Consider the following 56,666-nt stretch of genomic DNA (forward strand, 5'->3'; position numbering starts at 1 on the left):
CCCCCGCGCCCGGCTTCGCCGGGAGCTGGGGCCGGGCTGCGCCCGGCGGTCGGAACGGCCGCCTGCGGCGGACCTCGATTGACTCTAGTTATGTTGTACTGCAACAGCCCCCGCGCCCGGCTTCGCCGGGAGCTGGGGCCGGGCTGCGCCCGGCGGTCGGAACGGCCGCCTGCGGCGGACCTCGATTGACTCTAGTTATGTTGTACTGCAACAGTTTTCGAGTGGTCAATACGGGTATTGGGCTCCGCCCAATGTGCCATACCTGAATTATATTGAACTGTACCGGTTTTCGATACTTGCGACCGCTCACGGCTCCGCCGTGCGCTCACAGTCAAACCTATTGTATTGCAATGTGTTACGAGAACAGCACCGTGCGCCGGCTGCGCCGCGCCCATACCCTCACTCATGACTACATCCTATCAGTGTTTGCTGGAAGCATCACCGATCCACACTCACCAAACCGGACGCCGGCTCACGCCGGCCCCTCCCCCCAACCACCATGACACACACCCCACCAACCAACCCACCGCCACCCACGGGCTACGCCCTAAAACCATCAACAACACAACGCAGCATTTACACCACCGGTCCACCCTCGATTACCCGGTAACTGACCGAGCGCTCATCGACATACTGAAAGAGGATGCGGTCAGAATTGTCCTCCTGACACCAAAGTTCTTCTCCCCGGTTGCCGTAGTCCGTCACCTCTTGCTCATCCTCGGAAAAACCGAACTCCCAGTCATCGGGCACTTCAAACTCTGCCGTGTAGTTCACAGTTTCAGATACTTCGAGCCAGATCTTCATATCGAGCTCCCCTCTCCAATTACGGGGTACACCAGCCGTGGCCGTCGGTACCCCCGGTCTGACACACCGGGGGTACCGACAACCCACACCAGAGGGTCACGCCCCCGGGCAGCACGCGTCACAGCACCAACTCGCCCCAGCGCTCACACCGCATCGCCTCACGGTTCCAACACTGGCAGTCACGAATGTGCTCATAACAATCACTGCACGAACGGCACTGAACGCAGTAACCCTGTTCATCGACCTCACCCCACCAACACAGACCACAATGACCACCCGCCACACCGCCGCTACCCAACGTCGACCCGACTGGAATCGCACCCCTAAGGAAGTCCTCGTTGCTGTGCCAGATCCCGGTACCGGCATCCCACCGGCCCGAACCCTCATTGATCAGATAAGAGTTGCGCTGATAGCGCGGGTCGACGGTCAGGATCACCAGCTTGTTGCCGGTCCCGCACCAGCGGGACAGGGCATCGTGGGCGCGGCGGCGATCAAGGCGGCGGAAGCGCGTCGGCAGAATTTCGTCGGCGAACTTGCGCGTGTCCGACCTGTCATCTCCCGCCGCCGGGTGCGCCTCTGCGGGCAGGATGCCGTTGTGCGCCACGACGGTCATCTCCGAGCCGCCCACGGCGAAGGGGTGCACGTTTTGGAGGTTGACGCTGCCGTGGGTGGCCCACCGACTGTGAAACAGCGCTGGGCCTGCCCGGTACCGTTCGCGGGCCGCTACGAACGAGTCCAGCGCTTCTGCCAGGTCCAACGACTTGCCGGTGACGATCTTCCCGCGTTCTACGATGGCCCACCCGTGACCGTCGGGGTTGCTAATTCCCCCGTTCCATAGGCTGTCTGCGTCGACAGCAACCCCCGGAGGTAAAAGACTTAGAATGCACATTTTTGATGTTCCTTTTTGTCCCGAAAGACTCGACGTAAGAGTGAATTTACGAAATTCGCGCTAGCGCATGAATTCAGAATGTGAATTCGATTTCCGCCGATAGGTTCGGATAATTCCGCGTTTCAACCCACTGAGCGAAATGGCTCCATGTCAGGGCATTGCTGGCCAGAACGTCATTGATGCGCAGGGCTTGCGTGTATTGCACGCTCGCGTCGGCGAATTCCAGCGCAGCAAGGAATTCTCGTGCGTTCAGAGTCGCTGCGAAGAACCGCAATTCGAATGTCTTCTCATTCCGGCAATTGACGGCCACGTATCGGTCTCCGTCGTCCACGCTGGTTGCCTTGCGCGCCAACTCGCCCGGAACTGGCGCGGCGAATGACGCCCACTGGTCGGACTCGCGTCGAGCCAGGGCAGTCAGTTCGGTTACGTTGCGATACATGAATAGCAGCCACAGCATTTGGTGGGCACACGACTGCCTGCCATTCCGCCGAAATGCGTTGCGGGACACGTGAATGTGTAGTCCGTATTCGTCTCCGACGTCGCATCCTTGTGCTCTAAGACCGGCCAGCAGGTTCTCAAACGGGTACTGACGCGCCCACGCCAGCGTCATAGGATGCGTCACGATCTCGACACCCTCGATTGACCCGTCGTGCTTCATGTACAGGTGGTCCTCGCACGCATCGTAGGTCTGGACCACGTCGACGATTCGCGACTCTCGGCCACCTACTTCGAGTTCGACGCCGAACAGCACTTCACCGGGATAATTACCCTTGGGCCTAAACGACGACGGCCGATAGTCGTAAGGGCGGACGTCGTCAGATCCTTCAGAGCACCCGCACGATGAACAGTCGTCGCAGAACACAGCCGAGCAGTCGTCGCACGACCAGCCGTACTGCTCGTAATCGAATTCGTCACCGCAGGATTCGCAGTACCGTAAATCGGTCTCAGTGAGCGTTGATGGCATAAGAAATGCACCCCTCTCAATGGGTGGTCGGGGTCTGCCGGGAATGGTTGACCCTCGCTATTAATTCTATCAACTACCAACGACAAGTGAATGCCGAAAACAGCTGTCTCCTGGGGCTTTTCACCGCAAATAGCCTGCACCCCACCCTGCACCGAGCAGGGTGGGGTGGCGTTCTTGTGCTGGCGCGTGGTGTGCTCGATTCACTCCCTCGCACGACGGGGTTGCGAGGACCGCCGGCCGGCGCCGGCCCCGTCTCCTACCCAAGTGAGCAGACGATTGAGGGGACCGACGCCGACCCGGCGGTGGTCGCGGCTAGGCGGCCGCGGCGCCGCCCGTGTCGGTGCGCACGGTCTCGGCGATCGCGGCGTCGACTTCTGCGAGCTCGGCTCGCGCTGCCAGCAGGTCGGCGGGTTCGGATAGGTCGACGTCCTCGGCGGTGGTCCGCGCGTCCTGGGCGCGCTGTTGCCATTGCGCCATGCTGGCCTCGGTGTCGGCGCGCTCGGCGTCTAGGCCGCCGGTCCATGCAGCCACCCACCCCGAGACCCACCCGGCGACCGCCGCTGCTCCCCGGCGTCGCACCTTGCCCGGCAGCGCTTCGCTCCACAGGGTGCGGTAGTCGAACAGCAGTTCAAGGCGTTGGCCGGGATCGGTGTCGACGATGCGCACTGACACCCGATCGTGTCGCCACTCCCCCCGCGCGGCCGACCAGCCGAGCGACGCGCGTTCTGAGCACGCCTCTTCGGCGATCTGCGCCGCGTCGACCTCCCCGAGACTGGGGAGGTACTTGGCGAAGTCGTCGAGGGCCGCTAGGCGCCGCTCAGCGGCCGTTGCGGACGCCTCCGCACTGGCTGCCTGGGTGAGCAAGGTCCGGACATTCTGCGTGACCGTGACGTGGCCCAGTCGCAGGGTCCGCACACGGCGCGCCAATTTGTGCTGGCGGCGCAGCAGATCATTGCCGGCGGCGGCGGCTTTCAGCTCGGCGAACGTCAGCGTTCCGTCCCCACCGACGTCCTCGATCTCCCGGGCTTGCCCATCGACGCGATACAGCTGCTCGAACCCACGCGACTTCCGTTCGACGGTGCCGAACATATAGGCGTCAAAGGTCCCCCGCGACACGAAACTAAAGATGTCGACGACATCGTTCTGATTGCCGTTGCGGATGGCCCTGCCGTTGCGTTGCTCCCACGCCGCGGCGGTCCACGTCGGGTCGACGTGGAACAACGCCGCCAGTCGCGATTGAATGTTGGTGCCGATGCCGACTTTCGACGTCGAACCGATCAGCACCGCGACTCGCCCGTCACGGCATGCGGCGAACAGCCCTTCACGCGCCTTGGGGGTGGTGGCCTCGTGCACGAAACGGATTTTGTCTGCCGGCACCCCCGCAACGATCATGGCCGCCCGCAGCCGGCCGTAGCTGCTCGAATCGCCCGGCTTGGGGGTTCCGAGGTCGCAGAGCACCAACTGAAAGGACCCTGGCGTCTCCGAACCCGTATACAGACGGTCGACATTCTGGTGGTAAACCTCGGCCACCCTCTCGGCCACTTGGGCCAACTTCGGCGCGGCCTCGTTGATACCGACCAGGTTGGGGTCCAGCGCCACCTTACGGCCGTCCCCGCACACCACCAGCATGTTGTCCCCGCCCGGCTGCGTACGGCCCGTACGCAGCGCGTCAGCGCGGCGAACCAGCTCCGCCATGAACACGCGCTGTCCGGCTGTCGGCTCGCTGACTTCGGTGTGACGGATAGCCTCGGGACGGCTCAGCCCGACACTCTCAGCGCGCACCATCGACATGAACTCCGAGAGCATCGTTCGCATCTCGGGTACGTTCTGGATCACAGACGGGCGCCGCTTCGACCGGAATCCCGAACCGTCGGGGCTGGTTTCAATCAGCACTTCGTATCGCACGAATTGCGCTGCCCAGGCGTCGAAGTGAGCTAATCCGGTGTCCGACAGTCGATCTGGCGTTAGCATGCTTTGCCAGACGAAGCCCTCGGCCAACGTGTTGGTGAACGGAGTTCCGGTCATCAGGCAGGCATGAGGTCGCTGCGGATTGGCGCGCCGGAGCAGCGAAATCTTCAGGAACAGATCAAGCGCTCGCTTCGAGGAACCTAAGCTGAACCCATCGGCTCGAGTTGCCACGGGCAGTCGACGGAATTTGTCCGCTTCATCGACGATGACGTAATCCAAGCCCAGGTGCGCGAAGTTGATGGCGTTGGCGTCGTTGAACGACTCGCGCAGCCGATCGATACGGCCCTTCAAAGAGCGCACCGCCGCGGCGATCCGCTTACCACTGCCGTAACCGACACTACGGGTGTAGCTTTCGAGCTCGCCCAATTGATCCTCCAAACAGGCCAGCTCCACCGTAGCCGGTACCGGAATCGACGAGAATGTCTCATGGGTCATGATGACCAGATCCCAATCCCCAGTTGCGCATCGGGCAACGAAACGGCGCCGCGCATCGCCGTGCAAGTCAGCCCGAGTGACGATCAGAAACCGCCCCGAGGGCCAGGCCTGGTAGCACTGCCGTGTCGCTTGCTCTATGAGGTGCTGCGGGACGATGTACCCGACCCGGTTTGCCAACCCGAATTGCCGCAGCGTCATCGCCAAACCTATTGCAGTCAAGGTCTTTCCAAGCCCGACCTCGTGTGCGCAGAACGCGGCGGGCGTACTGACTGCCCGGTCGACGAAATCGGCCTGCCACGGCCATAGGTCGAGACCGTCGGCCAGCCCAGGGAACGTCAGGTGGCTCCCGTCGTGCTGGCGCAACACCCGCGCGTTCATGGTGTGGTTGTAGCGTTCCACGATTCGACGTTCGCGGGCTTGGTCCTCCCACACCCAGAGGGAGAATCGCTCGCCAATGGCGGCGAGTTTCTGTTCGGCGGCCTCGGTGGCATCGGCATTCCGTACCTTGCGGTAAGAGCGGGATTCCGGGTCGTAAACGTCATCCCACACGACTGGCGCCGCGCCGTTGAGTCCGATCTGCAGCAACTCAAAGGCATCGAATCGGCTTGTGCAGTAGGCGATCTGCGCGTCGGCGGAGATGCTTCGCCGCGCACCGCCGGCAACCTCCCACGCCGCCAGCGGAGCGATGTGTTCGACGCGCGCCCGCGCGCCGAACACCTCCGCACAGAAGTTGCTGACATCCGAGGCACTCACCCACGGTGATCCGAGTTCGATCCGAATCTCCTCGCGCCCCAGCCATGGCGGTAGCACCGCCTGCAGCGCCGCGACATTGCGTTCATATGTCGCATCGATCGCCGCACCGGCCAGAGCCTCCCGCAGCTTGTCACGGACGTTGCCGCTGAGATAGTCACGGGCGTTGACGGCCCGCCCATCGGCGGCGGGATCGCGGTACACGAGATCCCCCAGAGCCTCGAATGCGGCCTGCGCGTCGCCTAAGCCGCACAACTGCGCTACCCGTTCGAGGTCCAACCCGCGGCCTTCGCCGAGGCAGATCGCCAACGCCTCACCCGCAGAGCCCGCACACTCGGCCGGGCGGGGACGCTTGTTGACTCGGCGAGACAGGATGGGCGCCGCTGCGGCCTCTCCGGTGTCTTGGTCGAAAGTTTCCAGCGCCAGCACCAAAGGGGCGTCCGGATCGGACCGAAAGCCGCCAAGCGGAGCCACCCGCCACCCGAGCCGGGGCAACCCCGTCTCGGGGTCCGGCTTCCCTTCCGTGCTCGCCCCGCGGTTGAGCACACCCCAGCGCGCCGTGTAGGCGTCGTAGAGCTCCCGGCACTGCACCCGCAGTGGTTCGATTTCAGCGTCGGGCCGGTCCCAATCTGACTCCGCCTCCACCAGCGCCACCGCAGCGTCGCGTAGCCCGATCAACGCCCGCAACTCCGCACTCGGACGCGCGATCTCCGACAACTCGCCATCGATGACGCGCACCACGCGCCCGTCCACGATGTGCAGCGATCCCTCTTTGCGCCCACAATCGTCGATCAATCGGACGTCGGCCCACTCCTCCGGGAGCGTCCCGGCGTCCGCGTAGGGGACCAGCAGCGGCGTCACGCTCGCGAACGCAGCCGCTACGGCTGTGTCCTGATCCTCCGCGTCAACCGCCAGTGGCAGGCGGTCGAAACCCGTCAGCCGCATTACCCCTGCTACGAGCTCCGGATGCTCTGACCAGAATCCGCTTACCCGTTCCTGGCAGTGCCGGCCTTTAACGGTCGCAGACATCACGGTCGACTCCCCACCCCGAACCGGCAGCCACCCCGCGGGAGTCGCGTCATCCTCGCGGACACGCAACACCAGTACGTCGGCAACTACGGCGGTACCCGAGGCTGCGAAGTAGCCGGAAGGCAACCGCACCGCGGCGATCAGGTCTGCCCGCTCGCGGACTGATGCCGCTAAGCCCTCGCCGGCGTCGAGGGTGTGACGCGAGGTCACCAACACGGCGTAGCCGCCGGGGCGAACCGCCGCCAGCGCACGCAGCACGAAGTACTCATGCAATGGCCCCCAGAAGTCAAAAGCGCCATCATGGACGCGGGCCGCCGAAAACGGCACGTTGCCGACTGCCGCGTCATACCGCCCGGACTGCAGCGTGACCTCCCGCAGATCACCGGCGATGATGTTCGCCTGCGGCGCTAACGCCGCCGCAATCCGCGCTGATATCGGGTCGACCTCGACACCGGTCATCGACGACACCAGATCGGGCGGGGCTTGATGCAGGAACGCACCTGCCCCGCAACCGAGGTCCAGGACTGACCCGCCCGTAAATCCTGCAGCCCGCAGCAGTTCGTAGACGTGTCCAACCAACGCTGGAGGGGTGAAGAATGACGTGTCCACGACGCGCGCCGCCTGCCCCATCAGGTCGCCGATCAGGTCCTCTAGTTCGTCAGCGAGATCCGCCCACACTCCGTCAGGGCGAGGATCGAACACCTTGGCCAGGGGTCCCCAACCGGGGAAGCCGGCCAACGCTTGGCGCTGTCGCTCGTCGGCGGGTGTAGACCCGAGAGCCATGACGGTACGTACCGCGTCGATGGCACGTTGGGCAGGCGGTACTGAACGCTGCTCAGTTGAAGCCGACTCGGCAGCAGAATTGATCGTCAACACGAATGGATCCCCTTTCACTGGGATACCGGGGCCTGCCGGGAGTGGTTGGCCCTACTCGAATGATTCTACCCGAGACGCCCGACAGATCAGGGGATCCGGGCATACCAATACCGCTGCGGCGCAATCCCTCTCCCACTCTCTCCTGTCTGTCTGACTCTGGCTTTTTGGCATCAGTAGCCTGCACCCCACCCTGCACCGAGCAGGGTGGGGACGCCGCACACCACCCTGGGGGAGGCGGCGTCCCCTTTCACGCCGATACCGAGGCGGCCACCGCCGACTCGGTAAAGGCGTCCACCTTCGACGGATCGGAGCGGAACTTGGCTCCATCCGGAAATACGGCCACCGCCGTACGGTGCACGTTGCGCAGCAACGTCAACGCCGCCTCATACCCCGCCCAATCCACCACCCGCCACTGCACCGGCCCCATGTGCACGTCCACCCAGTGCACCGTGCAGCGACGCCGCTGGTCATATCTGGACTGATTCACCACCGACCACTCGGGCGGCCTGGTCCACGTCACCGACACCACCGACACACCCGGCCACTCATCGGCGCCGACGGCCTTCAACGTCGCACTTCCTGCCGCCCCCCGCAATGCCTCCCGGACCGCCCCGAACGCCGCCAACACCGCCGACACCTGCGCGGCCGAAGTGAACCGCATGAAGATGTCCCCCCATTGAAGCGCCACCACTGCTAGATCCGTTCGGGCATCCTGCACCGATACGTGCCCCTCCACCGGACGTACCAACACCATCGTGCGAGTCACCAAACCCGCGGGAATGGACATGCGCTCCACCACCCGCGAACACCGCTCCGCGGACGTCGCGTCCGATTGCTTAACCTTGGCCTGTGACATAGAGAAAGCACCCCTTTCAATGGGTGTTCGGAGTCTGCCGGTACGGTTGACTCTCGATCTCAATTCTACTTGGCGACACCGACATACATGCTCGCGCTCGTCGTCGCTTCTGCGTCTGTCGAGGCGCCCAAACCTGCACCGGCGCCGCCGTCATTCCACCACCACCACGACATCAACAGTTGTGGTGCGCGGCCGCTGCCGCGACCAAACAGATGATGATGATGATGATGAGGAGCCGGCGGCCTCCTTTCCATCCCCCTAAAGCCTTCACCCCACCCTGCACCGAGCAGGGTGGGGTGAAGGCAGGCTTCGGACTAGGCGACAACGCGGACGTCGTATCCGGCGTCTCGCAGTCCTTGCGCGGCCCGGCCGACCGCGGCGTAGTGGACGCCGAGCGGGTAGGGCCGCTGATCGCGCAGGGTGACCGCGGTCTCGACGTGTCGAACTTCCACGCCGGCCATCAGCACCGCCTTGATGTTCCCGACGTCGAGGACGCGGATGTTCGCGGCCTCGACGTCGATGAAGTCCTCAACGGCATGTAGCTCTGCGAGCACGCGGCTGAGGGGCTTCTTTCCTTGCTCGCCTTCGAGGTAGGTCTTCTCGTTGAGGCCGAACAGGGCCGCCGCTTCCTTCCTGGCCAACCCCACCGCACGTCGAAGAACCAGCAGATCGGCGCGTCGTTCACCTCGGCGAACCTCGACATTGCGGCCCTGCCGCTGCAGCTCGCCGCATACCCTGCCAATGGCGTTGTGTTGCAGGGCCATTGGATAACTGACCCCATCACGGCGCGTCTTGGCCCTGGGAAAGGCTGTCTCGAAAGCGGCTTGGTCGATGACCGCATCGAGGACCACGTCTCCGTCATCAGGTACCACGGCGGCCAGCCGGCCAGCTAGATCTGCGACGAAGGCGCTCATCGCGATGAGTTCTCCGACTAGGTGCTGTTGCACATCCTTAGTACCGGTCTCGCGTGCCGTGTAGTTGGCGAGATCGACACGCAGGACCGAAGTCAGCTCATGGATGGACAGCCCTACTGCGGCGCGTGCAGCCACTAGGTCCGCACCGCTGTACCACTTGTTGACGAGCTGTTCCACAACGGAGTCGCCCAGCTCTGCCGCGAGGGCTGCCGTCACGATGGCATCGTCGTTGTTCACAGCTTCACCGTACTGAGGGCGCCTGGGGGATGACCGGTGCGGGCACTGCATCACCCTCGGGTGGTTGGCACCGCTGTCTCGTCGTAGAAGTCCGACGCTCATGGCAGGCATCTCCCTTTCGTGGAGTTTCGGGCCCGCCGGGTGTGGTGGGCCCGCACTGCTTGGTTTGCTCGAAGCTAGCGGCTCCGAGCATTTCCGCGCGTGCGTTCCAGTCTATCAGCGCCCCGCCCTCATCACGTGTATTCCCGAAGCCGGGGTAGCGCCGTAGCAAGTCGACCGAAGAGGTCTGGCCACCCTTTCTGCAGCCATGCGACGTGGCCGTTGGACAGTTTTGATGCGTCAATGATGGAGTCGACCCGGATCTGTGCGTCAGGCATCCCGAGGCTGGCGAATTTGCGGTAGAGCGGGTTGGGTTCGACGCCACGGGCGGCGAGGTACCCGAACACCTGGGAGCGCTGCCAGTCCCAGATCGGCCCATAGGTCACGGTGCCATCGGCGCGTTCGACGACCCCGCCCAACGACCTGCGGGCCGCCTCGCGCCCGAGGTCAGGATGGCGGGCGCTGCGGGCCGCCAACTGCTGCCGATACAGGGCGCGCCGCCCCGAGGATTCCTCGGCGCGCACACCCCAGAGTGCGCCGGGCCCGTGCAGCCGATGAGCCTGCGCCGCAGGCTCTTTGATCATCAAGTCGGCGAGCTCAACACCGCCGAGGCGACGGTCCGGGGCGTCATGGTCAAACCCGCCGAGGGCGATCAGGACGGTCAGAAGATCTGGTTCTGCAGCGATCACGTGGTAGTTCAGGCGCCACTGCCGGGCCCGGTCTTCGAGGTACTGATAGGTCTCGGGAAACTGCAAGCCGCTGTCGAAGAACACCACCGGCACGTGCGGGTCGACCCGGCGCGCCAACTCGACGACGACAGTGGAGTCCTTGCCTCCGCTCCATGAGACGTAGCCGTCGTGACTGTCGAGGTGTTCGGCGACGCGGTCCAGCAGGCGCGGAACCACCGTGGCCGCGCGGCGCCGGCCGGCGATCGCCCTCAACTGCTGGAGATCCAGCCCCGGCTGGGACGCCGTCACCGGCGATCGACCAATGTGATCGAGCGGCGAGGGAAGAGCCGCTTCAGATACGCCTCGACGTAGCCAACAGCTTCTGGTCCTTCAAGGATCGATACCTCGGTGGTGGTGTCATCCCACCACCACCACCGACCACGGTCCTTGAAGCCGAAAGGCGGCGGGACCTCAATGTTGGTGTAGGCGCGGGCGAATGCCCGGGCGGATCCGACGACGAACCACCAGTCCTGCCCACCGAAGGTCAGGGAACCATCCGGGTCGGCAAGTGGACGGAGTCGACGCGGCAACACCACTCGGGCAGTGCACGTCGACTCGGTCACCGGCCGCCGGCGGCGTGGCGCGGGGCGGTAGTGGCCATTGCGGCCGGGTTCGTCGACACCCATCTGTGAACGGTTTGGGTGCACTACCCACTTTTTCGCCGCCATCACCGCTCCCTCAGTTGCACGACGAGGCGCTCACCGTATCCCCGCGGCCGAGTCTGGTACGTCACGAACTCCGCCGACACCACCTCATACGATGTGCCCCGAGGCAGCACGTGCGTGGTGTCCATGCCACTCTCGGACTGGCCGAGATACATTCCCCTGCTGGTCACGAGCTCGAACATCACGTACCGATAGCTGTCGTGGCCCGGGGCCTCACTCAGATCGTGTCGAGCCAGGGTGAACTGATCGAACTCAAGCACCGCTCCCGGCCGCAGATTGGGAGGCATGTCCTCGACTCTGATCACGTTGGGCTGGTTGTCGGGCAACTTCACGGCAACGTACACCTTGTGCATCCGGTCATTACGGCGCTCATAGGACTGAATGAGACGGTCGAGACGCTGCACCGTCGCCCGGTCACCGTCGTCGAGGGTCTGCACGTCGCCGGCACCGCGATGCAACGCGACATTCACCCGGTTCCACTTGCCGGCGTCCTCATCGATGAGCAGCTCGCGCCCCGCGACCCGCTGTGACTCGGGGGCGGCGGCCAGGACCTGATTCTTTACCGCGGATCGAACTTTGCGCTGCCGACCGCTGACGGATCGCCGAAACTCGACCGGAGGAGGGAGGGCTTTGCGTAGCCGGTCGGAGTCGACGTGGCTGGCGTCTCGAGGCGAGGCGCGATCGCGATCACGCCGCGGCCGGGTGAGCGACCTATCGGAATCACGCGCCTCGTCGATGATCCGATTGGCCAACCGCCGGAAGTCGCGGTCGCTCATCGCCGATTCGGCGACCTCACGAGCGGCCTTGATGTCACGTGCGGTGATGGCTCCGCCCTCGATGTCGAGGACCACCCGTTCCCGGTTGGGTCGCGCCGATCTAGCCCCCACCCCCGGAGTGTATGAGCCGGCACGTTATAGCCAGTGCATTGACAGCTGTGATGGGGTGGAAAACGCAGGAGGGGCGACCCCGAACTGATCAACCACGCCCGACGCCGCCCCTGGGTAAGCCTTCACCCAACCCTTGCACGCGTTTCGTGCTCCCAAGTCTATGACACTCCTACGGCTGCGTCGGTCGTAGTCTTGCAGCCACGATGCTCACCGATCCTGCAGCCACGGCCTGGCGAGCTGCCGGCAGCCCTGGGATCCAGGTCGCCGCCTCCGGCAGATGTGGCCGCTGCGGCGCCGACGGCCCGACGACCGCGAGTTCGCGCATCATCTCCAACCGATTCACCGATTTCGACGCCTGGCCCTATGGGTCACGTCGACTGTGCGCGGTGTGCGCGTGGGCCTACAGCCGCCGGCCCACTGCCCAACCCGCCATGGTCATCACCGCCACCGGTGTCACCGAGTACTCCACGCTGGCCCCCATCGCCGAGCTCCTCGCCGCCGGCGCACTGATCGACACCGCGTCCGCGGTCGTGCCCATCACTCGACGCCGACATATCCTGCCCACGGCCCAGTGGGCACACCTGGCGACCGACGGACTCGTCGTGCGCTGGGATGACGCGGCAGCGAAACGCCTGCAGTCAATACGGACACTGCGTCTCGACTTCGACGTCACCTGGAGCGAACTGAGCAACCCCGCTCCGCCGGCTAAGGCCCTCCAGGGCCACCCACCAGACACATGGTCAACCCTCCTTGCCGCATGGAGCGAACTTCAACCTTGGCGGCGAATTCCCCCACTGTGGGCCTGCGCGCGCCTGCTCACGGCTCCGCCACCCGACATCCGCACCGCGGCGGCTCCTCGGGCCGACGACGACCAGCCGTTACAGTGACGCTCATGACGGCGCCGACACCCACCCAGGTGTGGCGAGCCGCCGTTCCTGAACTTCCCTCGCTGCTTGACGAGGCTGGCGACGCCGGCTCTACCGCCCGCGCGGCCGACACCGCTGAGCGGCTGTTGCTGCTGCTGCACTACAGCATCGACTGGGAAACCAGCTGGGTTGCCGACCCCAAGCACCGCAAAACCTACTGGGACGAACTGCTCCCCGGCCGCGTCCGCCGCGCGGCCTACCGCGCCGACACGCTGGATCGCTGGTGGTCGGAAGTTTCTCGACAACTCGGCGCTCCTGCGCCGCGGCGCCGTGACCGCCGCCTCGAGCTCGCCACCCTGCTTCGCGAACCACCCGTACCAGTCATCACCGTGTTACGCGACAGCCTGCCCGCACTACTCCTGCGAGTCCGCATCATCGCCGAAGCCGTTGCCGCACAGCGCAAAAATGACTCCGAAGTCGCAGTCGACGCCGACCCCGACGAACTGACATGACACTATCGACCATCCGCTGGGACGTTGACATCGTGGCCCAGTCATCAATCGTGCACCGCGAAAACTACACGGCAGAGGACAGTGACACCTTCACGCTCTTTCGCCGCGAAAAGATCATCAGCCCTGACGGCCAAATCCTGCAGGTTCCTCTCATCTCCGGAAGCAGCTTCCGAGGAGTCCTGCGACGCATCGGAGAAGCCCTGACCGCCGGCGTCCTCGGCTACGAGGACATCGCCCTCCCTGTCCCCGCCGCCCATCTACTCACCAACGGCGGTCGACTCGCGAAATCGGCGCACCCCCTCAACGACGAAGAGGAGCGCCACCTCAAAACCCTGCTTCCCCAAATCGCGGTCTTCGGCGGGGCAGCATCCAACCGCATCATGTCCGGGCTACTCACCGTGAGCAAGGTGCTACCCGAAGTCGCCGAACTAGCCCACCTGCTGCCCAGGCCGCCGCACTCGACGCCTCTGCGGCCAGCAGTATTCAGCGTCGCCGACGAGTCCTTCACCCATCTGCCAGATCACCGACCCACCGCGGCCCACCCGCCACGCATGGACAGTGCTGACACCAGTCCCCTTGGCAGGTTCGCCGTCGAGACGTTGCCCGCTGGGACTCGCCTACAGGCCTGGGCGCGGCTGGACAACGCCACTGAGTATCAAGCGGCGTTCTTTGACAACGTCCTGACAAGCTTTGCTGCACATGGCCACCTCGGCGGCCGCAGCGCCGCGGGCCACGGTCAGGTCACCGCCACCGTCACTGCCACCGCACTGCGCGGCAACCTCCCCGGCGGCACCGTGGACTGGGCCAGCCAGCTTGCTAACGACCGTGACGCCGCCATCGCCGCGTTGACCCGCCTCAGCTGACGTGCACGAACCCCTCCTGATCACGGCGACCACGCCACACGGGATCGTGCTGTCCCGACCGCACGGCATCGCCCTGGACGGCCTGCTGGCATCGGTCCTATGGCATCGGCACAAATGGGCCGCCCGCTCCGAAGGCGAGCATGTCACCTACACCCCCGCTGATGACCCCGACGTCATCGCCTTACCGCTCGCCACCTGCGGCGACCCCATCACCGACACCGATTGGCACTGGATGGCCACGTTCTCAGACATTCACCCGCGCCGCGACGACGTCACCGAACCGGACATCCGCTGGCGGTTCTCCCGCACCGACCGAGCTCGCCTGCAACACCTCAGCCCGGCCATCGGCCGCGGAATAGTTCACGACAGCATCGGCCGCTATCAACGCCGGGTCGTACCCGTCATGGCCACCCCCACCACCTCCCTGACCTGGCGGGCCGTCGGGGAAGCCGACCAGATCCGCGACCTACTCGCCGACCTGACAGCAATCGGAAAACACCGCGGAGTGGGAGAAGGCGTCGTGACGCACTGGGAAGTCACCTCAACCCCCGACGTCACCGGCTGGTCGGCAGGCCACGAACACGAACCCGGCGTCCTCGGTCGACCGGCCCCACAGCGCTGCCTCACCGACCACCACACCCGCACCGGCCCTGCTGGCTCACACGCCATTCGGCCGCCCTACCTGCATCCCAGCACCCGCGTCTCACCGGCATACCAACCTCATCGCTAGCTCCGCGTGCCGGCGACCAATCACCACGCAGTCGGCCGTGACGGACCCCGCCCCGCAGTAGGGCCCAATTCCCGCAATCGTTCTCACTCACGTCCGTCGTTAGAAAGTCCCCTCCCGATCGTGTCGATACACAGGGGGGTTGCGCTGCCGGACATACTCGGTCGCCAAGTGAAGGCCGTCCCCCGCCGTGCGGCCATCTCCTCGCCCACCGAAGGAGCGGCTACACCCTTATGGCTGACGATGATCGCCATCGAATCGACAGAATCGCCGAAAAGAACGGTTGGACAGTCACTCCCGGCTCAGAGTTCCACGGTGGACAACGACCAGACGGCAACGAGGTAGTCGCCTACGAACGCTTCTCGACTCAGATCCTCGCCGAATGGACACCACAGGGCGGCGTTGCATCAGTCGTGAAGAACCCTCACAACCGCGACGAAGTACGCATTCAGGGGGCGCCGGGGCTACTTGACGTCCAGACATGGCTGCAGGAGCTGCTGTAGAGCAGCGGGCCGCACGCGAAAACTCCAGCCCGCGATCCCGTATGAGCAACCGGACCACACTTCACCCCGCCGTGAAAGAGACAGCCATGCCGAATTACCCACGCAACGACCACTACGACATCGACCTCGCGTCCTCTGGGAACGGTTGGCTGGGCACCTTCGCCATCACGGTCAGCACCACAGCAATAGACATTCTCAGCGACGGTAGCGAATGGGGCCCTGTGTCGATCACGACGAACGAGCCCGCCACGTCTATCGTCGGCACCCTGACCGCCGCAGACGGCGAGATCCTGACCGTACTGGTCGACGGCGAGGACGATCCGCTCCGCATCCCCATCGACACCGTCCTGCGATTCCGCGCCTAAGCTGTGCTGCCTCAGATCGGGCTCGACGCAACTACTTCCGCTATCGCTCTATAGCGTCGAGCCGGCGGCGGAACTCACGTCGGCGGCAATGGCGGATTCGGCCAACGTGCGCAGCACCGTCGCGATGCCCTGTATTTCGGTGCGGATCTTGTCGCGCGCCTGCTGGTCGCGGCAAGCCTCGCAGAGGCGAGTGGAAACGGCTTCAAGTTCGTCGGCTAGTCGCCGATAGGCGTCCGCACCAGCGGCCACGGTGAGGTCCAGGGGAGGCAGCAGGGCCGCGACGACTTCAAGCCCCGGTATTTCTAGCGTCTCCAGCGTGTTTGTGCCTCCGCGGTCGCCAGTCCCCTCCGCGTGACCGCCCAGCTTGGCGAGGGCGCCGGTTGACGTGTTCCTCCTGGATGGCGAGGGTTCGGCCAGGGCGGCGACGAGGCGAGCGCGCCAGGCCCCGCCAACGGTGAGCGACCGTGCCCAGCGGTCACATTTGGTCGCCAGCGTGTGTAGCCGGTTCTCGGCGTCGAAGCGGTCGGTTCGCCTCGACTCTCCTGGCAGGTGGTGCCACCCGTATGCGTACGCGCTCACCTCCTCGGCAATACGCCGCAAGCTCGTTGCACCATGGGCAAATTCATAAGGTTCGCCGTCAGGGGCCTGGTGGGCGAGTGGCGGCAAAAGGCTGTCGATGGTCGATGCCTTCCACCCCTGGTAGCGCGAACCGATCATGGCGTCTGGAGCGGGGAAGGTGCCGGCTCGGATGCGTCCGTTGATCGTGTTGACCGACACCTGCAGCAGGTCGGCAATATCGGTCACTGACAGGAAGCGTTCCACACCAACCAGTGTGACACATTCGAGTGTAAATTCGAATGTGACTCTGGTGTGGCGGTCTGGGCGGTGGTCAGTGCTAGCGCACGTGTCGCGAATACATGGCCAAGATTTCCGGGTATGGCTCGATGAGTTCGGGGTCGGCGAGCGCTACGAGGGTGTCGACTCCGTGATAGTGGTCGTCGTCGGTTCCCAGCTGCCCGAGCACAGCCTTGCCATTGTGGATGCTTCGGATCCGGAACAGACTGGGGTTGCCGCCGACCTCGTACTCGTGCTTCAGCTGGACGAGATCTCCGCGGACGAACTTGGCGGCCATCGCTACAGCACCCCCGGAACATCAGCTTCAGGCCACCTGGTTCGAATACTCTGCTTGGCCGCGTCGTTGAGGTAGGCGCACCATTCCTCGGTCAGCGGGTTATAGAAGGGCCAGTCGGAGCGGGTGTGCGCCACGATGGCCCAGCCGCGGCCGATGTTGTCCGAATCGGTTGACACCACACGAAATCCCATGCGGCCCAGTTCATGGGCAAGACGCTCCTCTGTAACTTCACTCGCAGGGATGGTGGTGGGGGCGACGATGTGGCGGTTGGGGTCGTTGTCGTCCCAGTGGACGATGATCTGCCGATCGGCCCTATCGTGGGCGATCGTGCAGCGGTAGAGCGACATGTCGTGTTTCACACCTTTCGAGTTATGAAGTCTCGGCTACTCACGGAAGCAAACCGGCTGTGCGCCTGCGCTTCTCAGATCGCTTTGCTTTGGGTGTACGGGTGGGTGATGTCAGGTGCGCGGGTAGATCGCGGTGTACCAGTTGGTGCAAGCTTCCATCCACAATCCGTTGGCTTCGAGGGTTTTCACAAGTTCGTTGTGGAGGGCGTACTGCTCGTAGTCGAGATTGAATGCGCCGGCGTGATTGCCGCCGTCGTGGGTGACCAGTAGCAGGGAGGACCGGCCGTACAGCTCTCCCCTGGCCAGCCACTCCGCGGGCGTGTAGAAGCGGCCCCCGCCGCCGTGATCTTGGATGCCTCTGTCCTGCAGGAAGGTGCGGATGACCTCGGCTGCTTTCACACCAAGGGGCGACAGCCCCTCGGGAATCGGCCAGGTCGCGTCGACGGATTGCATGCGGCCAATGGTCGCCGCGATCCCCTTGTCTGCCGTCGACCGACACGTTCGGGCGCTCTCTTTCTGCCGAGTGTGGCCGGGAGACACGCGCACCCAAAATCCGACGGTCAGCGACGCATCCGACCAATGACTTCATGCAGCGACAGGAGTTCATTGTCGGGGGCCCAGTAGGGGCCGCGGTCCCACGTTCGCTTGCGGTACACCCAGCTTCCATTGGGCCTTTTGAGGAAGTAACCGAGGTTGGCTGCACCGTCGATATCGAACGGACCGCGCCGCTTCATCGCTGCGCGGAAGGATGTGCGGTACCAGCGGCTGCAGTACTCCTCCAGTCGGTCCGCGATCACACGGATCTCGGCGTCCGTGGGAACGATGCCGTTGTCGGGAAAGTCACCGGTGCCGACGACGACACCGGTGATGTAGCTCCAGTGGGGCTGTGAGGTGGCGAGCAGCGGAATGCGCAGAGCCGTCGCGAGGGCGGTCTGCTCGGCACTGATGTCGTTGCAGGGCTCCCAGTCACGTTCCTGCGGATAAGCGTCCATTGCGATCACCCGCCCTTCGGTGTCGCGTCCGAATTCGTCTGCTCGACAAGGTATTTGTCGAGATCGGCCAGGTGCACCCGGCGAGTGCGGGGTGCCTCCGCCCGGATCAGCTCTGGGGGTAGCCACCGCAGCGCATAGTCAAGCCCTCGATCGTCCACGCTGATCGCGTGGGTGGGCGGGTCGTTGTCCGGGTCGACGTCCACCACCCCGTTGAGGCGATGGAAGAGTATGCACCATCGAACGGTAAGGACTGCCTGTCGATGGATGGCGCGGTTGAGTTGTGGCAGGTCTATCAAGGAACTCATTTCGCGCTGCTGCACCAGCTCTTCGAGTGTTTGATCGTCCGACATCGTTGCGCTCCCCTTTTCTCGACGTCGGGCCAGATGCTACGAAGCGGCTTCGGTCATGGGAGCTTCCGACACGTTGGCGGCCAACGTTTTTGAGTAGCACACTGCTGTAGCCGCGGATGTGTCCGAAATGCGCGCGCCCGGACCGCCCGGGTCGCGGCCGACGAGTTCCGCTGGAGGGTGACCTAGGTTCCTTCGCGGGGACGAATCTGGCCGCCACGACGGCCAGTTCCGACCGGACGGGCACAGATGGTGCCATTATGCCGGTGTTCGCACCTTGCCAAGGTCTGAGTGATGGGGTTTGACCGATGCAACGATGGGATTCCTTGCGTGGTCCGCTGCAGTATCAACGGCGGGACCCGAAGCAGCAAGCCAACGACGCGCGGCGGGCATACGCGGCCCTCGAACAGAGCAGGCCGTCCAACCTCGGTGAGGCTTCCTATCGGCTTTACCTGGACGTTTTGCGCGCCCGCATGTTGGACACGTCGGCGTCCCTGGCCGAGTTGTCCGCCGCAATGTCACCACCCATGACGAAGGAAGCGTTTGCCGCGCAACTTCGTCGCGCGCATGCCGCCGCGGGCGTGCCGTTCACACTGATCCCGCGCTGAGCGCAACAATCACGACGCACTCATCGCTCGGGACAGCCCCTCGCGGGTGCAAGCTGTCAGCCCCACCGCTTGGCTCCTTCTTCGCGATCGGCGCAGTTCCCGCAGAATCCGTCGAAACCTTCACCGTCGTCGGCGTCTTCGGTGCACCCTTCGGTTCGGCACTGCGACCATTCGTGGTCCTCGCAACGGCCGAAGTAGTCCTCATCCCCGAGTGCAGTGCATCCGTTCCATCCGCATATCGCCACGTTGCTCCCCGATCGCTGTCGTCCCCTCGGCTGCGCGCAGGCTCACCCACCCACCGGACGGCCGGCCGAACGCGTCTCGTGAGGAGTGCCGATGCTATTGGCGCCGGCAGCTCAATAGCGGGGACCGACACGTCCAGCCGGGCTCAAATTCAGACGATCCGATTATCAGTGCAAGGTGATGTCGGTGATCTCGGTGACGGCGAACTCGCGATCGGCCTCGCCGGCCCAGTCCACTTGTTCAGCGATTTCGGGGCCGAGCAGCTCGGCGATGTAGTCGAGGTCGCCCAGGGCGTAGGCGATTCGGACGTCGTCGGCCGCCGGCGGGTAGATGTCGATCGACACAGACATGGTCCGCGGATACTCCTCCCCGTTGACGACCAGCACTCCTTCGACATCGGCTACGACAGTCAAGGCGCCGGGAACGAGTGGTCGACCAAGATCTCGCCATCGCCTCACCGCGTACTGGCTCACTCCGAGCAGCTGGGCGAGCGCCTTGACTCCGCCGGCCGCGTCGATCCTGGTCTGTCGATTGCTGACGCTGGTGTCCAAACCGCGGGGCGTTCGGTTGGTGCGTGCGCTGCGTCGGATGGTGGAGTCGGCGGGGCGCCGACCTGTTTGCCGTTCGATGCGGTTGGCCATCTCGGTGGTGGCTCGGCGCGCCGCTTCGGCTTGCCGTTCCCGTTGAGGCCGCTGCAGCCACCTGCCTCCCAGTTCACGCAACTTGCGGCCGGTGAGCGCTTGGAACGCCGCACTGAAACCTGGGGAGGGCAGGGCCGCCGTGAAGTTGGTGGGCCGCGGCGAGCTCGACGCGGCCCTGCGTGGTGGTTGGGCCGACCTATCTGGAACACCCCAGCGTTCCATCAGCCCTGACCCGAGTTGATGACCTTGACGCGGTATTTGCCGTTGTCGGTGGACTTCTCCTCCAGGACCTCGTACGGGTCGACCTCGGAGGGCAGCCGATATACGAAGGTATCGATGTCGCGCGCAGCGATGGGGTAAATGCCTTGCTCAGTGGCGATCGATGTGGCGTAGCGCAGCGCCCGCCGCCGCGTGTCGGCGTGGATGGCGGCCGCCCAAGCGGGTTGCTGATAGTGCCGCTGACCAGCGGGATGTTGACTGCCCGCCATGCGCCCGATGAACGATTTGTAGATGTTCTTGATCAGGTCTTCTTGGTCCTTGTGTCCCTCGGCGATGGCCTCCATCAGCCTGCTGCGCAGGATGTCGGCCCAGCCGCGCAGCAACCGTGATTTCTGAGGCCACACCCACGCCCGGCTGAACTGCAGTTCGGAGAGTCCTAGACCGGCACCCCCCTCGGAGACGGGTTCCATCAGATGATTCACTGCGAGCGTCGTGGCCCAGAACGTGCTCGATTCCGTCCAGTGCATGTGCTCATGTGGCAGCGGCAGCTTCTGTGTCAGCCCGTCGAGCATTCCCGCCGGCGGGGTGGTGATGCGCCACAGCCCAAACGGGTTCCGTTCAGTGAACACTTCGGGATCTACCTTGCTCATTTCGACGGGGACACCGTATCCGAGGTCGACTTGGCCGGCGCTGGCCAGATAGGCGGCTCGTTGGTCAACTTCGACGTCGACCGCATCGCCTTTGGCGTTGTGCGGCATGTTCTTCCAGGCTTCGAGGTTGGGATCGAGCCTCGGGGTCTCGGCGTGCAACGTGTCTGGCAGGGGGCATGCTTCGATGCGCTTTTGAGTGCGGGCACGTGCACGCACCGAGTCCAACAGGGCGGCCCCGATCGAGGCCGGCCGCGCCGCTGGTAGGACACCCTCGGAAATGCTGGTGAGCCACGCGATGCGGCGCCCGAGTGTTTCGACGGCCTGATCTTCATCGTCGGGCAATTCGGTCTCGGTGTCCCGTGTTCCGGCCAGGCCCTCGTCCTTGGGGCGTTGCGGGGAGGGGTCGAGCCACAAGAAGGGCAGTAGGACGAGATGGACCCGGCGGCTCTCGCCGTCACCCTTGGGCGACCGGAACGCGGCGGTGAACCATCCGGCTCTCGCGCTGGTGATTTCGCAGTCGAACAGTGCTGCGATGGTGGCCGACAGGTCCTCGGACCGTTCGATGGCCTTCTTCGGTGGTGTCATTCCCGCCGCCTGCAACGCGGGCGCGGTGATCCAGATCTGCGGGTGCGCCGCGGCGCCGCGCGCTCCGCGCGCATCGGGCTTGCTCGGCCAACGGTGCCAGACGAACCGGGCGAGGTCCGCGGCGGTGGGCAGGGGTCCGCGGGTGAGAGGCAGGCCCGACGGCGAGATAGCGCCGCGGCTACTCAGGATGGCCACCATGCGGTCACCACTGGCGGGTGTGTCAGACCATTGCCGCTGTCCAGGCACCCATTCCCCGGCATCCTCGTTCTGCCCGCCGGCGTCGGCTTCATCCGTCGCCTCAGAGGCCGAGGATTCCGATGACGCTTCACTTGCTGGTCTCTCCGATTGCGAAGCTGCCGCCGCTAGCCGTGCACTTGCACCGTCCTCCCACTGCTGAACGGCTTGCGGCAACCACCCGCGGGTTCTGCCTCCGCTTTGCCGGCCTTCGTCGCCGATGACGACGCCCGGTTCGGGGAAGTCACTGGGAATAGAACTCCGGCCGATCCGGCTGAGCACCTGCGGGCGGGACAGTGCATTGAGCGTCGTCGGTTCGCCGTGGAATTGGCATAGCCACTCGATGATGCCGTCGATATCGGCCCCGTCGTGGCCGTCTGCGGACACCCGGTACGTCTTTCCTCCGGAGGTGATCAGATGCTCGGCCACGACACCGTCCCTTCTGTATCCACGGCCATACTGCCGTACAGATCATCACACGTGCGCCCGTATATACAGGCATCAACACGCCTACATACTCACATACCCGTATGACGGCTCTTTGTGGTTACACTCAGCCCCAAGCGCGGCGCCAAACCTTTTGACTTGCATAACGTTAGCGCCGCGGCTCCTCGAAGAACGTCGCTGACAGGAAAGGCTCGTTCGATGGCAGACAGTCGTACCGGAAAGAGCAAAACCGCGCGGGCCCGTGGCGCCGACCAGGCTGCTCCTGCTCAACCGTCCGCTCCGCGGGGGAAGAGTCGGCTTACCCTCGATGTTCCTGAGAGCTTGCACTTCGCCATGCGTATGCAGGCCACCGCGACCAAGACTCCCATGGTCGACGAGGTGACCCCGCTCCTGCTTGAGCACTATGCCGACGCGATGCGTCGCTTCCCGCTTCCTCCTACCACCTGAGAACCTCTCCAGACCTCACTGGCAACGGTCAGGTGGGTTTACGTGATTGCACCGCTCACCGAGCGGCGGCCGCGGCTGCGAGTTCGTCGTACGCGGCCAATGCCTCAGCGAGACCAGGGAACTGCTTTTCCAGGCGGTCGACGGTCAAGGCGTAACCACTCTCGGCTCCACGGCTCCACGTCGACAACGTGGCCGTGCGCCCATCACCGATCGGCCGGGTCCAATAGCAACCGACTGACCGCATCTCCCATCCCTCGAACGGGTCTATCTCAGTCAACGCCGCACCCCATCCCCCACAGCGCCGAGTTCACCCGAACTCCACGGTGCGCCCGACGAGGGCCTCATTCGCCGCGGCCAGAATCGTGACTTCGTGAAACCCGTCCACCCGATGGGTGTCGCCGTGACCGTCACCGGTGAACTCGAAGAGGTGGTCACGCAGGGCGTCCTCGTCGGTGGGATCGCCGGCGAACTCTTCAACATCGGTGACCGTCTGCTGGGACTCATGCCCGTCGGAGTATGCGTTGTCGACCCGAATCGTCATCGCCATGGCCATCCCCCTCACTGTTCCAATGTCGGACCAGGCCGGCCACTCTGTTGTTGCGAGCGGTGCCGTAGTCGCGTGTGCGATGCCACCACACCTCAATTACCGTGCCGGCCCGCTCAACGACACGAATCAGGAGGGACTTTCCTAGCCCCAGCCGCAACACTCGGGACCGACTACATGAAGAAACCCGGGGTGGTCGTTTACCAGGGCAGCACGCCGGTAGCGCGTCACCGGGTCAACGCGCGTTGACCGCTTCCCAGAACTCCATTGCGGCCGGATCCTGATCGAAGACGCTGGGCACCAAACCCTCCAAGTCCTTCATCACCGGCCGTATGGCCTCGGCGACGCTATCGAGCGTGTCGTAGTTCCATCGACTCTGTGACCCCAGGGCAGCCATGATTTTGGCCACCGCGTGTTGGGCGGCGCTCGACGGGATCTGCGTTGCGATGGTCGCGACGTCAGCGGACATGATCTTCCCCCTTTGCATTAGCCGCTCGCGGTGTGGGAGGCGGTTCGCGGGTCATGCTCACGCGTCGTGAGCCGCCGACGGAGGACCGACACTTTTACCGACCGGATTTCTTCTGCGCGTCCATGATCGGATCCGCCAGGCCTGACTGGGGCGCCGCGATCACGGGCCCGTCACTGCTCGGTGATTACGTCATACGTATCGAGGCGGGCCGAGTCTTGGGTCTTGTCGATGGTCAGGCCGGTGTCGGTGGTGAACGTCAGCCAGGCTGCACTCAGCCCGTGGATGGTGATCGCTGTGACTTCGTGCCGGTTGCCGTCGGGGTCAACGATGACGTCGCCGGCGCTGAGCTGGATTGCCTGTCGGGGAACGGTTTTCACGGGTCTCTCCTGATTGATCGAGGTAATGTCTGGGCCGTCGACCCGCGAATGTGCAATCCACCGTCGCTGCGTTGACGTGTTTTCGCGCAGGCATGCTGCGGGCCCGGCGACGGGCGCTGTCTATCCACAATCCCAATTCGAGCGGCCGGTGTAGCGGACGAGCACGCATCCAAGACCTGGCATCCCGTAGTCCCGCAACGGTGCGTACACGAACTCCTCCTCGGGTTCGCTCTCTCCGTCCCAGAACAGGGTCCCGGTGACGTAGAGGATGGCGTCGTCGTCGTACATACGGAACTGGTGGCGGTGGGCGTAGCCCGTCGGATTGCCCTGATCATCTAGGCGGGCGTCACGTGGGCCCACAACGCCGACGGTGTTCGGCGGCGCCGATTCCAGGTGGTCTTCGTCAATTCGCCACGCGTAGGCACTGGTCACGATCACTCCCAGGGTGTCATCACCGCCCGTCGATGCCCGGGCTGGTGCGTCATCGTCGCGATTCTCACCGCCCCTGGCCGTCTCGGCCGGGACGTGTTGCGGTGTCGCGCATGTTTCTGGCAGGCCGCGGGTTCAAGCTCGCACACGACCTGCGATGTTGTGCCCCCTCGGGTCGAATCCCAAGCACCGTGGGGTCTCGGCGCACACCCTGGCCAGCATCTCGAAGCGACGGTCCGCGTCGCTCACACCAGGGTGGCGGCGTACTCGTAGCATTCCTCGCATGGTGGGCGGTAAATACAAGGCACAGCAGGTCACCGACATTCTTCGGCAGCGTATCGCTCTGGGCCAGTACGCAGTTGGCGACCGGCTGCCCAGCATCGAGCAGCTCAACGACGAGTTCTTCAGCGTCGACGCCGGGCCGAAACCGGCCCGGGACGCCTATGCCCCGTTGATCCAGGAGGGGATGGTCACCGCTCGCGTCGGCCGAGCCGGCGGACACTTCCTGGTTTCGGCCGAGCCGTTGCCTACACTTCAGTTCCTACAGGAGGTGGCTACGTCACTGACCGACATCGTCGGTGTCGCCATGCAGCTGGCCAACCGCGCGGTCTATGTCGTGGAGTTCCGCAAAGCGCGGTCACGACATGGCTTCGGAGAATGCTTCCTTCCGTCCCGACTGGCCGCAGAATCGTTCGCGGTAGCAGTGCTGCAGGCCTTGGGTGAGCCGCGCCTGAAAGCCGAACGCGCCGCGGCCGCGGCGTCAGAGAGCCCAGCATTGACCCAGCGCGGGGGCTATCACGTCCGCATCTACGGACGTCGCCTGGGCCAACTACGCGATGACACCCCCGGTTCGACGTCCGCAACGCAGATCAACTGAATAATGTCACGCAGTCGCGTCGAAAACGACCGCTGCCCGCCGCGGGGATCACAATCACATCGTGACCGACATTCGGAACGACTCGTCAACCGGTGACCGCACCAAATTGGTTGATGGGCAATGGTATTCCCTACTGCTGCGACACCCACGGACACACAGGTTCGCCCGCTGGGACGGCACCCACGGGCACTTCGTGTGGATTGGAAGCTCTGAGGACCATCTGGTTGGTCTCGACGAGGTCGCCGAGGTGCTCGAGCGTGTCGACGAACCGCCAGCCGACTCGCCCTGGTCTTGATCTGCGCGACGTGCGCCAGCCAGCTGTTCCGTCACCATCGCCTTAACCTCGGTTGCGCGCCGAATCACACGCGCACGCCTCACCGCTGGCGGTGACCTCAGAGGCCGAGTGGCGACCCCAGCTGTCTCCGGTCGGGTGGTCATGATAGGCGATCAGCGGATCGCCTTGGCTGTTGTCGCTGAGGTAGTGACCCGTGATGAACTTGCCGGGCGAGAGTTGGACCAGAACCCGTTCCATTGGCTTCATGCCCGCTCCTCCTTGCCGTTTTCTCTCCCCTGTGCGCGGTGACGCGATCGGCCGTAGCTCAGATGAATCCCGTTCTGTAAGAGCACCTCCGGCGAATCGCGCTACGAGGACCATCTGGCTTGCATCACCGTGCGCCCCTCACATGAGGCCAGGCCCGCAGGTCGAGTTGACCACGAAGCCCGGACAGATCGGCTACTGGCCGGCTCCATTGAACACTGCGTGCGCGTGAGCGTGCAGGAGGTCCACGAAGTGCAACAGGTCTTCTGGTGTTCCGTCGATGATCAGTCCGTCGCCGCCGTCGTTGAACAGGCCAAGCGCGTGGCTTCCGGCGATCTCAGTCGTTCCCCACTCGGCGCGTGCGTCAACTGCTGACAGACCTTGATAGAGCGCACTCTTAGCATCGGTGTGCACGTAGTTATACCGATTTGACACTGACTCCCCCTACCTTGCAAGCAGTCTCGGCACGCGCATTGTGGCGATGCACAACACCGAGCGGCCTGAAACGACGACTTTAGGCAGCCGCCGGCCTTAACGAGGTGACCGACGCCATTGGACAGCCTCTATTTCTGATCCACGGCTCTACGTTGCGGCGGCGGAGAGGGCACGCAGCAACTGGGCTTGCTCGCACCAGCGTCGGCTGTCAAGGTCGAGCGCCGCCTGGCCGAGGTCGGTACGCAGACTCTCGACAGCATCCATGCGTGTGGGGGCAGGCCCGGCGAGGAAGTTGACGGACACCCGCGCGAGATCCTGGTGAATGCTCATGCGCGCAAGCGCGACTGCTCGGGAGCGATCTCCATTGTCGTACGCCAGCGACTGAGCCAGGGTCATGGCGAGCTCCACAGTGGCGCAATCGCCGTGGAAACCGATACCGATGACGTAGCGTTGCTCGACCACCGCCGCCGCGTCCCCGCCGCCGCACGTGGGTGTGCGCTCCCACCCCTGGCGATCTGATTCGGCACCCGTGTCAACCACCCGCTCGCCCCTTTCCAATCGCCGGTAGTTCCGGCCGAACAGCGACGCCACACCCAGGCGCCTTGGAAGTCAAGGGTGACGGTCATGCCCTCAGACGGGTGCTTTGCGATGCGTGTCGCACCGCTTTCTTACCGCTCGGCCTTGGGGGAAGGGGTGCCGATGCCCCGCATTCAGTGGTTAGACGGCGGCGGCTGCGAGATCGCCGGCGAGCCTCTTGAGGATGAAGGCCTGCAGCTTGCCGGCACCCTCGAGTCCTGCGTCGGCGGCCGCGCGTTCCAGCGCCGCACGCTCAGCCGGCAACAGATTGAGCTTGACCTGCTCGGTGCGCTGCCGCTTGGCGGAACCGCTGCGCCCCTTCCGCCTGGGAGCGCCGGCGACGGGCTGATCGATCATCGTCTCCATCAGGGCGGTCATGGCGGTCCTCCGGACTATGATTTGTAGGCGTCTACGTGCGGTGATGCTGCGTTTTGCTGCGTTTTCACCATCATACTGGCGAGTGTGGCACAACGTGCGCCTTGAGGGCGGGCGTGTCGCGCGTACGCGCGTGTTACATTTTGCATCATCAACGCAGTTCACAGTGTATTGCAGTACGAGGATTCGCTAGGGTGGTGCACTCGGGGTCAGTCAAGCGGCAAGGGGCGGAGGTTGGAGCGTTGACAAGCATCCAACGACCACCGAAACCTGGCCGCCCCACCGCATCCCTGCGTCAGGCGGCGCGCCTTCTGCGCCGGGACCCACGCACCGTTCAACGGATGGTCCGTGACGGTGAACTCGAAGGCGGCTATGAATCCACCGCTCATCAGCGGGCCCGCTGGTATGTCTACTCCGATCAGCTCTCCGCGCCGATTCGCCGACCCGCAGATGCAACACCGTCGGACAGCAGCACTGCGTCGCAGGAAATCATGGAGTTACGGGAAGAGGTCGCGGCCGCCAAGGCGCAGGCCGCCCAGGCAATCGAATCCAACCGACTGATCCTGGCAAGCCAGGCGATGCTGCTGACCGCGCTCAGCCAGTATCGCAACGCCAGCAACGAAATCAATGCCATCTCCGAGGACTACCGGGCCATCATCGAGGACTATCGCGGCCTCATCGAGCGCCATGCCGGCGCCGCACAGCGCTACCGCGATTCCGCGGACAGCTTTGCTGACATCCTGGAGAACTACCGCGATATCGTCAGCCAATTCTTCACCCCAAACGATGCGAGCGCTCTGACCGAGCATTAATCAGTGTCAACGCCCGGCGACACGCGCTGCACCGGCGGACACGGTCCCAGAAACGTCGATACTAAAAGGTTGCCGACACGAGGTGCGCCTACCACGGACCCACCCGCCGCGGCCTAGCCTCTTGGCCAGATCGAGCACCCGTACGTCAGCGGGGCCCACCGCACTCCGTGGGGCTCGCACAACCACGGTTCTCACCGGGAGGAATGTCTCACATGCGCGCACCAGAACATGAGCCAGTGCAGATCGCCGAAGGTGTCTGGGTCACCCTCAGCCCCTTGGACATTCCCGATGACTTCCCCAACCCCGAGCCGCATCGCTACCTCTGGGAGTTCACCGGGACTCCCGAACACGACGGTCACAGGACGACGTACTTCCCAACGCCGCACCATGCTTCGGCGATCCGGCGTGCCGCAGGAGGAGTTCAGTTTCATCACGCCAGCTCCGTCGAATCCGCCGTCGAGGCGGCTCGCGAACTCTACGCGCGCGCTCTCAACGAGCACGCGTAATCTCCGCCCCTCCACCAACGGACATGCGGCGCTATACACGCTTGCCGCGCAAGCGGTGCTTTGCGGTATGGGCAGACGTGAAGAAAGCGGCACGCATCGTGAGAACATGAAAATCGGCCGTGACAGTGCATTGTAGGGTCTCGAAGTTGGCGCCATCGCCTGTGCGCACTGCCCTGGGCGTTGCGCAGCGTCTCATGACGTCTGCACCGCGATGTGGCTCACGGACCGCTGCATTTCCTACAACGGTCTGACTGTCTACCTGTGGCCGTTGTGGCAACGGACAGCAGACCGTCGCGATTGTTCTCGGTACAACCGCCAACGAATGGTGCACGCAGAGTTAGGCACTTGTCTTCGGCGCGTGGAAAGCCGACTGACCTTGTCGGCCTCGCCGGATCGACACGGGTGGCAATGAAATGCAGGTAGTCGACTACGTAGGTGCGTCGCCAGTCGCCATGCCACGCTCGAATCCGAAGTGGCCACAACCAACATCGATAACTACCAACGGAGCCCGACGATGCCCATCACGTTTGCCGAACAGCAGGTCCATAACCTCGCGCAGGTAGGAGTTGATTTTAGCGTGGAACGCTCCGACATCGTCGACTGGCTGGGCAACCCCGACTTTACCCCCTACCCCGCAGTCGCACATGGACTGCTAAACCTATTGTCGGCCAACGGTCTACGCCGCCCCGTCTTCATCGATGTTGTCGTCGGCCACTACGAGTCCCTCTCTGCAGGGTCACCCCGTCGCGCTGAGGAGATCAGCGCCGACATTCTTAGCCAGGCCATCATCCAAGCCTCCAATGAACGGTATGGAACCGAGGACACAGACCTCGCCTCGCTGCTGAAGTAGCCAGTGAGTGACACCCGATCCGGCCAGCCCACATGCGACAGGCAGGGACTCGGCGGGACATCCGTTCAGAAGTGTCATGAACCCACTAACACGCCGGCAAGCGTCGTCTTTTGTGCCAGTCACCAGACACCACCCCGCGTCGCGATAGAGAGGTTGATGAATGCCCACACTTGACAGACCCGAGCGGCCCGATTCGTCGCCGAACGGAGGCTTCTTCATTCAGAGCACAGCCGGCCGTGCCGGAAACTACGAAGTAGTCATACCTTGGCCGGACGGGGGGCTCGCACATTTCGCTCGCGACAACGACGCTCACGATCTGCCATGGCACGGCCCCACCATTTTCGGCACGACATCGGCACGCTACGCCGGAGTCTCGCTCATCGAGTCGGATTTCAAAGCCTTCGGCCAACCCAGCTTGAAGAACTTTGAAGTCATTGCCGTCAACGACGACAATGACATCGAGCACTGGTGGCGAGAGAATGGCGGCGAGTTCAGCTGGCATCAAGCCCCCACGCTTCCGATACTGCCAGCGAAGGGCGTTCCCGCCCTCGCATCCACAGGTGCGGTCTTCCTCGAGGACGACTTTGGCTTGGGGATCACGCCCGACCGAGATGCTCACGCACCGAGCAGATTCTACGTGGCCGCGATATTTCCCGAGAAAGGCCTAGGAATCGTCAAACGTGAGAACGCAGCTGGTGGTCCTGGACCATGGGAGTCAATAGAAGACCTCCTCAGCACGACACGGCCGCATCCCAGGGTCGCCGACAACTTCGGTGATGCCGACCCGGCCGACTCCACGCCGTTCACCGGGGGTATCGGCCTGGCGCTCACCACCATGAACGCTGCCGGTGGAGATGGCAATTCGAGCCTATACGCGGGCTGGCGGGCGATGCGAGAAAACGGCGATATGTCGGGCGACATCCTCGCAGCAGCAGTATCGAATGAAGGCGCCCTCAACATCTATTTCTTGAGCGTTGATACCGGCCATATTTGGGATGGCACCTCCCTCAAACTGCCGAATGATCCGAAGCCGTGCCGAGGCCGAGCGGCGATCCTGCAGAGTAACTACGGCGTCGACGAAGCAGGCGGCTTCTTCATCGGCATGCTGCTCGACCGAAAAGAGTACGGGAACTTCGAAGTGATCGCACCTGCGAAAGACGGTGGACTCCTTTACTTCTGGAGAATGAATGACCACAGGGAGCATCGCCCGCTTCGCGAAGGCTGGACCTTCCAGGACCGCTTCGGAGATGCGCTGTACGACGAGGTTTCTCTCATTCAGAGCAGTTATGGATCCGACGACCACTGCACCCTGGAATTGGTCGCAAGAAGGCATGATCAGCGCGGATTCGACTTCTTCTGGCGGGAGCCCGACCGTGTTTGGCGTGGCCCATTTGTTGTTGCCGGTGAGCCAACAGGCGTTGTCCAGCAACCGTTGTCCGCCAGCGACATTCTCACGGATCTTCGCAATATCGGGATCAGCTATACCGTCAGCGAAGTAGCGATCCGAAGTTGGCTCGACAATCCCACCTTCACTCCCTATCCCAGTATTGCGGCGGCGCTGCTACAGCTATTGCGCGGCAGGCGCCTTCGCCGCGAAATTCCCATCGATGAGCTTCGACAGATCTACGAGGAGGGACGCAGGATGCCATCGCCTCGCAAACCGGAGGACGTGAATCTCTCGGTGTTGACCGAGGCGATAGTCGACAACTTCAACAGTCGATACGGAGAGACGGCGGCCAGCCTTGCCGACATTACGACCGCCTGAGATGCAGTCGACCGTGAGAAAATGAAATCGGTTGTGAGACACAACAATTTATGAATAGCCGCGCGCAAGGTCGCGGAACGAGGACATGTGAAGAGTAGACGCAACGGTGCACGTCTTGATCGGACCGTTGCGGTGCTTGGCCAGGATCAGGTCAGCCTCGCCGGCGCGCGGACTGTCGCGGTCATACCCGTCGGGCCGGTTGATGAGAATCACCAAATCCGCATCTTGTTCCAGCTGACCGGTCTCACGCAGGTCAGAGAGTTGCGGAACCTTATCGACGCGCTGTTCCGGGCCCCGGTTGAGCTGACAGACCGCGACCACCGGGACGTCAAGTTCCTTGGCCATCAGCTTCAGACTGCGAGAGAACTCCGCTACCTCCGTTTGCCGGGACTCCACCTTCTTGCCCGAGGTCATCAGCTGTAGGTAGTCGACGACGATCAGCTGCACATCCGACTTCTGTTTGAGACGCCGCGCCTTGGCGCGGATCTCCATCATGGTCAGGTTCGGCGAGTCGTCGATGTAGAGCGGGGCGTCGCCGATCTCACCCATCCTCCGGGCCATCTGGGTCCAATCGTCATCACTCATCCGACCGGCACGCATGTCGGACAGCTTGATGCGCGCCTCAGCTGACAACAGCCGCATCACGATCTCCGACTTGCTCATCTCCAGGCTGAAAATCACGCTGCCCCGGCGGTGTTTGATCGAGCACGACCGCATGAAATCCAATGCCAGAGTGGATTTCCCCTGACCCGGCCTGCCAGCAACAATGACCATCTGGCCCCCGTGCAAACCAGTGGTCACCTCGTCGAGCTCGGCGAACCCAGTCGGGATACCTTGGCCTCGGCCACCGCCTGCCTGGATGGCGTCGATCTCGTCCATGGTGGGCTGCAGGAGGTCCTCCAGCGCCACCATGTCCTCGCTGCCGCGGTCCTCGGTGACGTCGTAGATCTCAGCCTGGGCGCGGTCGACGACCTCGGCTACGTCGGCTCCCTCGGCGCCGGCGTAGCCGTACTGCACCACACGGGTGCCGGCCTCCACCAAACGCCGCAGCACGGCCTTCTCGGCGACGATCCCGGCGTAGTAGCCCGCGTTGGCGGCTGTGGGCACCGTGGCGATCAGGGTGTGCAGGTACGGCGCCCCACCGACGCGCCGCAGCACCCCGCGCCGGTCAAGTTCGGCGGCGACGGTCACCGCGTCTGCCGGCTCACCCTGCCCGAACAGACCCAGGATCGCGTCGTAGATCTGTTGGTGGTTGGGCCGGTAGAAGTCCTTGGGCCGCAACCTTTCGAGCACATCGGCGATAGCGTCCTTGCTGAGCATCATTCCGCCCAACACGGACTGCTCGGCGGCCAAGTCCTGCGGCGGCTGCCGGCCGTTATCGAGGTCGCTATCGGGCTCCACCTGTCGGCGGCGACGTGTGTGCGTCGGTGCGTCGTGAAGATCGGTCATGCCGAGATCGCCTCCTCGAATTCGTCCTCGTCGCCACCGGTAGCGAGGTCGGCCGCGATGTCGGGCCAGCACTGGTCACACACCGTTGCCATGGCTTTCAATGGCAGCTCTGGGCGGTAGACGCCGTGAACGGATCCGCACACCACGCAGTTGCAGCCACCACTGATCGCCAGATCCATCAGGAGTTCCTCGCTCAACGACGGCACCGCAGAAACGGGCGTGACGGCAACGGGTTCCGGTTCGTAGTCGGCGAGGATGTCGCTGGCCCAGCGCTCCAACGCCTCCGCCAACGGCAGCTCGGGGAACATGTGGGTCGCCCTGCGGGCAGCCACCCCCAACGCAGCCATCGGATCCTGTGACCGCCGCCCGAACGTCACCTCGTCGGCAAGAAGAACCTGCGCGCGCAGCTCTGGGCTGGTCATCGCCGCCAGATCAACGAACCGCCGGTCTTTGGCGCTCTCGGCCTCGGCACGCGCTGTCGCCGCCGCCCGCGCGTCCCACGCGGCCTGCAGCGGGCGCAGGCGTGGACCCGCACCCACGACGTTTTGCTGCAGACGCCACACCGCGAGCTTGTACGGGCGCTGCACGTCAGCGGGCATTTCAGCGTTGAGGACCTCGAGGATCTGGTCAGCGCGCCAACCCCGCTTGAGCCGCTGCAGGATTTCACTTCCGAGCTTCCACCGCAGGTGCTTCGGCAGCTGGGCCATCGCCTCGGGCAGCCCGTCCATGACGGTCTTCAGTTCGCCTCGGGGAACCTTCACCACAGTCGGTCGAGAAGTCTCACGCTGCGGGTCGTTGCGGAGGGTAGGGAGGTAACTCCGTTGGTCTATATAAGGAAGCGGCTCGGAAAAGGTGACGGATTTGGACTTGGAATGGCCGCTGTAGTCGACGATCACGCGCCCGAAGGCGTCCCGCTGAAGGACCTCTATGCCCTCGGTGAACCGGGAATGGATGGCGACCACGGCGTGCCTCCCGCGGCCCTGTGCGGGCCGGTAGACGATCAACTCGTCGGCCGCCAAGGAAGCCAGCGCGCGCCCGACGGTCTTGGGGTCGTAACGACGCCACCCGGCTGCTGCGATCAAATCGACGATCTGCGACAGCCCGACACGGTCATCGGTCAGCCTGCTGTAGCCGCACAGCAGCTTGAGCACCGCTGCCAGGGCATGCCGGCGTGCGCCACGCAGACGAAGTTCAGCTGCGCAGGATTCGACGCGTTCCCGCACGGCCGCAGCGTCAGAGAATTCCACGCGCGGACGTGGCCCGACGGCGGCCACGCGGCGTCGACGCGACGACGGCACCGTAGTCGTGAGGTGGCTCATCGCACCGCACCCGGCCTCGGCGCGGTCCACAGTGGAGCTCCGGTCGCCCATAACGCCGAGGCCACCGAAGTCAGTGCGCGGGCGGCAAAGTGGACGCCATAGCGGCCGAGGTAACGGTCCGCCGGACGGTCCGCTGCGGCGCCCTGGCCCCGCCCACAAGGTGTATGCGCGACTCGCTGCGAGGTCAGTGCCCCTACCGGCGTCCGATGCAGGCGGGGGCGTCCGAGCTCGATCAGCGCGACGTTTTGCGACGACATCAACCTCGAACCGGCGCCAAGGGCGCGGTTCTGGCTAATGCATCGAAGGAATGTGCTTGTAGTGCTTGCACTGCTATCAGGGCGTGTTCTACCCTGGAACTCACCTGGCACGGTGAAAGTCCCTTCGCTTCGCGAGGGGCACGAGATCGAAGTTGACGCTTCGCTCTCAAACGGCCCGGAGTTACCGCTCCGGTGGCATGCTTCAAGCGTCCAACTCCCCCGAAGGGGGGACTGCCGTATGTGTCCCTACTGATTTAGTTGTGAGGTCGACTCAGCAGCGCCCCGCTGTCAGGGCGCGCAGTGTCGCGCGATGTACTAGCTGCACCTCCTCATTGCCGCCGCGGATGACACTCCCGTGGATGCGCGCGTACGCGCGCCACCGGTTCATCGCAACATGTCACCGCGGGAAACTCGTGGAACGACACGATCGAGCGAGCCAACGGGCTGCTCAGAACCGTGCTGGGTCTCGGCGAGGTATTCCACTGCCCACCGACACAACCGCTGCCAGTCGACCTCGATATAGCGCGCCAGCGCCGGATCTGAGCGCTTAGCCTCTCCTGCGACCACCGAGGCCACCCAGCGCAACGCTGCAGTCCCCCGTAGCCCCGTGGCCATTCGCGCCGCGTCCAAAATCGTTGGCGGCTCCCCATCGTCTCGGCCGTGCGCCCGATCGGTATATGTGGTGATCCAACAGGCGACCAGCAGCTTCGCCTCGCCGACCAATTCGTGATCGCGCAACGCGGCCATTACTGCCTGCCGGTCAGCGGACACATCGTGGCTCGGCTCGCGCCGCCGCTGCCGACGCCGATGCTGGGCGATGTCGGTCACCGACGGCCGCTCAGAGGACGACACCAAACCATCGAGAGTCACGAGACCACCCCCATCACCAAACGGTCAAACCGGGCGTCATGGTCGTATGAGGCACTCAGCGCGCAGCTCAAACAGCTCAGCGTCGGTGCCCGGCTCGCATCGTCCACGTCCAGCGGCCGACCGTCCGTTGTCCAACCCAACACCGCCAACGAGCCGGAGTGACGGGCCAACTCCTCATGTAGAAGCCCGGCCGCAGCTGCGGCACGATCGACATCAATTGCGTTCCCCCACGCCAGAACCACCAGATCGCGATCGTGAGCCAGTGAACGCAGCGCGGTCAGTTCCGGCAGGTCGGGACCAGCGCTTGGCCCACCGCCAGCAGGTTCCGCCGACGGGCCGATGAAACCGACGTCGACGCCGCCGTAGCCCAGGTCTCGAGCGATCAGTGCGCATCGACGATGAACCGCGGCGGTGCGGTGGTGGGGGCGGTGCTGCGCCGACAGCACCCAGCCAAGCAGTGGTTGCCGAGAGTCCCAGCAGTGCATCAGCCGCCGTTGAGGACCGCTCCTGTCCCGGGCTGGCGCCCCACGCATGGGCCAGACCTGCCGTTGGGACCGCTGCAGGATCACAGCTTGCGCTCGTCCGTTCTGGTCGGTGGGTGTGGTGAGAGCGCGCCGACCAAGCGCTCCACCTCGCGATGCCGGCGTGCCTATGACGTCAGGCGCCGGCTTGCGCCTGCTCAACCAGGCAATGTCGGTCCTCACGGACGCCTCCGTGAGGAGGCGTGCGCGTTACTGGGTCCATCGTTCGGCATCAATCCCGGCGCGGCCGCGAGGACGCCCGGCACTGGGATCGTCGCGGTGTGAGCGTGATGATGCAGCTGAGTGTGCTCGGTCAGCTCAACACTGGCCATCGCCGAGAAAAGCCGACGCGCCTGGCCGGCAACGTCACCACCGACGAAGTCCCAATCGAGGGTGCTCAGGCGCTCGGCAAGGTCGTGAAGGGCCTCCGCCCGTCCCGCCGCAATCATCGTCCCGGTGCGACGGTGCACTAGGGCCAATCCGTCGACTAGGCGCAGCGAACCCAATTCAGACGTGTCGATGCGGGGGGTGATGACCAAACCGGGGCAGGTCGTGCGTTGTGCCGTGAGGTCAACGCACTGCTCACCGACACGCACGGTTTGACTGACGAAAGGGGTCACCGAGGGCGCACGTTCCAGCATTGAGGTCATGGCCGCCCCTTCGAGATCGTCTCCTCGGCAACCTCGTCCGCATCTAGCGTCAACGTAAGCTGCTCCGCGACAACCGAATCCGTGTTCTTACGGCGGATGAGGGCTATCGATATGTCCCCGCCGTAGTCGATGGGGACCGCGCCGAGGGCGATCGCCTGCCGCCGTTTGGAGTCGGTCACGTCGTAGTGCGAAAGGGCCGTCCCAGGATGCTGCGCCCAGGCCCTCTTGAGGCCGAGCTTGGCGGCGAAGGCATTGAGTTCATCGTCGGAGTCGGCCATCAGGTGTGACCACCTGCCCGCGATGGTGCCCACCTGTGCCGGTAGCCGCATGTTGTCGACGTAGACGGTCATGCGCTACGCCACCCCAGGTAGAGGTAAGCCGTAGTCGGCTAGGCATGTCGTGCACGTGTCGACGCCAGCGGGGGCCGCGTGGCGACAGATAGAGCATCGGGCAGGCGGTCGCGGCACGAAGGTCGCCATGGCGAACTTTCCGCCACCGACCGCATCGGAGATCTCAGGAGATGCCATCAGCTGCCCCTTCGCGGCGGGTGGTGGCTCGTACCGGCATGTCACGGCCGGCGGGAACCCGTGGTGATCGCGATGTAGTCATCGGTGGCCTCCAACTGGCGAGGCCGCGGCGCCTGACGCACCAACTGACGCGGCGGCTTCGAGCGAATCGTGAGCGGATGATTGGTCAGCGACCTGCGCCGTCAACGAGCTCCCGTTCGGAGCCCGATTCGCCGCTGCGGCAAGCTCTTCGGCGAACAGACATGCCCGGTCGAGCTGGCAACTAAATGCACTCTTCGTCATCGGAGGAGACATCCTGGCCGCCAGGTCGGCTAAGGAGGCCTGGTCATCAGAGGCGCGCCGCTGCAGCACCTCCAACCAGCGCCGTCGCCAGACCGGTGACGTGGAGAGATTGACCGACGTGAGGACTTCCAGGGCGGCCCGGGCGCGCGCCGACTGTCGCGCCGCAGCGTCTCGCCGCCGGTGTTCGTTGGCGGCACCGAGGGACTCGGCGTTACGCCACGTCCGCCCCGATCCGGGATAGCTGTGACGAGACATCAGAACCGCCTCCCCCACGTCACCGTCCCCCGGAGCAGTGACGTGACGGCCTGATGCTCGCCGCGATGGTGTTCACGCGCGGCGCGGCGCGTCTCCGCGCCAATCACCTGCCCGCATCGCCACCGGGGCCTTTCGCCCACCGAACCCCTCACCCGGTGCGCGAAAGCGTGAGTCTTCGTCACGTAACTGCCGGCCACCGACACGGCATGGGACTGGCGGACAGCCGACGATGTGGATGCCACCGGACTGGCCGAGGGTCGCCCCGCCGCGGTCATCCGGCTTTCCTGATGTCGTCGAAGTCATCCAGGGAGTCGAGGTCGAAGTCCAGGCCCAGGGCGTCCTCATCGACGTCGTCGAGATCATCGTTCTCGTCGTCGATGGCGAGCCCGTCTTCGTCGAACTCATCGAGGTCCTCGATGTCGTCGACGTTCGCAGAAGCAGGGTCGGCGACGCCGCTAGCGGCCTCGAGCCTGCGCTTGAGGCGCCGACGCTCGCGCTCGCTGAGGCCGCCCCAGATCCCGAAGCGTTCGTCACGGGCGAGCGCTTCGTTGAGGCAATCCCCGATGACGGGGCACCGCTGGCAGATCCGTTTGGCGTCGCGGGTGGACCCTCCCTTTTCGGGGAAGAACGCCTCGGGATCGGTTTGGGCGCACAAGCTCTTGCGCTCCCACTGATCGTCGGAGAGATCCAAGCCCAGGAGATGAGCCAGGGAGATGTTGGTGACTGCGGTGGTGGCGGGCCCGTCCTCGTTGTCGCCGATGATGAGTGGCGGTTCGTCGCGAGCGGAGTCTTCGAGGCGAGGGGCCTGCACGTCACCGGTCTCACGCGCGAGCGCGGTATTGCCGGCGAGTAGCGCTTCACGTGCTTCGGTGAATTTAGCCGCGATGTCGGCGCGGGTGCGGCCTTCCTGATCCTGGTAGCTGAGCAGCTTTCCGTCCGGGACGACGCGACGCAATTGGGCCGTGACGGCTGCCAACGGCACGACCATTGCTTGTGCGCGCCAAGCACGTTCGGCGACGTGGTATAGGTCGCAGCGGTCTTTGTCCCATTTGCGCAGCGCGATGGTGCGTGCACCTTCGAGGACGTTGGCTACACCCATCACCAGTTCGTGCGGCGGCGGTGTCGTGACTGTGATGGTGGTTGGTGATGCGGTAATCTCTTGGACGTCGTTCATAGCGATCTCCCCCTTCGGGTGGATGCCGATCCAGTTCGTGGCTCGATCGGCGATAGCAAGGACTAGCCCTCGGTGGCGACCCCCCGGTCACCGAGGGCTGTCGCATTTCTGGGCTGCGCGCCGGACCTTCCCTTCACCACTCGCGGGTGCGTGTCTGTGGAGATTCGCCGGCTCGCGTGAGGTTCGCGTGTGGGGCCGCCTCCTTGAGTTCTTTTGATCAGTGACTCCGAATGGAACCTGTTGGCGTCTCCGTATGGGACTGACTGTAAACCCCGAATAGAGACGCCGTCAACCGCTGAACGGAGACATTTGTCAGATTCAAACGCTCAAACGGTCTCGAACCGATACGCCCGTCGAGGATGTAGCGGACAAAACCGGCACTCATGGTCGGAGTTATGTCCTCTTGCGGCGCTAGGTCCGGCGCTGACCAGGACGTATGATGTTGGCCATGACCGCACCGCCCGGCGGAAATGTCCGGCTCCGCGCCGCCCGCCGTGAACGGGGCCTCATCTCACAAGCGGACTTCGTCGGCGCGTTGACCGCGAAGGCCACCGAACTCGGCCTCGGCCCGCTCTCTGTCACTACGCGCACCGTCCGGCGGTGGGAATCCGACAACCCGGGGTGGCCTCACCGGCCACACGTCGAAGCGCTTGAGGCGCTGTTCGGACTGCCGATCACAGATCTGGGCTTCACCCCCCGCTCTGAGCGGATATCGCCCTCCGCCGTAGAACGCGGCGGTAGACCACCGGGCCCGATCCTTCCGTCAACCCCCGAAGGCCCCACTCCCCCGCCGCACTTCCATGAGATGGCCTCCGCTCAGGCCACCGCCAAGTACACGCAGATGACGACCCTCTACAGCGACATGTACTGGCACGTCCCAGCAAAGATGCTGCAGCAGTCCATATTTCGACACGCAGAACTCGGAACGTCGCTACTGGCAGCCACCGGCACCGAGACCACTGAGCTGGCAACCCCCGTTGCCCTGGCCTGGATGCTCGCCGGCCGAGTGCTGCTCTTCGACCTGCATCGACCCAGCGACTCTCGGGCTTGCTTCACCGAAGCCCTCGAGTGCGCGCGCCTGACTGAAGACGAGTCGCTGGGGGCAGCTGCCCTCGGTCACCTGGCGCTAGCGGTGATGCGTGAGGACGCTGGCGACCTGCCCCACGCACGAGAACTCATCAGGTCCGCCCGCTCCCTCTCACGTCGCGGAGGCAATCCCGCGCGACTGCAAGCATGGCTGGACACCATCGAGGCCGACATTGCCTCACGCGCCGGCGACCACGGGAACGCCGCGACACTCATCGCACACGCCGAGCAGTCCTTTCGTGGGACCGATGGCCGGCCCCCCTGGCTGGACTGGTTCACCACACATCGGATGGCGATAGCCAAAGCCAACACGCTGTTGTCGGCCGGCCGCCTCACCGACGCCCGGATGGCATTGGATCGTGCACTCAACGAGCTGCCCACCGAGGACGTGAAGACGCGAGCATTGACGTTGTGTGACCTGGCTGCCGTCCACGCCGTCGGGCGAGAACCCGAACAAGCCGCCGCACTGCTCACTGCCGCACTTGACGAGATGGGACCCGTACCCTCGGCCGCTTTGAGTCGCCGCATCCACACAGTGCGCACGATGCTCGACGAATGGACTGACAGCACCGCGGTGCACAAACTCGATGACCGCCTCTCTGCGTGGGACACGACCATCACAGCGGCAACGGCATGAGCGCCAACACAACTCCACCCACCTGGGCGGCAGTCATTCAAGCCCGCCGCGACCAGCTGGGCATCTCACAGGCTCAACTCGCGCGCCTGGCCGGCGTTCCTAAGGGCACCTTCCAGCGCTACGAGACCGGCGACAGAGAGCCGCCACTGTCCGTCGCGCGCGCTATCGCCGAAGCCCTGGACGTCTCGCTGGCCGAGCTAGCTGGTCAGGTACCAGCCAGCGAGGACCTGGTGGAGACGCCTGGGTTGTCTGTCGTCGGTGAAGTGATGCAGGCGCGTCGTCGCGAACTCGGGCTGACTCAGACCCGTGTTGCGAACACCGCCGGGCTGGCCCTAGAGGCCTACCAACGGTACGAATCTGGCGATCAAGAGCCGTCGCTAGCTGCCGCGGCGGCTATCTGCGCCGCTCTCGACATCGGTCTGCCCACCCTCGCCGGCGTTGACCCGCGCCCTATAGAACTCAACGGGAAATGGTGGGCGACCTGGCAAGGCGGTTTTGGCCACCACGACCAGGCCGACCTGCACACCGTCGACGCGCTCCGTGCCGGTGACACCCTGTTGCTCGACAACGCATGGAGAGGCGAGCTCCGGATCTTCTCCAACGAGGTCCTCATCGGGTGGTACCGGCCGCCAGGAAGGAGCACGCGCAGCCGTCAGGCCGTTTTCCTCTGGTTACCTGCCAGCGAGGAGTATCTCTACGGCCGGTGGACGGGAGTCGCGGCGAACAACTCGGTGGTATCCGGCTGGTGCGTGCTAGCGCGCGACGAATCAACCTCCCGGGAAGTGTTCGAGAAACTGGCCCGCGACAACGTGCAGCCACGGCCGGCACTGAAGCTGCCGGAACTGGGATCGTGGGGTTCCGGGTAGTTCACGCGCCACCCCTCCCCTCCCCCACCACGCCCTGCGCCCCGATTAGGAAGCGAACGCCGCCCACGCGGTCGGCTGAAAGCTTGTATAGCACCGCTAGTAGTGCTGTTCTGGCACGCGCGCGCGTTACACGCAACCACGTATAGCAGCGCTAGGTCGTAAAGCGGTGCACCGCTCTCGGCGCTGACCTGCCGAAAGCTGCCCAATGCTCAGCAGTAAACCGCCTAGCAAACGTGTGTCTTGCACTGTATGGACTGCCTTGCGGAGCGATGCTGTGCAGATACTCCCCCAGCTTGGAAAGGATCGCCCCGCGATGGCCCGCAGTGCAACACTGTCTAGTGCATACGGGCGCGGTGCTGCGCAGTACGTAGCGGTCTCACGCACCGCACCACATAGCGCCGCACGGCGGTGCTATGCCCTACGTAGCAGCCCTCTGCGGTGCATACCTACGAAAGGACTGCTGCCGGATGTACTGCAGCGGCCTGCGTCGATGTGCACCACAGCGCAGCGCTGCTATATGGACTGCGGTGCGCTCCAGCGCACACTAATGCGCCACACAGCGGTACGGAGTGTTGCAGTCACTTGTAATGCTGCGCGACGTACCACACAGAGCAGCGATGTACCAATTTACGGTGCGACACGCCGTACCGTACTGCGAATGCGTGCTACATGGTGCGACACTAGGTACCGCGATGCACCGCTAGGGATGCTATACACCGCATGTATAGCATCGCTAGGGGCGCAATCACGTAAATCGGTGGAAGACCTGATAGCGGCGAAAGCGCCGCGACCACTGCTAGACGCTCGACACGGAGGAGTAACCAATGAAGAAAACAGCCATCGCCAACCAGAAGGGCGGCGTCGGCAAAACCGCCACCGTCCTGGGCCTATGCAGCGCGGCGACCGCCCTCGGGCACAGGATCCTCGCCGTTGACCTCGACCCGCAGGGCAACCTAACTCGCGGACTGGGCGTGGACGCCAGCCAGCTCGGCGACGACACCGCCACAGCCAACGAACTGCTCCTCGAACTCCAGGAGGGGACCGCCCTGGATGCCGTTGTGGCCTCGCCCTGGCCGGGCATCGACGTCATCCCGGCCACGTTGGACCTCGCCAACCGGGACCTCGACGGCGCCAACGACGTCATCTTCCGCCTCCGAGCCGCTTTCGAAGGCTGTGATCTGAGCGCCTACGACGCGGTCCTCTTCGACTGCCCGCCCAGCGTGGGCCGCCTCCTCGTCGGCGCGCTGGTTGCCGCCGATCAAGTCATCTACGTCACCGAAGCCAGCATCGACAGCCTCGGCGGCATCAAGAACGTGCAGGACACCACTTCTTTCGTCAAGAAACGCGTCAACCCTGCCATCGAGATCGCTGGCATCGTGATCACCAAGCGGGAGAACAACGGCGAAGAGGAGTTCCGCGAGGCCGAGATCCGCGACGTGTATGGCGATTTGGTGGCGAAGACCGTTATTCCGAAACGGGCGGCATGGAAAGACGCCAACGGCCTCGCCACCCCGATCCATTCCATGCGGGGGAGCGCCGGCGCCCGTGCGCTGAGTACAGCCTTCACCGATTTGTTCCTCGAACTCCCCATCACCGAGCCCGTCACCGCAGGAAGGTAGACCACCGCCATGAGCACCACAAAGATCACACGCCAACGCGTTCTGCGCGCCGCCGGCGAGCAGCACCCCGTCGTCGGACTCATCGACCAGGCCGACGGCACCGCCACGCCGCCCTCCGAACACGAGGCCGCCCCGGCGCCGCCGCAGCCCCCAGTAACCTCCGCGCCGGCACCCACGCCGCCACGGGCCCCGAGCGCGCCCATCGCTGCCGAGACACCGGAAGAGCAAGCCTCCAAGAAGCAGGTCAACTACCGTCTCGCCCCCGCCCTGATCGGCGAACTGAAAAAGGCGAGCCTGGTACACAGCTACCGCCAAGGCCGGCAGATCAGCCAGAACCAGATCGTGGAGACAGCACTGCGCGAGTGGCTGGATGCCAACGGTCCGTTCGACCTCTGACCACCTGAACCTAGAAGAGCACAACCGGCGCAAGACCAAGCGCAACGAGCTCCAGGCCGGGCCTCGTCCGCGCGCCGCTTTGCCTCGGCGCCAAACTCTCGCCACCCCCGCGAAATGGACAATCCGTGATCACGATCGACGACCGACGATCGGGTGCCGGCACTAACGTGCCGTACCCGCCCATGCCCTCCCGCGACACCCGCAGGGCCAAGCGGCTCTTCTGGACTGTGCTGTCCGTGGCGACTCTCGCTTCGGTCAGTGGCAACGTCGCCCACGCCCTCCTGAACGCTGCGCCCGGCGCCGCTACCGTCTCCGCGGCCGCAGCTGCCGTACCTCCGGTCATCCTGTTGGCCGCGATCCATGGCCTTGGCACTCTCGCTCGAGCACGACAGGGCTCCGGTGCCGCCTATTGGGCGGCCATGGTCATGACCGTCTTGCTCGCCTGCGGCGCGTTCGCGCTGTCTTTCGATGCGCTGCGCGCCCTGGCCGTGACAGCGGGTATCCGCAGCGGCCTCGCCTGGATCTGGCCACTCATCATCGATCTGTCCATCGCTCAATCCACGTTGGCGATTCTGGCGCTGACCCGGCTCAAGCCAGGCGCATCGGGCCACGTCGCAGGCGACGGTCAACCGCATGTCTCTGTCGATCTGCCTTCGGCGATGGCGCCCGCTGAGCACGGAGGCGTCGCCGACAGCAACACGCCAAGCGAGGCCGAACCTCAGAGGCCCGACAGCAACGACGCGGCAGCGGGGGAGGGGATCCCAGCTGTGGAAGCGGTTGATGACGACGCCGTGACGATTATCGAATGCGATCGATGCGCCACTGCTGAGGTCGCCGACGAGGCTCACCCTCGCCGCAACGCCGAGGCGAGATGGCGACGAGGGTGGCGCTCGGATGGCCACGGCGCGCGGCGGCGTGACTTCTGCCCGTCGTGCCCGCAGGTACAGCCAGGCGAGGCCACGGTGTCACGTGACGAAACACGCTTGGTCGCCCTGGAGCCGGTCGCCAGCCCCGCGTAGCGGTGATGGCAAGCGACGCCAAGCAATGCGCATACCTGCAGGAGTCCCGCCGCACGCAACAGGACCGTGAACACTGACGAAAAACAATGAGGCCGGAGAGTCCACGGGTCGTGGACTCTCCGGCCTCATTGATCGCTACCGTGCCCGCACCGAAGCTGTCGAGTGCGGGGGAGAGCCAGGCTAGGCCTGGGCGTCGGCGGTGGGAAGGTTGTCGGGATCGAGTACCTCGGCCGAGGCGTGGTTGAACTTCGTCGTGGTGAACTGGCCGGCCAATTCCTTGGCTTGCTCGACCGTGACGCCCTTGAATCCCAGGACCACGGTCGCTGCGACATAGGGGACGTTCTCGGTTCCGGTTCCGTGCACGGTGTCGGTTCCCGTCAGGTTGGACATGTCATGCGGAACGTCAAGCAATTCCGCCTTATCGGCGAAGTACTCACGTAGCTCGTCGTTGAAGTCGCGCACGGACTCCTCGAACACGTTGCCCTTCAGGTCGTTCCACGGGAACAATTCGACGGTGAATAGTACGGGGATCGCCATGACCGTTTCCTCCAGCAAAGTTCGTATTCTTAAACTTGAGTTGCAACGTTATCAGCGGGCGCGCGGCGCGCGGTGCGTGACACTTTTCGCGGTGGGGAAACTTCTGCCGCTGACAATGTCGGTCGTGAGCCACGGCGCACCCTAAGACGCGAATCAGCCCCCGGCGCGTCTGGCCGGGGGCTGATTACCGAATCCCGAACGGGGTCAACGGCACCGCGGGTTAGGTGCCCATCATGCCCATGAACGTGCTGTCGACGTGCTGCAGGTCGTCCGAGGCCTGCGAGGCGCCCTGGTGCAGCGCCTGAATGACCTCGGCCTCCTGGGCGCGGGCGTGGCTCGCCATGTTGGAGAACTCCATCCCGGCATCGGTGGCCCGGCCCGACGCGACCGAATCGAGATGGGTGTACTGCTGGACCATCTGATTGCCGATGTCCTGCTTCTGCGCATGGATACCCATGACGGTCGCCAGGCCACCCTGGATGCCGACCAGGTCGTAATTGATTTCGCCGCTCATCGTGTGTGCTCCCTTGAGGTCGTAGAAATGAGGTCGTGTGCTGGTGGTCAGGCCGAAGCGATCGCCATGATCCGCGACTGGGCTTCCTGGGTGGAGTTCAGCCCGGCCTGCGCGAACTGGCCGACGCCCTGGTACTTCTCGCTGGACGTCTGCGTCATGCGGTCCACGGTCTGCTGCAGCTCGGTGGTCTTATTCAGCACCGCGAGGCCAGCAGCGCCGCGCATGTGCATGGAGGCGAACTCGTTGGCCACGTTCACCAGCGCCCGGGTCTGGGCGGAGTAGCTGTCGCAGTGCGACTGCCCCTGCTGGGCGATGTGCAGCATTTCCTCGTTCGTGAGTTTGATGACACCTGCAGGCATGAGTGAGAACCCCTTTTCCTCGTTATGTGGTGGGAGGGGTTCTGAGTACCCCGGCACCCCCTTGTGCCCGCAAGTTTAAACGTGGATTGGCGGACCCGCAAAGGCTATCTGCGCGTCGTTTCCCATCAATTCGCCACTGAAACATGCTGCTGGCAAACGAGACGCCCATACACGGCGCGGTACGTCGGCACCGGCACAGCCTCCGGCCTACCCTGGAAACGACCATCCGAGCAAGCGCAGACACAGGCGGGGGCCCGACACATGTATCCGGAACTCGAAGACATCCGAGCAAGTATCGCTGCTCTCGAGGCCGTCGACGCCCAACAGGAGTCAGCATTCGCCGAAGCGGTCGGCATCTACTCTGATGACCCGGTATCACCGTCGGTCATGGCCCTGGTCTGGCGCGGCCGCCTCGCCGACCTCAAAATCGCCGACGAGGTCTGCCAACTCGCACCGCCCACTGCCGCCCAACTCATCAACGCCGTTCTGATCAACGCCTTCAACGCCTGGCACCTGGATTACACCCGCAGGGCACTGCCCCCGACGGTCACCGCGGGACCCGCCTTCTAATGCCGACAGATCCCGACAGCCTGGCTGCCGACCTGGCGGCGATTCGCGAGACCCTCGCCGGCATCGGCCTCGACGACACCACCAGCGGCGACGCCGCAGACGCCGTCCGCCGAGCCCTGGCTCAACACGGACGTGACCTCGACGCCATCGGCGAGGCCGCCCGGGCGGTCGCACAGGCCGCCAATGATCGCGCCAATCTCGTGGCTACCCGTGACGCCGAAACACCGTCCGACGACGAGATCCGCGCCGCGCAGGAAGCGGTCATCCTCGCCGCGTCAGCCGCCGCCGACGGCACCGGCAGTTCCGACGACGTTCGTGCCGCTACCGATCGCCTATCTGACCTGTTGGCGCAAAAGAAAGCTGCCCAGGAGAAGTTCACCACCGGCGAAGCCACCTCGGCGCAGAAACTCGACAGCGCCACCACCGACTTGCCCGCCGACCCCGCATCGTCGCCCTTGGGGTCGGCCAGCGTGTTACCGGCCCTGCTGTCCACCTTGAGTCAGCTGCGGCCACCGACGGCTCCGATGACCGGTTCGCCGGCCGCCGGAGACGCCTCGGGCGCCCCGGTAGGCGTTCCCGACGACTCCACTGACCCCGACGTCGCCTCCCTGCTGGATTCCCTGCAACCAGGCCCGGACGGCAACAGCAGCGGTCCGTCAGCGCTAACGGACCCGAACTTCGAAGCAGGCGCCGGCCAAACACACACCTCGGCCGACGAGCTGCCCCCGCAGATGCCGACTTTGTCCGGTGCCCAAACCGCCGCCGACGTCTCGGGTCGTCCCGCCAACCCCTTCACCGTCGCCGCCGCCTCGGGATCCCCCACACTGGGGGCCGGCGGTCCCGGCGCCGGCGGCGGGATGCCCATGGCGCCGATGGCCCCCATGGCACCAATGGGCGGATCTGGCGTTTCCTCCGGGAAGGGAAAGGGCGAAAAAACTATCATCAGACGAGATCCCGATCTCACTGGAGCCGATATCGACGCCGATATCGCCACCAGCGGAATCGTGGGTCGCGGTGAGCGACACCGCTAACGAGGGGGAAATGAGCCAACCGTGACGACACCGACACCGACACCCGGCAATGGGTCAGGCGCATCGCCGATGCTCGCCCCCGACCTCATCTCGTTGCCTCCCGTTTCCGGTGGCCAGTCCGACGTACTCAGTGACGTCCTTCGTGCCGGCCTCGACCCCGCCGGCGCATTCGGCGCGGCCTTCGCCTTGAACCGAGTCATAGGAAACGACCGCGTCAACGACACGCTGAACCGATTCGCCGGGCGCACCCCCGACGCGGCTGTGCCGCCAGCGCAGGACGCTCCGCAGACCTCACTGGATCACTCGGCCCCCAGCCCGATGGACGGTAAGACCGCAGAGGTCAAGACCCCGGCGAGCGCGCCGAAGCCCGCAGTCGACCCCGCCGCGGTACCCAAGCCCGCCACTCCGGTAGCCACCGCGGCATCCGATGCCACCGCCGCTGCTGGCCGCCAAGCGGCCAAGGACGCAGGGGCCGACGCGGCCAAGGCCGCGCAGCGGTCTATGGCGCGGGCCTTCGCTGAGCGCGGCGCCGGCGCCGCGGCGCGAGAAGGTGCTGTGCTCGCGGCACAACGCGGCGCCGCGCTGGGCGGCAGACTGGCCGCGATGTCGCTGTTGCGCCTCGGCGCACTGTCGGTGCCCGGCCTCGGCACGGCGATCACCGTCGTACTGTGGATGGTCGACACCGACGGGCGGAAGGCGTTCAACAACCTCATCGCGTCGGTCTTCGGTGGGGGCAGCGAGGCGCCGGCGATCGACGCGCCGCCGTCTCCGCCGCGCACCCACTTCCTGCCCTTGACCAACGACGGCAACCGCGACGGCATCATCGAGGGCAAGGACCAGGGGATGAGCCGCACCAACGACGCGGCATTCCGCTACCACCCTGACGACGTCTGGCCCACTAGCGCACCCAACATCGAGACGACGAGCAACTTCGCCGACGTCGCGAACAAGGTCAACGCCCTCAACGCGAAATTGACCCACCTTGTTGACTCGGTGACCTCGATCTATCAGTCTCAGGCCAACGAGCCCTACGTCGTGCAGAGCTGGGCGAACACCAAGCCCGGTGTCGAGGCGCTTGGTGACTTTCAGTCGACGATGCTGCCGACCATCGCCTCGCAGCTGATGGCTGGAGCCAACAGCGCCAACAACGCTTACCAGGCGTTCCGTGGGGTCAACCTCAAGAACCGTCAGGAGATCAACAACTCGACGTCAGGGTTGATCCCGTTTCGGGCCAACCACGTCAACGAAGCCCACATGTCGGATTCGACGGGCGAGCTCAAGGCCGCCGTCGACGACATGCAGCGCATCGCGCAGTCGCTCACCGCGGCTGCGGACAACTTCGCGGTGAAGCCCAATCGATCGACCACGGACCCGTCTGGCGGCACCGGTGGCACACCGCAGTCCGAGGCCCCAGCTGAGACTGCGCCGCCGGTGACGGCGCCGCTGCCGGCGGCTCCTCCGGCCGCTTTCGGTGGGCCTGCGTCGGAGCCCAAGGCGGCCGACAACCCGGCCAAGGACCTCGCATCGCTGCTGCGCAACAACATGCCGGGCGGTGGTATGCCCATGCCCGGCATGGGTGGGATGCCACAGGTGCCGGGCATGGGCGGCGTGCCGCAGATCCCCGGCCTCGGTGCCGGCGGACCGAAACCGCTGGACTTGGCCGACAAGCCCATCGACAAGGCGTCGCTGCAGAAAGCCCTCGACGATCGCCTCAAGAACAAGGACGGCGACGACGCCAAGAAGGCTCTCGGAGATAGCGGTCCCGGCGATCACACGCCTCCGGGTGCTCCCGCGGTGACCGGGCCTGCGGCGGTCAAGGCGACGCCCGCTGGGCACAGCGACAACGGGCCGCAGGGTGCGCCGCCGGTGAACCCTGCGTCGAACACCACCGAGATCGGCGGTCGCAAGTGGACCTTCGATAATCCCAAGCTCGCCAACCTCGCGCATGGGCTCACCGGCACCGACGGGCCAGGCCACAAGAGCATCTACCAGGCAGCCGAAGAGGCTGGGTTCAAGCTGCCGCCCCCGGGACAGGACATCGGCCAGAACGTGCCGGTCAATCAGCTCAAGCCCGGCGACGTCGTCATGGGAGCCAACAACCACAACGGGGTTTTCCTCGGCGTTGACGATAACCAGGCCATGGCGATCAACGAGGCCGGCAAGGTTGTTCCCCTGTCGGACATCGCGCAGTTCGACGGACCCCACCAAGGCTTCTTCCGCCTCGCCGACGACGGCGCCCCGGCAACGCCAGTGGCGCAACCCGTGGCCGACACCGGTACCGCACCCCCACCGGCACCGCCGGTCGCACCCCCGTCGACGCAGTTGCCGCCGACGACAGGGGCCACCGATCCCGGTGTGATCCCAGGACAGAACACGGGCGTGCAAGGGCTCAACCCGCGCACGGTCCCCCCGAATAACTAACCAGCGCAGCAAAACTGGACCTGGCAGGCATCCTCAACCATGGCACCGGAACCCAATCAGATCGCCGTCGATCAACCCACGGCCGAGCAGACCTACAGTCAGTCGCAGGCGGCACTGCGCGATCACCGCGGCGGTGTACCCGCCCCCAGCGAGCATGGTCTGGAAGATCCGGCGATCTCCCAGGCGCTCAAAGACCACAACGACAAGACGAAGGGCAACATCGACGACGCCGACACCTCCCTGAGCAAGGGCAAGGGCGCGGCGAACGCTCTCGACGATACTGATAAGCGAAGTGCCGAACGCACCAGCCGCGCAACAGAACCCGGGGGACTGTCCGCCTTGCGCGACGCCCTGTCCCGTCCCGCTGGTTCCTCTAATCCGTTCGCCAACTCAACGCCAATGATGCCAGCTCCCGCCCCAGCGGCAATGCCTGCACCACCACCCCCGATGCCTGCCATGGCTCCCCAAATGCCCATGGCCGCACCGGGAATGTTCAATGTTGCCCCCGCTGCCCTCGCCAAGCTCCTCGCCGGCGCCGAGGGATCGGAATCGCTTTCCGGCAGCCCGTCAGCTGCCCGCGCGGCAGGTGGCCGCGAACCGCTACGCAACAACGAAATCGTCACCGACCCAACAGGGCTGACGCTGACCAGACCGCAGGTCATGGCAGTCATCGAACGGTCACTGGACAACAACGGCGTGAGCACCAACCCCGAGGTGAGAGCCCGGTGGCGGGAGATCCTGCTCAACCAGTGGTGGAAGGAAAGCAGCTACGTCCCCGACGCGGTCAACAGGGATGACACCAACGCCAAAATTCCCGGCCCGCCCCGCAGCGACGGCGCCCCCGCCGAGGCGACCCGCGGAATCGCGCAGATGAAGCCCTCCACCTTCGCCTCGTACCACATCGCAGGAACATCGAGGAACATGTTCGACCCCGTAGCCAGCGGCTCAGCAGGCGTCGCCTACATGATGAGCGAATACAAGGTGAGCGCCGACGGAACCGGCCTCCAGCAGTTCCATGCCCGCCGGGTCGCCGCCGGGTACGGCGGCTACTGACCGCGCTCACGTACCGCGGATTCCGGGCCTCTCAACCGGTGTCGCCGCGCTTCACCCCCTATCTGAACCGTAAACTCCGGTTTATGTACCCGACGACGGTGAAGACCCCGCGATGACGACCACCGGCAACACCAACTGGCGTGCCCCGAAAGCGTTCCAATGGCGCAAGGTCATCATCCCCGTCCTCCTCGTCGCCCTCGTCGCCGCCACGGCAAGCGTGACCTGGGCCCTGACCCGCACTGACCCACCGCCTCCGCCTCCGCCTCCCACCCTGCCCACCGAACACCCCCTCAGCCAGCTGGAGATCACCGGCATCAACACGCTGCTGGCTCGACAGCGCTCCGGTGCGCACAAGGCGTCCGGCACGATCGTCGTCAACGGACACACTTTCGGCCTACAGCTGACCTACCTCGACGACAACACCGCCGGATCCGGTGTGGTGACCGCCGGGGGCACTCGCGGCGACGCCCTGCTCGACCAGGGCACGGTCTACCTCCGCGGTGACACCGATTTCTGGTCAGCCCTCGGTGTCACCGGGACGCCACCACCCCCGCCGGGCTGGGTCAACATCGGTGATCTGCTGCAAGGCAAGCTGTTCTACCCACCATCGAAGTGGACCGGTGCGCTCGCACCGACGCCAGCCGCCCGCCTGGACGGCGGCCGCTACACCGTCGGACCGAACTCGGCGACCATCACCAACGCCTCCGACATCACGCACTACTCGGTCAACGACGTCGACGTCGACGTGACCGCGGCACAGCCACCCGACGTCCTAGCCGCCGCAACCCAACTCGGCGCCGACCACGGGCCCGGCGCACCGCTCTCACGCACCGCGGCCGGAGGCTGGACCCTGACCGCCCCCGCACCACCAGCGCCGCCGGCGGGCACACCCACCACCGCGGGATCGTCGCCGGCGACACCCACACCGTAAAAGCCCGGGCGGACACGCCCAGCTGGGGGAGTGCCATCCGACGGCCCTGGCCGCGCCCGGCCGCCCGAAGTGGCTGGCGCGCCGCCCAGCCCGCGCCAGGCGCCGCGGCGGCCCAGTCGGTGCAGCCGGCGACGCCGCTACTTGTAGCTGACGTCCCCGAAGTGGACCGGCTCGTCGAACCCGTCAACCAGCCATTGCTTGTTGTTGCTCAGTGTCAGCCGCAGCGGTGCGTCGATGGTGTTGAACGTCGTCGTGCTCACTGCCGCCTTGGCCGTCGCCAACACGTGCACCGTGGTGCCTGGCTGCGCCGTAGCGGTGTCAGGGGAGTCCTTGGCAGCCATGATCGAGGTGATCTGTACCGACGTGTACGGCGAGGCCTTGATGGCGCTGTCGGTGAATTCCGAGGACACGTAGCTGCCCAGCGAACCCGCGTTGTTGCCGGTGTAGAACGCGGTCAAGAACGCGCCAACCTGCGTGCCCAACGGAGTGTTGGCGGCGATCCCGTTGGTGTAATACGAACTGATCTGCACCGCCCGCGCAGAGTTGTTGACCGGCCGCGGCCACATCAACGCCTTGTAGGTTCCCCCGGCCTCCACGAAGGTGACACGAAAGTAATTGCGCGCGTTGGTGCCTGATCCGGGCGAGATCAGAGTTGCAGCAAGAGTCAAACCCCATTCGGTCTCCTTGCCCGCAGCAGTGCGCGTCACCGGCGGCACCGCATTGATATCGAGCACGGTGAACGGGTCGGCATTGAGCTGAGGTTGGCCGGGCATGGCCGTCATCGTCGCCAGTTTCTCCGCCTCGTGGGGGCTGCCGCCCAGCCAGACCAGCAGGAAGTTTCTTGCGAAGAACTCCGCGCCGACGTAGGCGTTGATCTCACTCATCACGTCGACCGGCTTCTGTGCGGACTCGATGCGAATGAGCCAGACGATCAGGGCGATCACGACCAGAAGAGCCGTCCACGCAGCGGCGGCGGTCGCGAAAAAAAGGCGCCGTGTCGCGGTCGGGGTGAACTGGATTTCGGACAGTGACGGCATGATGAAGGTGTCTTTCCAGGCGGTTGGCAACTCGCCGCTATCATAAAGTCAAGTTGAAACATCGGACCGGAGGCGCGAGCGGACGTGGCACAAAAGGGGGACCTACCGCTTGACCCGGCAGACATCACACCCGCGCATGCCAAGCGCATCCATTCTCAGGTCGATCAGTTCCTCAGCGACCGCACCTTGTCACCTGAGGACGAGCACGCAGCCATGAACGCGCTGCTCAACGAGGTCCTTCCAGCGCCGGCGCCACCACCACCGCCACCTATCGAACGACCCGCCCTCGAGCTGGAGGACTGGGCGCGCGACGACCCGCGCCCCACCCCGACCGCTCCGAGCCCGCAGACCAGCACCGCTGCCCCGTGGACGCCCGTGGGTGGCGCCGAAGGAGGCGGCGGCAAAGTCACACCAGCCTTCCCCGACCCGCCGGTATGGCTGCCCGACGACGACGCCGGCATCCCCCCAACAGTCGACGAGGACCGTTACGCGTTGTGGCACCCACCGCAGCCTGACGAACTCACCGTGCCCGACGATGTCGCCGATATCGCCCCCGTCGACGACCCCCCGCCACCCCCGCCCACGCCCACCGCCCCGTTGGGGGAACCCATTCCCGCGGCCGCCCCGTGGGACGTCCAACCTGCCCGCCCGCGCGGCCGCTCACTGGCCACACTGTGGGGATCGTTGCCGGGGTGGGCCCGCATTGCCGCACCGGTCGCCGCGGTCCTGGTGGTAGCGCTGGCCGGCGCACTCGTCATCGGCGGCGGTCACGACCCCGCCCCGCTGGACGCGCCGCCGCTCACGGCCGAAGCGCCGCCCCCGCCGACCACCGCCCCCGCCGACACCCCGCTGCTGCCGCAGAACGTCTCCGCCGATTGCCCGGCCGGCAGCTCCGACAACCCAGGACTGATCTTCGGACCAGACAAGTCGCAGGCCTGGATCTGTACCCGCATCTACGGCGTCGACAACGGCGTATTGACCATCGAATTCAAAGAACCCGTGGTCGTCTCGGCGATCACGGTCGTGCCCGGTTTCGACTACGTCGAACCCAACGGCGAAGACCACTGGAACGAACACCGCTTGGTCACCCAGATCCTGTGGCGCATCGGAGGGACGCAGATAGTGCAGAAGATCAACCCGACCCGCGGCGGCGCCACCCTCACCATCCCCAACATCGCCACCCAGATCATCACCGCGACAATCCAGAAGACAGAGCGCCCACCTGCGGTCCCGAACCAAGGCGGCTCGCTGCCCGGCATCCTGGGCGGCCCCGACGCAGGACAAGTCGACGGATCTTTCGCTGTCGGTCACCTCAGCATCGTCGGTCGCCCCGCTGGCGGCACGGCCTGAACGCCGCAACCATGATCATCACACTGCAGCCTTCCTCGACCGCCTCACCCCGGGGGACCACACCATGACCCAGAGCACCAGCGACCTCGTCACCTACTTCAGCACCGGCCTGACCGCCGGGATCGTCCAGAAGAACATCGCCTCGGCACGCGAGCACTTTCAGTGGTGCATCCAGCAGCTCGACGCCGACCAGTGCGACCTCTACCGCGCTCTGGCCCTCCTCGACGAGGATCGCCCCGCCACACCCACTCTTGTCGAGAACATCTACCGAACGCTGCCCACCTGGGGCAAGCTGCTCGGCCAGGTGATCGAGAACGGCCAACGGCTGCGCGAGGACGTCCTCTACACGAAGGTCAGCCTCATCCCAGAACTGGACCTGACCTACACCCTGCGCACCCGCACCATCGCCCACCTGGGCTACGCGGCGATCCTGGCCGGGCAGTCCCGTTTCGCCGACGCCTACGACGTCATCAACGCCGCCCCATCACCGCTGCCCCCCGTGACCCTCATGAAGGCCTACATCCACTTCCGAGCCGAACGCTGGCAAGACGTCATCGACCTCACCCAAGACGTCCTCTCGCCCCACAAATTCGACGCCTATGAGCGCGACGCCGGCGAGACCGACACGCTCCTCCAGTCCGCCGCCTACCTCTACAGCGGCATCGCCTACGCCCACCTGGGCAACTTCATCGTGGCCGAGGAACGCCTCAAGAAAGCCGAGCTTGGGCACTACATCAACGTCGGCGCCGAATCGTGCTACTACCTCGGCCTGATCGCCCGCGCCAAAGGCGACGAGGACGCCGCCGCCATTCTTTGGAACAGTGGAATGGCCTACGTGCGCACCGCCAAACTGGACGCTGCGCTGGCAGATCCGACGATCACCCTGAAACAGACCACCGCAGAACTCATCCGGCAACGCGGATCCTACTGGGACCCCAGCACGGAATCCGACCTCAGCGAGGTCCGCGAAGCCGAACGCGCAGAAGCCCAAAACACACTGCTCGCCGAAGCCGACGCAGAACTCAACCGCCAGATCGGCATGACCGACGTCAAACATCAAGTCCTGCGGTTCAGAAGAGACGTCGCCTGGGACGTCGAGGCCAAACGCCGCGGCCGCGGCGCACAGGCCAAATCACTGCACATGGCGTTCACCGGACCGCCAGGAACCGGCAAGACCACCGTGGCCCGCATCGTCGCAAACATATTGTGCGGCCTAGGAATGATCAAGACCAACAACCTCAAAGAAGTGCGCCGCGCCGAACTCGTCGGCCAGCACATCGGTGAAACCGAAGCCAAGACCAACGCCGTCATCGACAGTGCCCTCGACGGCGTCCTGTTCATCGACGAGGCCTACACGCTGGTCGTGTCCGAGACCAAGAACGACTTCGGCAAGATCGCCATCGACACCATCCTCGCGCGGATGGAAAACGAACGAGACCGACTCGTCGTCATCGTCGCCGGCTACCCCGAAGACATCCAACGCCTCCTCGACGCCAACGACGGCCTCAGCTCGCGCGTCGCTCGCCGGATCAACTTCTCCTCCTACAGCCCCGAAGAAATCGGCGCGATCGCCGAAGTACTCGCCCAACAACGCAATTCGATACTGGCCGCAGCATCACGCGACCTCATAGTCGAGGAGACACGCGCGCTACTGCTCGTGCAGGACCACGCCGGCCGGCGTCTGATCGACGTCGCCGGCAACGGCCGCTTCGTGCGCAACGTCATCGAAGCCGCCGAGGAGTACCGCAGCCTTCGAGTCGGCGCCAGCAACATGCAAGCACTATCGGACGAGGAATTCTTCTCCCTCGTGCCCGAAGACGTGGCCCTGGCATTGCGCGACAAGATCGATCCGCTCCTGGGCCGGCACAGCCCGACACCACCGACCACACCGCACACCGGCGCCGACAACTCAGGGGGAGAACACCAGTGGCACGGCAACTGACAACCAAGGTCCAACTGTCCGGCTACCGCCTCGGCGTCCGCCGCATCGAACAAGGCATCACCCGCCGCGACACCAGCCTCAACACCAGCCCCTTCTCACCGCAAACCATCGCCTTCGCCGTGGGAATCTTCCTCGCCGCGATGATCCCTGCCATCGGGCTGCTGATGTCGGTATTCGCCTCACGTGCCGACCAGAACGGCGCCAGCATGGTCATCACCAAATCCGGCGGCTACTACGTCATGTACGACGGGGCTTTGCATCCCGTCACCAACCTGGCTTCCGCGCGACTGATCGTCGGCAAGGCCGACACCCCCAAGGTCGTCAAAGACGACACCCTGACCGGCCAACCGCGCGGCCAGCTGATGGGCATTCCCTCCGCCCCCAACAACCTCTCCCAGCGCACCGACGACACCGCCGAATGGACCGTCTGCGACAAACACACCGACACCACCGATCTCTCGCTCACCAAGACCGACGCACTGTCGACCACCCTGCTCGCCGGCACCGACGCCGTCAGCCCCGCCGTCAGCGCGCTACGCAACACCGACGCCATCCTCGTGAAACTCGAATCCGCGCCCGACCAACTCTGGATGGTCTACAAGGGGGAGCGCA

The 56,666-nt window shown here is 64.9% G+C and carries 61 protein-coding genes and 1 pseudogene (1 of these 62 running past the window's edge); 25 read left to right on the top strand and 37 right to left on the bottom strand.

Annotation, left to right across the window (positions count from 1 at the left end):
* Positions 1-576: 576 nt before the first annotated feature.
* The 9 genes from H7J86_RS31855 to H7J86_RS31895 form a co-directional block, all read right to left on the bottom strand.
* Entirely contained in the window at positions 577-804 is a 228-nt protein-coding gene (locus tag H7J86_RS31855) for a hypothetical protein (RefSeq protein ID WP_267295861.1), read from the bottom strand.
* A gap of 118 nt (positions 805-922) precedes the next feature.
* Entirely contained in the window at positions 923-1,447 is a 525-nt protein-coding gene (locus tag H7J86_RS31860) for a hypothetical protein (RefSeq protein WP_267295863.1), read from the bottom strand.
* 319 nt (positions 1,448-1,766) lie between these two features.
* The gene (locus H7J86_RS31865) at positions 1,767-2,657 is read right to left on the bottom strand and encodes an amidoligase enzyme (protein WP_267295865.1); all 891 of its coding nucleotides are present in this window, start codon (positions 2,655-2,657) and stop codon (positions 1,767-1,769) included.
* Between the two features lie 312 nt (positions 2,658-2,969).
* Complete coding sequence (locus H7J86_RS31870; RefSeq protein ID WP_267295867.1) at positions 2,970-7,715, bottom strand: helicase-like domain-containing protein; 4,746 nt, start codon at positions 7,713-7,715, stop codon at positions 2,970-2,972.
* Positions 7,716-7,962: 247 nt separating this feature from the next.
* Positions 7,963-8,502 carry a hypothetical protein gene (locus tag H7J86_RS31875; RefSeq protein WP_267295869.1) on the bottom strand — a complete coding sequence of 180 codons (540 nt, stop codon included), beginning with the start codon at positions 8,500-8,502 and terminating at the stop codon, positions 7,963-7,965.
* Between the two features lie 383 nt (positions 8,503-8,885).
* Entirely contained in the window at positions 8,886-9,722 is an 837-nt protein-coding gene (locus H7J86_RS31880) for a hypothetical protein (RefSeq protein ID WP_267295871.1), read from the bottom strand.
* 233 nt (positions 9,723-9,955) lie between these two features.
* On the bottom strand, positions 9,956-10,798 hold the full coding sequence (locus H7J86_RS31885; RefSeq protein WP_267295873.1) for a phosphoadenosine phosphosulfate reductase domain-containing protein: 843 nt from the start codon (positions 10,796-10,798) through the stop codon (positions 9,956-9,958).
* Positions 10,795-11,175 (bottom strand): hypothetical protein, encoded by a 381-nt coding sequence (locus H7J86_RS31890; protein WP_372517363.1) that lies wholly within the window; start codon positions 11,173-11,175, stop codon positions 10,795-10,797. Before H7J86_RS31890 ends, H7J86_RS31885 begins: the two co-directional genes overlap by 4 nt.
* Positions 11,176-11,216: 41 nt before the next feature.
* The gene (locus H7J86_RS31895; RefSeq protein ID WP_267295877.1) at positions 11,217-12,101 is read right to left on the bottom strand and encodes a hypothetical protein; all 885 of its coding nucleotides are present in this window, start codon (positions 12,099-12,101) and stop codon (positions 11,217-11,219) included.
* A 203-nt stretch (positions 12,102-12,304) separates the two neighbouring features.
* Here H7J86_RS31895 and H7J86_RS31900 point away from each other — a divergent pair, with 203 nt between their 5' ends.
* From H7J86_RS31900 to H7J86_RS31925, 6 genes are all read left to right on the top strand, one after another.
* Positions 12,305-12,988, top strand: coding sequence for a hypothetical protein (locus H7J86_RS31900; protein WP_267295879.1), 684 nt, complete (start codon positions 12,305-12,307; stop codon positions 12,986-12,988).
* Between the two features lie 5 nt (positions 12,989-12,993).
* The gene (locus tag H7J86_RS31905; protein WP_267295881.1) at positions 12,994-13,479 is read left to right on the top strand and encodes a hypothetical protein; all 486 of its coding nucleotides are present in this window, start codon (positions 12,994-12,996) and stop codon (positions 13,477-13,479) included.
* Positions 13,476-14,342: an RAMP superfamily CRISPR-associated protein gene (locus tag H7J86_RS31910; protein ID WP_267295883.1), complete on the top strand. Its 867-nt coding sequence runs from the start codon at positions 13,476-13,478 to the stop codon at positions 14,340-14,342. The genes H7J86_RS31905 and H7J86_RS31910 overlap by 4 nt, the downstream gene beginning before the upstream one ends.
* Position 14,343: 1 nt before the next feature.
* Complete coding sequence (locus H7J86_RS31915; RefSeq protein ID WP_267295885.1) at positions 14,344-15,072, top strand: hypothetical protein; 729 nt, start codon at positions 14,344-14,346, stop codon at positions 15,070-15,072.
* A 230-nt stretch (positions 15,073-15,302) separates the two neighbouring features.
* Positions 15,303-15,572 (top strand): hypothetical protein, encoded by a 270-nt coding sequence (locus H7J86_RS31920; protein WP_267295888.1) that lies wholly within the window; start codon positions 15,303-15,305, stop codon positions 15,570-15,572.
* A gap of 86 nt (positions 15,573-15,658) precedes the next feature.
* Positions 15,659-15,937 carry a hypothetical protein gene (locus H7J86_RS31925; RefSeq protein ID WP_267295890.1) on the top strand — a complete coding sequence of 93 codons (279 nt, stop codon included), beginning with the start codon at positions 15,659-15,661 and terminating at the stop codon, positions 15,935-15,937.
* A 48-nt stretch (positions 15,938-15,985) separates the two neighbouring features.
* On the opposite strand, the gene H7J86_RS31930 is transcribed toward H7J86_RS31925, so the two are convergent.
* From H7J86_RS31930 to H7J86_RS31955, 6 genes are all read right to left on the bottom strand, one after another.
* On the bottom strand, positions 15,986-16,759 hold the full coding sequence (locus H7J86_RS31930; RefSeq protein ID WP_267295892.1) for a helix-turn-helix transcriptional regulator: 774 nt from the start codon (positions 16,757-16,759) through the stop codon (positions 15,986-15,988).
* Between the two features lie 73 nt (positions 16,760-16,832).
* Positions 16,833-17,069, bottom strand: coding sequence for a hypothetical protein (locus tag H7J86_RS31935; RefSeq protein WP_267295894.1), 237 nt, complete (start codon positions 17,067-17,069; stop codon positions 16,833-16,835).
* A 2-nt stretch (positions 17,070-17,071) separates the two neighbouring features.
* Positions 17,072-17,416, bottom strand: coding sequence for a hypothetical protein (locus H7J86_RS31940; protein WP_267295896.1), 345 nt, complete (start codon positions 17,414-17,416; stop codon positions 17,072-17,074).
* 111 nt (positions 17,417-17,527) lie between these two features.
* On the bottom strand, positions 17,528-17,869 hold the full coding sequence (locus H7J86_RS31945; RefSeq protein WP_267295898.1) for a hypothetical protein: 342 nt from the start codon (positions 17,867-17,869) through the stop codon (positions 17,528-17,530).
* A 107-nt stretch (positions 17,870-17,976) separates the two neighbouring features.
* Positions 17,977-18,408, bottom strand: coding sequence for a hypothetical protein (locus H7J86_RS31950; RefSeq protein ID WP_267295900.1), 432 nt, complete (start codon positions 18,406-18,408; stop codon positions 17,977-17,979).
* 5 nt (positions 18,409-18,413) lie between these two features.
* Complete coding sequence (locus tag H7J86_RS31955) at positions 18,414-18,758, bottom strand: hypothetical protein (protein ID WP_267295902.1); 345 nt, start codon at positions 18,756-18,758, stop codon at positions 18,414-18,416.
* Positions 18,759-19,063: 305 nt separating this feature from the next.
* Between H7J86_RS31955 and H7J86_RS31960 the strand changes: the two genes are divergently transcribed.
* Entirely contained in the window at positions 19,064-19,363 is a 300-nt protein-coding gene (locus H7J86_RS31960) for a hypothetical protein (protein WP_267295904.1), read from the top strand.
* Positions 19,364-19,773: 410 nt separating this feature from the next.
* Here the strand turns inward: H7J86_RS31960 and H7J86_RS31965 are convergent, their stop codons facing one another.
* From H7J86_RS31965 to H7J86_RS31995, 7 genes are all read right to left on the bottom strand, one after another.
* Complete coding sequence (locus tag H7J86_RS31965) at positions 19,774-20,469, bottom strand: helix-turn-helix domain-containing protein (protein ID WP_267295906.1); 696 nt, start codon at positions 20,467-20,469, stop codon at positions 19,774-19,776.
* Complete coding sequence (locus H7J86_RS31970; RefSeq protein WP_267295908.1) at positions 20,469-22,364, bottom strand: hypothetical protein; 1,896 nt, start codon at positions 22,362-22,364, stop codon at positions 20,469-20,471. Before H7J86_RS31970 ends, H7J86_RS31965 begins: the two co-directional genes overlap by 1 nt.
* A 520-nt stretch (positions 22,365-22,884) precedes the next feature.
* A complete protein-coding gene (locus tag H7J86_RS31975; protein WP_267295910.1) occupies positions 22,885-23,106 on the bottom strand; it encodes a hypothetical protein in 222 nt (73 codons plus the stop codon).
* A 30-nt stretch (positions 23,107-23,136) separates the two neighbouring features.
* Positions 23,137-23,376 carry a hypothetical protein gene (locus H7J86_RS31980; RefSeq protein ID WP_267295912.1) on the bottom strand — a complete coding sequence of 80 codons (240 nt, stop codon included), beginning with the start codon at positions 23,374-23,376 and terminating at the stop codon, positions 23,137-23,139.
* A gap of 232 nt (positions 23,377-23,608) precedes the next feature.
* Entirely contained in the window at positions 23,609-23,842 is a 234-nt protein-coding gene (locus H7J86_RS31985; protein ID WP_267295914.1) for a hypothetical protein, read from the bottom strand.
* Positions 23,843-24,012: 170 nt separating this feature from the next.
* Positions 24,013-24,219: a hypothetical protein gene (locus tag H7J86_RS31990; protein ID WP_267295916.1), complete on the bottom strand. Its 207-nt coding sequence runs from the start codon at positions 24,217-24,219 to the stop codon at positions 24,013-24,015.
* 120 nt (positions 24,220-24,339) lie between these two features.
* On the bottom strand, positions 24,340-24,651 hold the full coding sequence (locus H7J86_RS31995) for a hypothetical protein (RefSeq protein ID WP_267295918.1): 312 nt from the start codon (positions 24,649-24,651) through the stop codon (positions 24,340-24,342).
* Between the two features lie 280 nt (positions 24,652-24,931).
* Here H7J86_RS31995 and H7J86_RS32000 point away from each other — a divergent pair, with 280 nt between their 5' ends.
* Positions 24,932-25,525 (top strand): GntR family transcriptional regulator, encoded by a 594-nt coding sequence (locus H7J86_RS32000; RefSeq protein ID WP_267295921.1) that lies wholly within the window; start codon positions 24,932-24,934, stop codon positions 25,523-25,525.
* A 337-nt stretch (positions 25,526-25,862) separates the two neighbouring features.
* On the opposite strand, the gene H7J86_RS32005 is transcribed toward H7J86_RS32000, so the two are convergent.
* The 4 genes from H7J86_RS32005 to H7J86_RS32020 form a co-directional block, all read right to left on the bottom strand.
* Positions 25,863-26,066: a hypothetical protein gene (locus H7J86_RS32005; RefSeq protein ID WP_267295923.1), complete on the bottom strand. Its 204-nt coding sequence runs from the start codon at positions 26,064-26,066 to the stop codon at positions 25,863-25,865.
* 192 nt (positions 26,067-26,258) lie between these two features.
* Positions 26,259-26,477 (bottom strand): hypothetical protein, encoded by a 219-nt coding sequence (locus tag H7J86_RS32010; RefSeq protein ID WP_267295925.1) that lies wholly within the window; start codon positions 26,475-26,477, stop codon positions 26,259-26,261.
* Between the two features lie 168 nt (positions 26,478-26,645).
* Complete coding sequence (locus H7J86_RS32015) at positions 26,646-27,089, bottom strand: hypothetical protein (RefSeq protein WP_267295927.1); 444 nt, start codon at positions 27,087-27,089, stop codon at positions 26,646-26,648.
* A gap of 126 nt (positions 27,090-27,215) precedes the next feature.
* Positions 27,216-27,452, bottom strand: coding sequence for a hypothetical protein (locus tag H7J86_RS32020; protein WP_267295929.1), 237 nt, complete (start codon positions 27,450-27,452; stop codon positions 27,216-27,218).
* A 338-nt stretch (positions 27,453-27,790) separates the two neighbouring features.
* On the opposite strand from H7J86_RS32020, the gene H7J86_RS32025 reads away from it, so the two are divergent.
* The 4 genes from H7J86_RS32025 to H7J86_RS32040 all read left to right on the top strand — a co-directional run bounded on the left by H7J86_RS32025 (position 27,791) and on the right by H7J86_RS32040 (position 31,382).
* Complete coding sequence (locus tag H7J86_RS32025) at positions 27,791-28,261, top strand: hypothetical protein (RefSeq protein ID WP_267295931.1); 471 nt, start codon at positions 27,791-27,793, stop codon at positions 28,259-28,261.
* Positions 28,262-28,473: 212 nt separating this feature from the next.
* Entirely contained in the window at positions 28,474-28,767 is a 294-nt protein-coding gene (locus H7J86_RS32030) for a hypothetical protein (protein WP_267295933.1), read from the top strand.
* A 514-nt stretch (positions 28,768-29,281) separates the two neighbouring features.
* Entirely contained in the window at positions 29,282-29,617 is a 336-nt protein-coding gene (locus tag H7J86_RS32035) for a hypothetical protein (protein ID WP_267295935.1), read from the top strand.
* Positions 29,618-29,777: 160 nt separating this feature from the next.
* Positions 29,778-31,382, top strand: coding sequence for a hypothetical protein (locus H7J86_RS32040; RefSeq protein ID WP_267295936.1), 1,605 nt, complete (start codon positions 29,778-29,780; stop codon positions 31,380-31,382).
* 48 nt (positions 31,383-31,430) lie between these two features.
* Here H7J86_RS32040 and dnaB read toward each other — a convergent pair whose 3' ends face one another.
* The 7 genes and pseudogenes from dnaB to H7J86_RS32080 all read right to left on the bottom strand — a co-directional run.
* Complete coding sequence (gene dnaB / locus H7J86_RS32045) at positions 31,431-32,783, bottom strand: replicative DNA helicase (RefSeq protein ID WP_372517365.1); 1,353 nt, start codon at positions 32,781-32,783, stop codon at positions 31,431-31,433.
* A gap of 44 nt (positions 32,784-32,827) precedes the next feature.
* A complete protein-coding gene (locus H7J86_RS32050) occupies positions 32,828-33,982 on the bottom strand; it encodes a hypothetical protein (RefSeq protein ID WP_267295940.1) in 1,155 nt (384 codons plus the stop codon).
* A gap of 809 nt (positions 33,983-34,791) precedes the next feature.
* The gene (locus tag H7J86_RS32055; protein WP_267295942.1) at positions 34,792-35,235 is read right to left on the bottom strand and encodes a hypothetical protein; all 444 of its coding nucleotides are present in this window, start codon (positions 35,233-35,235) and stop codon (positions 34,792-34,794) included.
* Between the two features lie 38 nt (positions 35,236-35,273).
* Positions 35,274-35,723 carry a DUF1643 domain-containing protein gene (locus H7J86_RS32060; protein ID WP_267295943.1) on the bottom strand — a complete coding sequence of 150 codons (450 nt, stop codon included), beginning with the start codon at positions 35,721-35,723 and terminating at the stop codon, positions 35,274-35,276.
* Between the two features lie 254 nt (positions 35,724-35,977).
* Positions 35,978-36,448, bottom strand: coding sequence for a hypothetical protein (locus H7J86_RS32065; RefSeq protein ID WP_267295945.1), 471 nt, complete (start codon positions 36,446-36,448; stop codon positions 35,978-35,980).
* Positions 36,445-36,798, bottom strand: coding sequence for a DUF4031 domain-containing protein (locus H7J86_RS32070; protein ID WP_267295947.1), 354 nt, complete (start codon positions 36,796-36,798; stop codon positions 36,445-36,447). The genes H7J86_RS32065 and H7J86_RS32070 overlap by 4 nt, the downstream gene beginning before the upstream one ends.
* A gap of 1,180 nt (positions 36,799-37,978) precedes the next feature.
* Positions 37,979-38,227: pseudogene (locus tag H7J86_RS32080) on the bottom strand (WhiB family transcriptional regulator); the annotation flags it as partial.
* 907 nt (positions 38,228-39,134) lie between these two features.
* On the opposite strand from H7J86_RS32080, the gene H7J86_RS32085 reads away from it, so the two are divergent.
* From H7J86_RS32085 to H7J86_RS32105, 5 genes are all read left to right on the top strand, one after another.
* A complete protein-coding gene (locus tag H7J86_RS32085) occupies positions 39,135-40,409 on the top strand; it encodes a helix-turn-helix transcriptional regulator (RefSeq protein ID WP_267295951.1) in 1,275 nt (424 codons plus the stop codon).
* Positions 40,406-41,275 (top strand): helix-turn-helix domain-containing protein, encoded by an 870-nt coding sequence (locus tag H7J86_RS32090; protein WP_267295953.1) that lies wholly within the window; start codon positions 40,406-40,408, stop codon positions 41,273-41,275. Before H7J86_RS32085 ends, H7J86_RS32090 begins: the two co-directional genes overlap by 4 nt.
* An 824-nt stretch (positions 41,276-42,099) precedes the next feature.
* Complete coding sequence (locus H7J86_RS32095) at positions 42,100-42,894, top strand: ParA family protein (protein WP_267295955.1); 795 nt, start codon at positions 42,100-42,102, stop codon at positions 42,892-42,894.
* Positions 42,895-42,903: 9 nt separating this feature from the next.
* Entirely contained in the window at positions 42,904-43,290 is a 387-nt protein-coding gene (locus tag H7J86_RS32100) for a hypothetical protein (protein ID WP_267295956.1), read from the top strand.
* A gap of 125 nt (positions 43,291-43,415) precedes the next feature.
* Positions 43,416-44,309: a DUF2637 domain-containing protein gene (locus tag H7J86_RS32105; protein WP_267295957.1), complete on the top strand. Its 894-nt coding sequence runs from the start codon at positions 43,416-43,418 to the stop codon at positions 44,307-44,309.
* Positions 44,310-44,489: 180 nt separating this feature from the next.
* On the opposite strand, the gene H7J86_RS32110 is transcribed toward H7J86_RS32105, so the two are convergent.
* The 3 genes from H7J86_RS32110 to H7J86_RS32120 all read right to left on the bottom strand — a co-directional run bounded on the left by H7J86_RS32110 (position 44,490) and on the right by H7J86_RS32120 (position 45,719).
* Positions 44,490-44,846 carry a hypothetical protein gene (locus H7J86_RS32110; protein WP_267295959.1) on the bottom strand — a complete coding sequence of 119 codons (357 nt, stop codon included), beginning with the start codon at positions 44,844-44,846 and terminating at the stop codon, positions 44,490-44,492.
* Positions 44,847-45,066: 220 nt separating this feature from the next.
* The gene (locus tag H7J86_RS32115; RefSeq protein ID WP_267295961.1) at positions 45,067-45,360 is read right to left on the bottom strand and encodes a hypothetical protein; all 294 of its coding nucleotides are present in this window, start codon (positions 45,358-45,360) and stop codon (positions 45,067-45,069) included.
* A gap of 47 nt (positions 45,361-45,407) precedes the next feature.
* The gene (locus H7J86_RS32120) at positions 45,408-45,719 is read right to left on the bottom strand and encodes a hypothetical protein (RefSeq protein WP_267295963.1); all 312 of its coding nucleotides are present in this window, start codon (positions 45,717-45,719) and stop codon (positions 45,408-45,410) included.
* Positions 45,720-45,980: 261 nt separating this feature from the next.
* Between H7J86_RS32120 and H7J86_RS32125 the strand changes: the two genes are divergently transcribed.
* From H7J86_RS32125 to H7J86_RS32145, 5 genes are all read left to right on the top strand, one after another.
* A complete protein-coding gene (locus tag H7J86_RS32125) occupies positions 45,981-46,289 on the top strand; it encodes a hypothetical protein (protein ID WP_267295965.1) in 309 nt (102 codons plus the stop codon).
* Positions 46,289-47,320 (top strand): hypothetical protein, encoded by a 1,032-nt coding sequence (locus H7J86_RS32130; RefSeq protein ID WP_267295967.1) that lies wholly within the window; start codon positions 46,289-46,291, stop codon positions 47,318-47,320. The genes H7J86_RS32125 and H7J86_RS32130 overlap by 1 nt, the downstream gene beginning before the upstream one ends.
* 21 nt (positions 47,321-47,341) lie before the next feature.
* Complete coding sequence (locus H7J86_RS32135) at positions 47,342-49,741, top strand: hypothetical protein (protein WP_267295968.1); 2,400 nt, start codon at positions 47,342-47,344, stop codon at positions 49,739-49,741.
* Between the two features lie 39 nt (positions 49,742-49,780).
* Positions 49,781-50,794 (top strand): transglycosylase SLT domain-containing protein, encoded by a 1,014-nt coding sequence (locus tag H7J86_RS32140; protein WP_267295970.1) that lies wholly within the window; start codon positions 49,781-49,783, stop codon positions 50,792-50,794.
* Positions 50,795-50,906: 112 nt separating this feature from the next.
* Positions 50,907-51,725 carry a hypothetical protein gene (locus H7J86_RS32145; protein WP_267295972.1) on the top strand — a complete coding sequence of 273 codons (819 nt, stop codon included), beginning with the start codon at positions 50,907-50,909 and terminating at the stop codon, positions 51,723-51,725.
* 137 nt (positions 51,726-51,862) lie between these two features.
* Here H7J86_RS32145 and H7J86_RS32150 read toward each other — a convergent pair whose 3' ends face one another.
* The gene (locus tag H7J86_RS32150) at positions 51,863-52,762 is read right to left on the bottom strand and encodes a conjugal transfer protein (RefSeq protein WP_267295974.1); all 900 of its coding nucleotides are present in this window, start codon (positions 52,760-52,762) and stop codon (positions 51,863-51,865) included.
* Positions 52,763-52,846: 84 nt separating this feature from the next.
* On the opposite strand from H7J86_RS32150, the gene H7J86_RS32155 reads away from it, so the two are divergent.
* The 3 genes from H7J86_RS32155 to eccB form a co-directional block, all read left to right on the top strand.
* Positions 52,847-54,112 (top strand): hypothetical protein, encoded by a 1,266-nt coding sequence (locus H7J86_RS32155; RefSeq protein WP_267295976.1) that lies wholly within the window; start codon positions 52,847-52,849, stop codon positions 54,110-54,112.
* Positions 54,113-54,176: 64 nt separating this feature from the next.
* On the top strand, positions 54,177-56,054 hold the full coding sequence (locus H7J86_RS32160; RefSeq protein WP_267295978.1) for an AAA family ATPase: 1,878 nt from the start codon (positions 54,177-54,179) through the stop codon (positions 56,052-56,054).
* Positions 56,039-56,666: the beginning of a type VII secretion protein EccB gene (gene eccB, locus H7J86_RS32165; protein WP_267295980.1), read on the top strand. Its footprint extends 899 nt past the window's final position; only the first 628 of its 1,527 coding nucleotides appear in the window; it begins with the start codon at positions 56,039-56,041; its stop codon lies beyond the right edge, outside the window. Before H7J86_RS32160 ends, eccB begins: the two co-directional genes overlap by 16 nt.

It is taken from the genome of Mycobacterium hackensackense, from assembly GCF_025822555.1.
Taxonomy (GTDB): domain Bacteria; phylum Actinomycetota; class Actinomycetes; order Mycobacteriales; family Mycobacteriaceae; genus Mycobacterium; species Mycobacterium fluoranthenivorans.

What these genes read in the sequence shown, in the direction of transcription:
- H7J86_RS31855 (WP_267295861.1), bottom strand. Translation starts at nt 804, where the DNA reads ATGAAGATCTGGCTCGAAGTATCTGAAACTGTGAACTACACGGCAGAG.
- H7J86_RS31865 (WP_267295865.1), bottom strand. Translation starts at nt 2,657, where the DNA reads ATGCCATCAACGCTCACTGAGACCGATTTACGGTACTGCGAATCCTGC.
- H7J86_RS31875 (WP_267295869.1), bottom strand. Translation starts at nt 8,502, where the DNA reads ATGTCCATTCCCGCGGGTTTGGTGACTCGCACGATGGTGTTGGTACGT.
- H7J86_RS31890 (WP_372517363.1), bottom strand. Translation starts at nt 11,175, where the DNA reads ATGGGTGTCGACGAACCCGGCCGCAATGGCCACTACCGCCCCGCGCCA.
- H7J86_RS31900 (WP_267295879.1), top strand. Translation starts at nt 12,305, where the DNA reads ATGCTCACCGATCCTGCAGCCACGGCCTGGCGAGCTGCCGGCAGCCCT.
- H7J86_RS31905 (WP_267295881.1), top strand. Translation starts at nt 12,994, where the DNA reads ATGACGGCGCCGACACCCACCCAGGTGTGGCGAGCCGCCGTTCCTGAA.
- H7J86_RS31910 (WP_267295883.1), top strand. Translation starts at nt 13,476, where the DNA reads ATGACACTATCGACCATCCGCTGGGACGTTGACATCGTGGCCCAGTCA.
- H7J86_RS31920 (WP_267295888.1), top strand. Translation starts at nt 15,303, where the DNA reads ATGGCTGACGATGATCGCCATCGAATCGACAGAATCGCCGAAAAGAAC.
- H7J86_RS31925 (WP_267295890.1), top strand. Translation starts at nt 15,659, where the DNA reads ATGCCGAATTACCCACGCAACGACCACTACGACATCGACCTCGCGTCC.
- H7J86_RS31935 (WP_267295894.1), bottom strand. Translation starts at nt 17,069, where the DNA reads ATGGCCGCCAAGTTCGTCCGCGGAGATCTCGTCCAGCTGAAGCACGAG.
- H7J86_RS31940 (WP_267295896.1), bottom strand. Translation starts at nt 17,416, where the DNA reads ATGTCGCTCTACCGCTGCACGATCGCCCACGATAGGGCCGATCGGCAG.
- H7J86_RS31945 (WP_267295898.1), bottom strand. Translation starts at nt 17,869, where the DNA reads ATGCAATCCGTCGACGCGACCTGGCCGATTCCCGAGGGGCTGTCGCCC.
- H7J86_RS31950 (WP_267295900.1), bottom strand. Translation starts at nt 18,408, where the DNA reads ATGGACGCTTATCCGCAGGAACGTGACTGGGAGCCCTGCAACGACATC.
- H7J86_RS31955 (WP_267295902.1), bottom strand. Translation starts at nt 18,758, where the DNA reads ATGTCGGACGATCAAACACTCGAAGAGCTGGTGCAGCAGCGCGAAATG.
- H7J86_RS31960 (WP_267295904.1), top strand. Translation starts at nt 19,064, where the DNA reads ATGCAACGATGGGATTCCTTGCGTGGTCCGCTGCAGTATCAACGGCGG.
- H7J86_RS31965 (WP_267295906.1), bottom strand. Translation starts at nt 20,469, where the DNA reads ATGGAACGCTGGGGTGTTCCAGATAGGTCGGCCCAACCACCACGCAGG.
- H7J86_RS31980 (WP_267295912.1), bottom strand. Translation starts at nt 23,376, where the DNA reads ATGGCGATGACGATTCGGGTCGACAACGCATACTCCGACGGGCATGAG.
- H7J86_RS31985 (WP_267295914.1), bottom strand. Translation starts at nt 23,842, where the DNA reads ATGTCCGCTGACGTCGCGACCATCGCAACGCAGATCCCGTCGAGCGCC.
- H7J86_RS32000 (WP_267295921.1), top strand. Translation starts at nt 24,932, where the DNA reads ATGGTGGGCGGTAAATACAAGGCACAGCAGGTCACCGACATTCTTCGG.
- H7J86_RS32005 (WP_267295923.1), bottom strand. Translation starts at nt 26,066, where the DNA reads ATGAAGCCAATGGAACGGGTTCTGGTCCAACTCTCGCCCGGCAAGTTC.
- H7J86_RS32020 (WP_267295929.1), bottom strand. Translation starts at nt 27,452, where the DNA reads ATGACCGCCCTGATGGAGACGATGATCGATCAGCCCGTCGCCGGCGCT.
- H7J86_RS32025 (WP_267295931.1), top strand. Translation starts at nt 27,791, where the DNA reads ATGGTCCGTGACGGTGAACTCGAAGGCGGCTATGAATCCACCGCTCAT.
- H7J86_RS32030 (WP_267295933.1), top strand. Translation starts at nt 28,474, where the DNA reads ATGCGCGCACCAGAACATGAGCCAGTGCAGATCGCCGAAGGTGTCTGG.
- H7J86_RS32035 (WP_267295935.1), top strand. Translation starts at nt 29,282, where the DNA reads ATGCCCATCACGTTTGCCGAACAGCAGGTCCATAACCTCGCGCAGGTA.
- H7J86_RS32040 (WP_267295936.1), top strand. Translation starts at nt 29,778, where the DNA reads ATGCCCACACTTGACAGACCCGAGCGGCCCGATTCGTCGCCGAACGGA.
- H7J86_RS32065 (WP_267295945.1), bottom strand. Translation starts at nt 36,448, where the DNA reads ATGACCTCAATGCTGGAACGTGCGCCCTCGGTGACCCCTTTCGTCAGT.
- H7J86_RS32070 (WP_267295947.1), bottom strand. Translation starts at nt 36,798, where the DNA reads ATGACCGTCTACGTCGACAACATGCGGCTACCGGCACAGGTGGGCACC.
- H7J86_RS32085 (WP_267295951.1), top strand. Translation starts at nt 39,135, where the DNA reads ATGACCGCACCGCCCGGCGGAAATGTCCGGCTCCGCGCCGCCCGCCGT.
- H7J86_RS32090 (WP_267295953.1), top strand. Translation starts at nt 40,406, where the DNA reads ATGAGCGCCAACACAACTCCACCCACCTGGGCGGCAGTCATTCAAGCC.
- H7J86_RS32095 (WP_267295955.1), top strand. Translation starts at nt 42,100, where the DNA reads ATGAAGAAAACAGCCATCGCCAACCAGAAGGGCGGCGTCGGCAAAACC.
- H7J86_RS32100 (WP_267295956.1), top strand. Translation starts at nt 42,904, where the DNA reads ATGAGCACCACAAAGATCACACGCCAACGCGTTCTGCGCGCCGCCGGC.
- H7J86_RS32110 (WP_267295959.1), bottom strand. Translation starts at nt 44,846, where the DNA reads ATGGCGATCCCCGTACTATTCACCGTCGAATTGTTCCCGTGGAACGAC.
- H7J86_RS32115 (WP_267295961.1), bottom strand. Translation starts at nt 45,360, where the DNA reads ATGAGCGGCGAAATCAATTACGACCTGGTCGGCATCCAGGGTGGCCTG.
- H7J86_RS32120 (WP_267295963.1), bottom strand. Translation starts at nt 45,719, where the DNA reads ATGCCTGCAGGTGTCATCAAACTCACGAACGAGGAAATGCTGCACATC.
- H7J86_RS32125 (WP_267295965.1), top strand. Translation starts at nt 45,981, where the DNA reads ATGTATCCGGAACTCGAAGACATCCGAGCAAGTATCGCTGCTCTCGAG.
- H7J86_RS32130 (WP_267295967.1), top strand. Translation starts at nt 46,289, where the DNA reads ATGCCGACAGATCCCGACAGCCTGGCTGCCGACCTGGCGGCGATTCGC.
- H7J86_RS32140 (WP_267295970.1), top strand. Translation starts at nt 49,781, where the DNA reads ATGGCACCGGAACCCAATCAGATCGCCGTCGATCAACCCACGGCCGAG.
- H7J86_RS32145 (WP_267295972.1), top strand. Translation starts at nt 50,907, where the DNA reads ATGACGACCACCGGCAACACCAACTGGCGTGCCCCGAAAGCGTTCCAA.
- H7J86_RS32150 (WP_267295974.1), bottom strand. Translation starts at nt 52,762, where the DNA reads ATGCCGTCACTGTCCGAAATCCAGTTCACCCCGACCGCGACACGGCGC.
- H7J86_RS32160 (WP_267295978.1), top strand. Translation starts at nt 54,177, where the DNA reads ATGACCCAGAGCACCAGCGACCTCGTCACCTACTTCAGCACCGGCCTG.